The 44,371-nt window shown below is 70.2% G+C and carries 46 protein-coding genes; 24 read left to right on the forward strand and 22 right to left on the reverse strand.

Going from position 1 to position 44,371, the window contains the following annotated elements; genetic code table 11:
- The 11 genes from H537_RS48295 to H537_RS0138700 all read right to left on the reverse strand — a co-directional run.
- Window positions 1-322 (reverse strand): electron transfer flavoprotein subunit beta/FixA family protein (locus tag H537_RS48295; RefSeq protein WP_043462190.1); only part of this gene is annotated, 322 nt, incomplete at its 3' end.
- A gap of 41 nt (window positions 323-363) precedes the next feature.
- A complete protein-coding gene (locus tag H537_RS0138655; RefSeq protein WP_029002108.1) occupies window positions 364-1,143 on the reverse strand; it encodes an SDR family oxidoreductase in 780 nt (259 codons plus the stop codon).
- Window positions 1,144-1,168: 25 nt separating this feature from the next.
- Window positions 1,169-2,515 carry a 3-hydroxyacyl-CoA dehydrogenase gene (locus H537_RS0138660; protein WP_029002109.1) on the reverse strand — a complete coding sequence of 449 codons (1,347 nt, stop codon included), beginning with the start codon at window positions 2,513-2,515 and terminating at the stop codon, window positions 1,169-1,171.
- A gap of 24 nt (window positions 2,516-2,539) precedes the next feature.
- Window positions 2,540-3,334 carry a crotonase/enoyl-CoA hydratase family protein gene (locus H537_RS0138665; RefSeq protein WP_029002110.1) on the reverse strand — a complete coding sequence of 265 codons (795 nt, stop codon included), beginning with the start codon at window positions 3,332-3,334 and terminating at the stop codon, window positions 2,540-2,542.
- Between the two features lie 88 nt (window positions 3,335-3,422).
- Entirely contained in the window at window positions 3,423-4,391 is a 969-nt protein-coding gene (locus H537_RS0138670; protein WP_029002111.1) for a PDR/VanB family oxidoreductase, read from the reverse strand.
- A gap of 12 nt (window positions 4,392-4,403) precedes the next feature.
- Window positions 4,404-5,684, reverse strand: a complete 1,281-nt coding sequence (locus H537_RS0138675) for an aromatic ring-hydroxylating oxygenase subunit alpha (protein WP_029002112.1) — start codon at window positions 5,682-5,684, stop codon at window positions 4,404-4,406.
- Window positions 5,685-5,694: 10 nt separating this feature from the next.
- Window positions 5,695-6,672 carry a tripartite tricarboxylate transporter substrate-binding protein gene (locus tag H537_RS0138680; RefSeq protein ID WP_029002113.1) on the reverse strand — a complete coding sequence of 326 codons (978 nt, stop codon included), beginning with the start codon at window positions 6,670-6,672 and terminating at the stop codon, window positions 5,695-5,697.
- A gap of 29 nt (window positions 6,673-6,701) precedes the next feature.
- Window positions 6,702-7,940 carry an aromatic ring-hydroxylating dioxygenase subunit alpha gene (locus H537_RS0138685; protein ID WP_029002114.1) on the reverse strand — a complete coding sequence of 413 codons (1,239 nt, stop codon included), beginning with the start codon at window positions 7,938-7,940 and terminating at the stop codon, window positions 6,702-6,704.
- A gap of 38 nt (window positions 7,941-7,978) precedes the next feature.
- Window positions 7,979-8,980 (reverse strand): amidohydrolase family protein, encoded by a 1,002-nt coding sequence (locus tag H537_RS0138690; protein WP_029002115.1) that lies wholly within the window; start codon window positions 8,978-8,980, stop codon window positions 7,979-7,981.
- A 10-nt stretch (window positions 8,981-8,990) separates the two neighbouring features.
- A complete protein-coding gene (locus H537_RS0138695) occupies window positions 8,991-9,389 on the reverse strand; it encodes a RidA family protein (RefSeq protein WP_029002116.1) in 399 nt (132 codons plus the stop codon).
- 14 nt (window positions 9,390-9,403) lie between these two features.
- Window positions 9,404-10,144: a GntR family transcriptional regulator gene (locus tag H537_RS0138700; RefSeq protein ID WP_238446960.1), complete on the reverse strand. Its 741-nt coding sequence runs from the start codon at window positions 10,142-10,144 to the stop codon at window positions 9,404-9,406.
- 362 nt (window positions 10,145-10,506) lie between these two features.
- Here H537_RS0138700 and H537_RS0138705 point away from each other — a divergent pair, with 362 nt between their 5' ends.
- From H537_RS0138705 to H537_RS50165, 14 genes are all read left to right on the forward strand, one after another.
- Window positions 10,507-12,633, forward strand: a complete 2,127-nt coding sequence (locus H537_RS0138705; RefSeq protein ID WP_051244643.1) for an acetate--CoA ligase family protein — start codon at window positions 10,507-10,509, stop codon at window positions 12,631-12,633.
- A gap of 12 nt (window positions 12,634-12,645) precedes the next feature.
- Window positions 12,646-13,848: an acyl-CoA dehydrogenase family protein gene (locus H537_RS0138710; RefSeq protein WP_029002119.1), complete on the forward strand. Its 1,203-nt coding sequence runs from the start codon at window positions 12,646-12,648 to the stop codon at window positions 13,846-13,848.
- Between the two features lie 11 nt (window positions 13,849-13,859).
- A complete protein-coding gene (locus tag H537_RS0138715; RefSeq protein WP_029002120.1) occupies window positions 13,860-14,990 on the forward strand; it encodes an acyl-CoA dehydrogenase family protein in 1,131 nt (376 codons plus the stop codon).
- Between the two features lie 36 nt (window positions 14,991-15,026).
- Window positions 15,027-16,007, forward strand: a complete 981-nt coding sequence (locus H537_RS0138720) for a Bug family tripartite tricarboxylate transporter substrate binding protein (RefSeq protein ID WP_029002121.1) — start codon at window positions 15,027-15,029, stop codon at window positions 16,005-16,007.
- Between the two features lie 14 nt (window positions 16,008-16,021).
- Window positions 16,022-17,224, forward strand: a complete 1,203-nt coding sequence (locus H537_RS0138725; protein WP_029002122.1) for a thiolase family protein — start codon at window positions 16,022-16,024, stop codon at window positions 17,222-17,224.
- 1 nt (window position 17,225) lies between these two features.
- On the forward strand, window positions 17,226-17,636 hold the full coding sequence (locus tag H537_RS0138730; RefSeq protein ID WP_029002123.1) for a Zn-ribbon domain-containing OB-fold protein: 411 nt from the start codon (window positions 17,226-17,228) through the stop codon (window positions 17,634-17,636).
- 12 nt (window positions 17,637-17,648) lie between these two features.
- A complete protein-coding gene (locus H537_RS0138735; RefSeq protein WP_029002124.1) occupies window positions 17,649-18,851 on the forward strand; it encodes a CaiB/BaiF CoA transferase family protein in 1,203 nt (400 codons plus the stop codon).
- Between the two features lie 14 nt (window positions 18,852-18,865).
- Window positions 18,866-19,864: a DODA-type extradiol aromatic ring-opening family dioxygenase gene (locus tag H537_RS0138740; RefSeq protein ID WP_029002125.1), complete on the forward strand. Its 999-nt coding sequence runs from the start codon at window positions 18,866-18,868 to the stop codon at window positions 19,862-19,864.
- Between the two features lie 7 nt (window positions 19,865-19,871).
- Window positions 19,872-20,528 (forward strand): RraA family protein, encoded by a 657-nt coding sequence (locus tag H537_RS0138745; RefSeq protein ID WP_029002126.1) that lies wholly within the window; start codon window positions 19,872-19,874, stop codon window positions 20,526-20,528.
- A gap of 5 nt (window positions 20,529-20,533) precedes the next feature.
- A complete protein-coding gene (locus H537_RS0138750; RefSeq protein ID WP_043462156.1) occupies window positions 20,534-21,187 on the forward strand; it encodes an RraA family protein in 654 nt (217 codons plus the stop codon).
- A 5-nt stretch (window positions 21,188-21,192) separates the two neighbouring features.
- Complete coding sequence (locus tag H537_RS0138755; RefSeq protein WP_043462193.1) at window positions 21,193-21,861, forward strand: 4-carboxy-4-hydroxy-2-oxoadipate aldolase/oxaloacetate decarboxylase; 669 nt, start codon at window positions 21,193-21,195, stop codon at window positions 21,859-21,861.
- 10 nt (window positions 21,862-21,871) lie between these two features.
- Window positions 21,872-22,657, forward strand: coding sequence for an enoyl-CoA hydratase/isomerase family protein (locus H537_RS0138760; RefSeq protein WP_043462159.1), 786 nt, complete (start codon window positions 21,872-21,874; stop codon window positions 22,655-22,657).
- The gene (locus tag H537_RS0138765) at window positions 22,647-23,087 is read left to right on the forward strand and encodes a PaaI family thioesterase (RefSeq protein WP_029002130.1); all 441 of its coding nucleotides are present in this window, start codon (window positions 22,647-22,649) and stop codon (window positions 23,085-23,087) included. Before H537_RS0138760 ends, H537_RS0138765 begins: the two co-directional genes overlap by 11 nt.
- A 139-nt stretch (window positions 23,088-23,226) precedes the next feature.
- Window positions 23,227-24,339 (forward strand): porin, encoded by a 1,113-nt coding sequence (locus H537_RS50165; protein WP_051244645.1) that lies wholly within the window; start codon window positions 23,227-23,229, stop codon window positions 24,337-24,339.
- An 89-nt stretch (window positions 24,340-24,428) separates the two neighbouring features.
- Here the strand turns inward: H537_RS50165 and H537_RS0138775 are convergent, their stop codons facing one another.
- On the reverse strand, window positions 24,429-25,424 hold the full coding sequence (locus H537_RS0138775) for a GlxA family transcriptional regulator (RefSeq protein ID WP_029002131.1): 996 nt from the start codon (window positions 25,422-25,424) through the stop codon (window positions 24,429-24,431).
- A gap of 108 nt (window positions 25,425-25,532) precedes the next feature.
- Between H537_RS0138775 and H537_RS0138780 the strand changes: the two genes are divergently transcribed.
- From H537_RS0138780 to H537_RS48305, 4 genes are read left to right on the forward strand one after another with little or no spacing between them, the layout of a single operon-like run.
- Window positions 25,533-26,726 (forward strand): MFS transporter, encoded by a 1,194-nt coding sequence (locus H537_RS0138780; RefSeq protein WP_029002132.1) that lies wholly within the window; start codon window positions 25,533-25,535, stop codon window positions 26,724-26,726.
- A gap of 42 nt (window positions 26,727-26,768) precedes the next feature.
- The gene (locus H537_RS0138785) at window positions 26,769-27,188 is read left to right on the forward strand and encodes a cupin domain-containing protein (protein WP_029002133.1); all 420 of its coding nucleotides are present in this window, start codon (window positions 26,769-26,771) and stop codon (window positions 27,186-27,188) included.
- Window positions 27,189-27,226: 38 nt separating this feature from the next.
- A complete protein-coding gene (locus tag H537_RS0138790) occupies window positions 27,227-27,694 on the forward strand; it encodes a carboxymuconolactone decarboxylase family protein (RefSeq protein WP_029002134.1) in 468 nt (155 codons plus the stop codon).
- Window positions 27,695-27,708: 14 nt separating this feature from the next.
- Window positions 27,709-28,971: a YbfB/YjiJ family MFS transporter gene (locus H537_RS48305; protein WP_084151293.1), complete on the forward strand. Its 1,263-nt coding sequence runs from the start codon at window positions 27,709-27,711 to the stop codon at window positions 28,969-28,971.
- Here the strand turns inward: H537_RS48305 and H537_RS0138800 are convergent.
- From H537_RS0138800 to mhpA, 8 genes are all read right to left on the reverse strand, one after another.
- Entirely contained in the window at window positions 28,943-29,926 is a 984-nt protein-coding gene (locus tag H537_RS0138800) for a Bug family tripartite tricarboxylate transporter substrate binding protein (protein WP_043462163.1), read from the reverse strand. The genes H537_RS48305 and H537_RS0138800 overlap by 29 nt on opposite strands.
- 116 nt (window positions 29,927-30,042) lie before the next feature.
- Window positions 30,043-30,912, reverse strand: a complete 870-nt coding sequence (locus H537_RS0138805; RefSeq protein ID WP_029002136.1) for an alpha/beta fold hydrolase — start codon at window positions 30,910-30,912, stop codon at window positions 30,043-30,045.
- Between the two features lie 39 nt (window positions 30,913-30,951).
- On the reverse strand, window positions 30,952-32,010 hold the full coding sequence (dmpG, locus tag H537_RS0138810) for a 4-hydroxy-2-oxovalerate aldolase (RefSeq protein ID WP_029002137.1): 1,059 nt from the start codon (window positions 32,008-32,010) through the stop codon (window positions 30,952-30,954).
- 14 nt (window positions 32,011-32,024) lie between these two features.
- Window positions 32,025-32,969 carry an acetaldehyde dehydrogenase (acetylating) gene (locus tag H537_RS0138815; protein WP_029002138.1) on the reverse strand — a complete coding sequence of 315 codons (945 nt, stop codon included), beginning with the start codon at window positions 32,967-32,969 and terminating at the stop codon, window positions 32,025-32,027.
- Between the two features lie 10 nt (window positions 32,970-32,979).
- Complete coding sequence (locus H537_RS0138820) at window positions 32,980-33,957, reverse strand: Bug family tripartite tricarboxylate transporter substrate binding protein (protein ID WP_029002139.1); 978 nt, start codon at window positions 33,955-33,957, stop codon at window positions 32,980-32,982.
- Between the two features lie 33 nt (window positions 33,958-33,990).
- Window positions 33,991-34,779: a 2-keto-4-pentenoate hydratase gene (gene mhpD, locus H537_RS0138825; RefSeq protein ID WP_029002140.1), complete on the reverse strand. Its 789-nt coding sequence runs from the start codon at window positions 34,777-34,779 to the stop codon at window positions 33,991-33,993.
- A gap of 17 nt (window positions 34,780-34,796) precedes the next feature.
- The gene (locus H537_RS0138830; RefSeq protein ID WP_084151294.1) at window positions 34,797-35,753 is read right to left on the reverse strand and encodes a 3-carboxyethylcatechol 2,3-dioxygenase; all 957 of its coding nucleotides are present in this window, start codon (window positions 35,751-35,753) and stop codon (window positions 34,797-34,799) included.
- Window positions 35,750-37,591: a bifunctional 3-(3-hydroxy-phenyl)propionate/3-hydroxycinnamic acid hydroxylase MhpA gene (gene mhpA / locus H537_RS0138835; RefSeq protein ID WP_375136362.1), complete on the reverse strand. Its 1,842-nt coding sequence runs from the start codon at window positions 37,589-37,591 to the stop codon at window positions 35,750-35,752. The genes H537_RS0138830 and mhpA overlap by 4 nt, the downstream gene beginning before the upstream one ends.
- 81 nt (window positions 37,592-37,672) lie before the next feature.
- Here mhpA and H537_RS0138840 point away from each other — a divergent pair, with 81 nt between their 5' ends.
- On the forward strand, window positions 37,673-38,488 hold the full coding sequence (locus tag H537_RS0138840; RefSeq protein WP_051244650.1) for a DNA-binding transcriptional regulator: 816 nt from the start codon (window positions 37,673-37,675) through the stop codon (window positions 38,486-38,488).
- Window positions 38,489-38,718: 230 nt separating this feature from the next.
- Here H537_RS0138840 and H537_RS56385 read toward each other — a convergent pair whose 3' ends face one another.
- A complete protein-coding gene (locus tag H537_RS56385; RefSeq protein ID WP_259375260.1) occupies window positions 38,719-38,844 on the reverse strand; it encodes a hypothetical protein in 126 nt (41 codons plus the stop codon).
- 61 nt (window positions 38,845-38,905) lie between these two features.
- Here H537_RS56385 and H537_RS0138850 point away from each other — a divergent pair, with 61 nt between their 5' ends.
- The 4 genes from H537_RS0138850 (at window position 38,906) to H537_RS48310 (ending at window position 42,171) form a co-directional block, all read left to right on the forward strand.
- Window positions 38,906-39,460, forward strand: a complete 555-nt coding sequence (locus H537_RS0138850) for a VOC family protein (protein WP_029002144.1) — start codon at window positions 38,906-38,908, stop codon at window positions 39,458-39,460.
- A 49-nt stretch (window positions 39,461-39,509) separates the two neighbouring features.
- Window positions 39,510-40,130 (forward strand): porin, encoded by a 621-nt coding sequence (locus tag H537_RS56190; protein WP_084151295.1) that lies wholly within the window; start codon window positions 39,510-39,512, stop codon window positions 40,128-40,130.
- Window positions 40,051-41,463, forward strand: a complete 1,413-nt coding sequence (locus H537_RS0138855; RefSeq protein ID WP_238446962.1) for a TrkH family potassium uptake protein — start codon at window positions 40,051-40,053, stop codon at window positions 41,461-41,463. Before H537_RS56190 ends, H537_RS0138855 begins: the two co-directional genes overlap by 80 nt.
- 258 nt (window positions 41,464-41,721) lie before the next feature.
- Window positions 41,722-42,171, forward strand: a complete 450-nt coding sequence (locus tag H537_RS48310) for a hypothetical protein (RefSeq protein ID WP_029002146.1) — start codon at window positions 41,722-41,724, stop codon at window positions 42,169-42,171.
- A 125-nt stretch (window positions 42,172-42,296) separates the two neighbouring features.
- Here H537_RS48310 and H537_RS48315 read toward each other — a convergent pair whose 3' ends face one another.
- Window positions 42,297-43,598: a cation:proton antiporter gene (locus H537_RS48315; RefSeq protein ID WP_084151296.1), complete on the reverse strand. Its 1,302-nt coding sequence runs from the start codon at window positions 43,596-43,598 to the stop codon at window positions 42,297-42,299.
- A 135-nt stretch (window positions 43,599-43,733) separates the two neighbouring features.
- Between H537_RS48315 and H537_RS0138870 the strand changes: the two genes are divergently transcribed.
- Window positions 43,734-44,371 (forward strand): mechanosensitive ion channel family protein (locus H537_RS0138870; protein ID WP_211235157.1); only part of this gene is annotated, 638 nt, incomplete at its 3' end.

Raw genomic sequence — 44,371 nt, forward strand, 5'->3', positions numbered from 1 at the left:
CCTTGTCGACGAGGGCCTTGAGGATCTTGGCCACGGCCAGCGGCTGCAGCTCGGCATCCGTCTCGACCAGGATGGCGCGGTCGGCGCCGATGGCCAGGGCGGTGCGCAGCGTCTCCTGGCACTGCGTGACGCCGCAGGAGACCGCGACCACCTCCGTGGCGACGCCCTTCTCCTTGAGCCGCACCGCCTCTTCGACGGCGATCTCGTCGAAGGGGTTCATGCTCATCTTCACGCCGGCGAGGTCCATGCCCGAGCCGTCGCTCTTCACGCGGACCTTGACGTTGTAGTCCACCACCCGTTTCACGGGCACGAGAATCTTCATGGTTGTTCCTGGGTTTCGATGGTTCGGTCGGATCAGCAGCGTCAGAGCAGGCCGGTGCTCGCGCCGCCGTCCAGGCTCAGGTTCTGGCCGGTGATGAAGCCCGCGTGCACGCTGCAAAGGAACGCGCAGGTGGCCCCGAACTCCTCGGGGCGGCCCAGGCGCCGGGCGGGCAGCGTGTCGGCGATGCGCCGGCGCGCCTCCTCGCGCGTGAGGCCCTGCTCGCGCATCAGTCGCTGCGCCATGCTTTCCTGGCGCGGCGTGTCGAAACGCTCGGGCAGCAGGTTGTTGAGCGTCACGTTGTCGATCACCGCTTCCCGGGACACCGCCTTGGACAGCGCCGTCAGGGCCGAGCGCGCCGCGGTGGACAGGCCCATCTCCGGATGCGGCGACTTCACCATGGCGGAGGTAACGTTCACGATGCGGCCGAAGCGCCGCCGGCGCATGCCGGGCACGACGGCCCGGATCAGCAGCGCCGCGGGCAGGAAGTTGGCTTCCAGGGCCTCCAGCCAGGCCGCGTGGTCCCAATCGGCCAGCCGGCCCGGCGGCGGGCCGGCGTTGTTGTTGACCAGGATGTCGGGCTCGGGGCAGGCGGCCAGCAGCCGCGCCCGGCCCTCCTCGGTGCGCAGGTCGGCGGCCACGGCAGTCACGCGGGCCCCGCCGGCGGCGCGCAGGGCTTGCGCGGCGGCCTGCAGCTTGTCTTCGAGGCGGCCGTTGAGGACCACCGCGCAGCCTTCCGCGGCCAGTGCCTGCGCGCAGGCGTAGCCCAGCCCCTGCGAGGAGGCGCACACGATGGCCTGGCGGCCCTGAAGTCCGAGATCCATGCGTCGCTCCGGGCTCGTCGAAGGCTCAGGCCCGGGCCTGCAGGTCAGCAAAACGCCGCCCCTCGCGCGCCAGCCGCTCCAGCAGCGGTGCGGGCTGCCACCAGTGGCCGTGCTGCGCATGCAGGCGCTGGACGTCGGCGCAGACCTTGTCCAGGCCAATGCGGTCGGCCATGAACATCGGGCCGCCCTGGTGTGCCGGAAAGCCGTAGCCCGTGACGTAGACGATGTCGATGTCGCCGGGCCGCAGTGCGATGCCCTGCTCCAGCAGCCGCGCGCCCTCGTTGACCATGCCGTAGAGGCAGCGCTGCAGGATCTCCTCTTCCGACACGGGCCGGCGCTGGAGGCCCATGCGCGCCGATTCCTCGACGATGAACTGCTCGACCACCGGGTCGCGCTGCGGCTCGCGGCTGCCCGGCTCGTAGCGGTACCAGCCGGCGCCGCTCTTCTGGCCCAGGCGGCCCTGGTCCACCAGCTTCAGGATCAGGTCGTTCCAGCGCCGGTCCGTGGGGCGGGTGGCCATCTGCGCCTTGCGCGTCTGGTAGCCCACGTCGTTGCCCGCCATGTCGTGCACCGCGAAGATGCCCATCGCGTAGCCGAAGCGCTTGAGCGCGGCGTCCACCTCGTGCGGCAGCGCGCCGTCCTCCACCAGGAAGTGAGCTTCGCGCGTGTAGTTGCGGAACAGCGCGTTGCCGATGAAGCCCGGGTAGATGCGCGCGAGCACCGCCACCTTGCCCATGCGCCGGCCCAGCTCCATCAGCGTGGCGATCACGTCGGGCGCGGTGTGCCGGGCCTGCACCACCTCCAGCAGCTTCATCACGTGCGCCGGGCTGAAGAAGTGCGCGCCCACCACGTCCTGTGGCCGCGAGGTCACGGCGGCGATCTCGTCGATGTCCAGCCCGGAGGTGTTGGTGGCCAGGATCGCTCCCGGCCGCGCCGCGGCATCGAGCTCGCGGAACAGGCGCTGCTTGAGCCCCATGTCCTCGAACACGGCCTCGATGACCAGGTCCGTGCCGCGCACGCCCTCGGCCAGCGACACGCTGCCGCTGATCAGCGCCAGGCGCTGCGCCATGGCGCCGGCATCGAGCCGGCCGCGCGCGACGCTGGTGGCGTAGTTGTCCCGCACGCGGGCCAGGCCCCGGTCCAGCGCCTTGGCATCGGCGTCGATCAACGTCACGGGGATGCCCACGTTGGCCAGCGCCATCGCGATGCCGCCGCCCATGGTGCCGGCACCGATCACGGCCACGTGATCGACGGGGCGGGGCCGCGTGCCCACGGGCAGGCCGACGTCGCTGGCCTGCGCGCGCGCAGCCGCGAGGTGCACGGCGGCCTGCTCGCGCTCGGCCGGGCTGGGGTTCATCAGGTCGATGCTCATGAATGGTGTCTCCGCCATCGGGTCTCAGTCGTCCTTGCCCGGGGCCATCAGCGGCGCCGCGCGGCCTTCGACGAACTCGCGCAGCCGCTCGGCCGTCTCCGGCGAGCGCTGCAGGTTGGAGTTGAGGTACTCCATGAACAGGCCGTCGTCGTGGGACAGGTCGTTGATGCGCGGCAGCACGCTGGTGATGCGCCAGTTGGTATCGGGCGTGTTGCGGGCGATCTTGGCCGCCAGCTCCATGGCCTTGGCCAGCGCCTGGCCCGGCGGAACGACATAGCGCACGATGTGCTCGCGCTCGCCTTCGGCGGCCGACAGCAGCCGGCCGGTAAGCATCATGTCGGCCATCACGGTGTAGCCCACCACGCGCTGGATGCGCACCGTGCCGCCGCCGCCCACAAAGATGCCGCGCTGCCCCTCCGGCAGCCCGAAGAAGGCCGTTTCGTCGCACACGCGCACGTGCGCCGCGGTGGCCAGCTCCAGCCCGCCGCCCACCACCGCGCCGTGCAGCGCGGCCACGTAGGGAATGGGGCCCCGCGCGATCTGGTCGAACACCTCGTGCCAGCTGTGGCGCTTGCGCTTGCGCGGCGGCTGGACCTGGCCCGTGGCGCGCGCCAGCGCCTCCGCCAGATCCAGGCCTGCGCAGAAGTTGCTGCCGTGGCCGTGCAGCACGGCCACGTCGGCCTCGTCGGCCGCGCGGGCCACGGCCGCGCGCAACTGGTCGATCACGGCCTCGTTGATCGCATTGCGCTTGGCAGGACGATTCAGCCCGATCAGGGCGATCGGTCCTTCGAGCTGGTAGGTGACGAGGGTTTCGCTCATGGGAGTCTCCTATAGGCGTGTTCAGGCCCGCCGCGCTGCAGGCAGCGCAAGCGGCCGGTTCAGGAAAGCGGGGAAGGCGGGCTGGCGGCTAGAGGTCGAGCACCAGCTTGCTGCTGCAAGCGCCGGAGCAGCAGATCAGCATGCGGTCGTTGGCGGCCTTCTCGGCCGCGCTGAGCACGAGGTCGCGGTGGTCGGGCGTGCCGTCGATGACGCGCACCTCGCAGGTGCCGCAGACGCCTTCGCGGCAGGAGTAGGGCGGCTCCAAGCCGATTTCCAGCAGGCTGTCCAGGATGGTGTGGCCGGGCTGCACCACCAGGCTGCGACCGCTGCGGGCCAGCTCCACCGTGAAGCCGCCCTCGGTGGCGGCCGCCTCGCGCGCGGCGAAATACTCCACGTGCACCTGCCGCGGCGGCAGCCCGGCGGTGGCGCGCTCGAAGGCCTCCAGCATCGGCAACGGACCGCAGCAATAGACGTGGGCGCCGGCCGGCAGAGCCGACACGATGGCGTCGAGGTCCAGCATGCGCCCGCCGTTCTCGCGGTCGAAGCAGAACTGCACCGTGGCGCCGGTGGCGTCGCGCAGCCGCTGCAGCTCGTCCACGAAGGCCGCGCCCTGGCGCGTGCGCGCGGCATAGAACAGCTGCCACGACCGCCCCAGCGACTGCAGGCGGCGGATCATGCCCAGCAGCGGCGTGATGCCGATGCCCCCGGCGATGAACACGCTGTGCGCGGCCGCCTCGTCCAGCGCGAAGTTGTTGCGCGGCGCGCCGATGCTCAGCACGTCGCCGGGCCGCAAGGTTTCGTGCAGGTAGCGCGAGCCGCCGCGGCTGGCCGCGTCGCGGTTGACGCCGATGACGTAGCGGTGCGTCTCGTCCTGGGAATTGAGCAGCGAGTAGCTGCGGATCTGCCCGTTGGGCAGGTGCAGGTCGATGTGCGCGCCGGCGGTGAAGGGCGGCAGCGCCTTGCGCGGGGGCAGGGGCACCAGCTCGAAGCCGAGAACGCCCTCGGCCTCCCAGGTCACGGCGCGCACGCGCACCTCGGTGCTTTGCAGAAAACTCATGCTTCGTTCTCGCTAGATGTCCACCACGTCCATGGCCCGGATCGCCACGCCGGTGGCTTCCTCGCAGGCGCGCTGGACGGCCTCGGGCTGGCCGGCATGGAAGATGAAGTGGTGCAGCAGCTTGCTCCACTTGGGATGGCGTTCGTACTCGGCGCGCGGCAGCCCGTGCAGGAAGAAGTCGCGCGAGTCGCTGGGCAGGAACACGCGCCGGTTGCGCTCGGGATCGCGGATCACTCCCTTGGGGTCGAGCCCCTGCGCCACGGCGTCCATGTCGTCGAAGAGGCGCCGGCGCAGCATGGCGATGCCGCGGTCGCTGGCGCCCAGCGTCTCCTGGCTGCGGTCCATCACCGGTCCCTGGCCGACCCAGGCCACGATGTCCTGGTTGATCACGTGGCTGGTGATCCAGCGCCCGGTCGCCGCGTCCTTGACCGGGCTGGTCCACGACGGGATGGAGCGCTGCACGTAAGGCTCGGCTTCCTGGGGCACGCGGATGAAGCTCCAGGTGACGCTGAGCATGTGGGTGTCGTCCACCGGCACGCGCCACTCGAAATGGTCGCCCAGGAAGAAGCCGTTGGGCCACAGGCACACCCGCCCGATGGTCCACAGCGGGTGCTGCTCGTCGGTGTCCTCGCTGATGCGCCGGTACGTGAAGCCGAACTCGAACTCCTCGAAGCCCAGCCGCAGGTGCCTGGGCGCATGCCCGCTCGCGCCGCGCAGCCGCCGGCCCCAGTTGGCATGCATCCACTCGAAATGCACCGGGTCGATGGAGTTTTCCTGCGCCTGCAGCCAGTTGCAGGGCACCTCGGCGAACACCACCTGCACGAACCCGTTGGCCCAGCTGAAGGCCTCCCAGTCGGGCAGCAGCGGCGCGGGCTCGGGGCCCATGTAGGCCCACAGCATGCCGGCCTTGGGCTGCACCCGGTAGGCCTTGAGCTGCACCTTGCACTTCGCGCGCGCCTGCGGGTCGGCCGCCTCCTCGAAGGGCTGGTGCACGCAGCGGCCGGACACGTCGAACTGCCAGCCGTGGTAGCTGCAGCGCAGGCCGCCAGGCTCGACGAAGCCGTAGGACAGGTCCGCGCGCCGGTGCGCGCAGTGCCGGTCCACCAGGCCGTAGGCGCCTTCGGCGTCCTTGAACAGCACCAGGTCCTCGCCCATCAGGCGCACGGCCTTGACCGGATGGTGGTCGAGCTCGTCGATGCCCGCCACCGGATGCCAGTAGCGGCGCAGCAGCTCGCCCATCGGGGTGCCTGGGCCGACCTCGGTGAGCCGGCGGTTCTTCTCGGTCGTCAGCATCCTGAGGCCCTCACTCGCCTTTGAAGCCCGAGGACTTGATGACGGGTTCCCAGGCCGCGAGCTCGTCGCGCTGGCGCCGTGCCATCTGCTCGGCGTCCAGGAAGGCCGGCACCACCGACAGCCGCGTGGCGAGCAGCTCGCGCACCGCGGGGGTCTCCAGCACCTTGCGCAGCGCCTGCTGCATGCGCGCGATCTCCGCCGGCGGTGTCTTCGCTGGCGCCCACATCGCCGTCCAGCCCTCGCTGGCGAGCATCTTCACGCCCTGCTCGGCCATGGTCGGGATGTCGGGCATCAGCTCCGAGCGCTTGTCGCTGAAGATGCCGATGACGCGCACCCGGCCGCTGCGGTGGTGCTTGAGCATCTCGTCCATCAGCGTCACCGCCGCCGGCACGTGGCCGCCGACCAGGTCCGTGATCAGCGGCGGCGTGCCCTTGTAGGGTGTCGCCGGCAGGTCGATGCCCGTGGCCTTGGCGAACTGCGCGCCCAGGAAATGGTTCTGCCCGCCCAGGCCCGGCACGCCGAAGCTCGCCGCCTGCGGATGCTCGCGCACCCACTGCACGAACTCGCGCACGTTGCTGGCGCCGGTGGCGGTGCTCACGGCCATGCCCAGCGGGTAGCTCACCAGGCCGGCCACCGGCGCGAAGTCGCGGAACAGCTGCCACTTGAGCTGCGGTCCGAACACCAGCGTCTGGAAGGTCGGCGTGGCGTTGGGCGCGATCATCCAGGTCAAGCCATCGGGCTTGGCCGCCATCAGCGCGTCGCAGGCCAGGCGCCCGCCCACGCCCACGCGGTTGTCGATCATCACCGGCTGGCCCAGGTGCTCGGGCAGCCGGTCGGCAATGGCACGCGCGATGGCGTCGGTGCCGCCGCCCGGCGGCAGTCCGACGAGGATGCGCAGCACCGGCTTGTCCGGCTGTGCGCGCAGCAGGGCCGGCGCCAGGCCGGCGGCCGCGGCCAGCAGCAAGCGGCGCCGAGCGGGGGAGGTCATGCGGTACTTCACGCTGCAAGGCCCTCGGTTCAGGCGGCTTCGGTCAGCGCGCGCCAGTCGCTGCCCGCGTGGAGCACGCCACCCACCGAGATGGCCTGGGCGTAATCGAGCTCCGGGCTGTCGGCCAGCCTGGGCGTCTGCCCGGCCATGAACTCGCGCACCGAGCGCAGCAGCTGCGCGCGCACGCGCAGCACCGCGCCGTCGGCGGAGCACAGCTGCTCGTCGGTGCGGTCCACGATGGGGCCCTGGCTGATGAACATCGCGAAGTCCTCGGTGCCCAGGTGCTGCGGGAAGCCCGTGGCGTGGCCGCGCTTCATCAGGTCGCGGTTCTGGCCCCAGTTCTCCGCCGGGCTGCCCGGGGGCAGCGGCGGGAAGTTCCACACGTCGGGTGAGGCCGACATCACCGTCATGCCCAGCGGCCGGTGCGGGTTGAAGTGCACGAACCAGGCGCGGTGCGTGACGTCGTCCACCGGCGTGGAGAAGAACACCGTGCTGGGGCCCTTGGCATCGGGCGGGCAGATGATGCCGTACCAGGGCATCACGAAGTTGTTGACGCGGGCATACACCTTGTCGTCGGGCAGCGCGCGCAGCGCGGCGTAGCGGTAGCCGTAGGGCCGCTCCTCGAACTCCAGCTTGGGCGCCAGCGCCTTGGTCATGTGCAGCCGCTCGTTGCCCGAGCCGGCGGTGATCTGCGTGGTGGACTCGTGCAGCACGCCCACGTGCGAGCTGTCCATCGATGCCTCCACGCCCTGCACCCAGTTGGTGGGCACCTCCTGGCTGGTGACGGCGCGCTGGTCCTCGGGCAGGTCCACGAAGGGCAGGTTGGGGAACTTCGGCGGCTGCTCGCCCTGGCCCAGCCAGACCCAGACGATGCCGCCGCGCTCGACCGCCGTGTAGCGGTTGACGCGCACGTGGCTGCAGAACTGGCGCTGGTCGCCGGCGTGGTTCGGTGCTTCCATCACCTCGCCGCGCACGTTGAACTTCCAGCCGTGGAAGAGGCAGCGCAGGCCGTTGTCCTCGTTGCGTGCCAGCGCCAGCGAGGCCTTGCGGTGCGGGCACTGCTCGTCCACCACGCCCACGCTGCCGTCCGTCACGCGGAAGGCCACGTAGTTGCGGCCCAGCAGCCGCACGCGCAGCGGCGCGCCGTCGGCCACGAGCTTGGACGCCGGCACGGCCGGGATCCAGTAGTGCTGGCGGATCATCTCGCCCATGGGCGCGCCGTTCTCGACGCGCGTCAGCAGTTCGTTGTCTTCCCTGGTCATGGCCATGGCTGTCTCCTCTGATCGTGTGCGGCGGTCGGGTGCGCTTACTCGCCGTCCTTGCGGAAGGCGCGGCTGTACACGCGCCGGCAGTTGCATTCGAAGATGTCGGTGCGCTGCTTCGACGTCAGCCACTCGATGCTCTCGATCACGGGCTTCATGTCGTCGTAGTCGCGGCCGCTCACCGGGTCGCGCGCGCTGCCGGTGCCCGGCTTCTCGGTGCCGAAGAGCACGTTGTCGGTGCCGGCCACCTTGATCAGCAGCTCGATGGCTTCCTTGGAGTAGTTGCAGGTGTCGAAATAGAGCTTGCGCAGCTGCTCGTCGAAGCTCACGGCCTCGCCCTTGCGCGCGTTCCAGGAGCGGAAGCGGCCCATCTGGTAGGGGATCGCGCCGCCGCCGTGGGCCACCACGATCTTGAGCTCGGGGAACTTGTCGAAGACCTTGGCGCCCAGCAGCGAGACGATGGCGATGCTCTCCTCGTTGATGAACTTGAGCGTGTAGCTCTCGCGCGCGCTGCAGCTGCCCGCGGAGTGGATCAGGCCCGGCACGTCGAGCTCGACCATCGCCTGGTACAGCGGATGCCAGAACTCCTCGCCCAGCCCCGGCGGCGTGGGGCCGGCGCCTTCGGTGGGGTCGGGGTTGATCAGGCAACCGACGAAGCCCAGCTGCTCGACGCAGCGGCGCAGCTCCGGAACGGCGCGCTGCTCCAGCGGCTCGTCCATGTACTGCGGCAGGCCCGCCACGCCGCGGAAGCGGTCGGGGAACAGCTCGACGAAGCGCGCGATGAGGTCGTTGCAGTGGCGCGACCACAGCTCCGTGACCTTGCCCGGCTTGACCGAGTGCATCTGCAGGTACGGCCGCGGCGAGATGAACTGCACGTCGGTGCCCACGCTGTCCATGGTGCGCACCAGCTCCTCGGCCACCTTGCGCACCGAGGCTTCGGGAATCTTGGGCAGCGTGTGCGGGTTGGCCCGGCCGCCGATGAGTTCCGCCATGAAGCGGAAGCTCTCGGGCGGCATGACGATGTGGGCGTGCGAGTCGATGATCATGAAATGCTCTTCAGCGGTCAGTGGAGTGAACGAAGGCCAGGAATTCCAGCTGCAGCGCCATGCCGTGCTGCAGCTCGTGTTCGACGATGTGCCGCGCCGGGCGGTCGTGCGGATCCGGGAAGCGCCGCAGCCACTGGGCGTTGACGGCGTCGCGCGCGGCCGGGTCCTTGAGGTAGACCGTGAGCCTGGCCACGTCCTCCAGGCGCGCTCCGCCGGCCTCCAGCAGCCGGTCCATGTGGGCGAAGGCGTTGGACGCCTGCGCCGCGGCGTCCGCCGGCAGCTCGCCGGTGGCCGGGTCCTTGCCGGCGATGGCCGAGGAGCACAGCAGCGGGCCCACGCGGGCGGCTTGCGGAATGGGGGCCTTGTGGGCCAGGCCCAGGAGGTCGATGGAGCGCGGGGAGCGTTTCATGCTGGGTCGGCGCGTCAGGCGCCGTCGTGGTCGAAGAAGCTCATCGGCACGGTGGCCAGGAACTCGGAAAAGCCGGTGGAGCCCATGGGCACGTGCAGCAACATGGCCTGCGCCGCGCCCGCCTCGTCGCCGGCCTGGATGGCGCGCGCGATCTTCAGGTGGTCCTGCAGCGACTTGCTGATCTGCGCCTTGCTCTGGAAGTCCCTGGCGCGATAGCGCTGGATCAGGCGGCGCGCCAGGCGGATCTGCTCGGCGACGTACTCGTTGCGGCTGCCGGCGTAGATCGTCTCGTGGAAGAAGGTGTTGGCCAGCGCGTACTCGGCCGAGCCGCCGTTGATGGCCGCGTCCTGGCAGCGGGCCAGGGCCTCGTCCAGGCGCTGGCGCAGCTCGTCGTCGATGCGGCGCGCCGCGAGCTTGGCGCACACCGCCTCCAGCTCGCCCAGCGCTTCCATCATCCCGCGCACCTTGCCGATGGACAGCCGCGCCACGGTGACGCCCTGCCGCGGCGCGATGCGCACCAGGTCCCGCGCGGCGAGCTGCTGCAGCGCCTCCCGCACCGGGGTGCGCGAGACGTCGAAGCGCGCGGCCAGGGCGCGCTCATCCAGTACCGCTCCGGGCGGCAGCTTGCCGCTCTCGATCTCGTCCTGCAGCGCGGCCCGTATCTCGTTGGCCCGGCCGGCGCGGGGGCGCAGTTCTTCGGTGCTGAGGGCGCTGTCCATGGGGGTGGGGTTGCTGGGTTCGTTGGGCGTGCTCATGGCGTGAATGAAATATACGTTCAATGCTCTGTGGCATGCAAGCAATGGATTTCCCGAATGCCACATCTTCTGTCCACAGAACCGCTGAGGCTGTGGTGTCCGTAGCTTAGCGCCGTGTCGCACGGCGGCTCTCCTGAGCAACCGCGCGTGGCGCTTGCGCTCTCGCTCCATAGGAGGAGTGGCAGCTGGCAACCGGCTTGTGTCCACAAAAGGCGCTCAGATGGACACCTGGATCCTCCGAAGCCTCGGGAAAACACCAATCCGTAAACGCCAGATAAGCGCTTCTGGTGTATTTACATCGATGTTTGGTATGCCACAGAATCCGCTCCATCGACACAACGCCTGTTGCGAGAGGACTTGAGATGACGGATTCCGCCCCGCGTACCGACCTGCAGCCGGTCGGCCGCGTGCTCCAGCCGCGATCGATCGCCATCGTCGGCGCCTCGGCCGACCCCCGGTCCTTCGGCGGCTTCGTGCTGGCCAACCTGGAGCGCTTCGGCTGGCAGGGCCGGTTGCATCTGGTCAGCCGCAGCAGCACCGAGATCAACGGCCGCCCCTGCGTGAAGACGGTGGACGAGCTGCCCGAAGGCATCGACCTGGCGGTGCTGGCGATTCCCGAAGCCGGCGTGATGGACGCCGTGCGCGGCCTGGCCGCGCGCCGCACCCACGCCGCGGTGCTCTTCGCCTCCGGCTATGCCGAGACCGGCGACGAGGGCCGCCAGCGCCAGGAGCAGCTCGCGGCGCTGGCGCGCGAGGCCGGCATGCTGCTGGTGGGCCCGAACTGCATGGGCTTCACCAACTTCGAGGCCGGCGTGCCGCTGACCTTCGAGCCCGTGTCGCCCTATCCGTGCAACGGCCGCCCCGGCATCGGCGTGGTGGCGCAGAGCGGCGCGATGGCGGCGTGCCTGCGCGACGCCTTCATCGGCCGCGGCCTGCCCCTCACGGCGGTGTTCTCCACCGGCAACGAGGCCGGCGTGGGTGTGGAGGACCTGCTGGCCCACTACGTCGCCGACGCGCAGACCCGCGTCATCGCCGCCTACGTCGAGCAGGTGCGTCGCCCGCAGCAGTTCCTGGCGCTGGCGCGCCGGGCGCGCGAGGCCGGCAAGCCGCTGGTGCTGCTGATGCCCGGCAAGAGCGAGCGCGCCCGCGAGGCCGCGGCCTCGCACACCGGCGCGCTGGCCGGCGACCACGCCACGGCCTCGGCGTTGCTGGCGCGCGAGGCGGTGGTGCAGGTGGACTCGCTGGACGAGCTGTTCGACACCACGGCCATCCTGCTGCGCCACCCCGCGCCGCAGGTGGGCGGCGTGGCCTTCATGACCGGCTCGGGCGCGATGAAGAACATCGCGCTGGACTTCGCCGACGACATCGGGTTGCCCATGCCTGCCCTGGCGCCGGCCACCGTCGAGGCGCTGCAGGCCAAGCTGCCCAGCTACGCCGTGGCCGAGAACCCGCTGGACTACACCACCATCGGCGTGCGCCAGCCGGGACTCGTCGGCGAGATCGCGGACACGCTGCTGGCCGACCCGCACATCGCCAGCCTGGTGCTGGCCATTCCCGTGGGCCCGGCGGTGGCGCAGCGCGACAAGGCCGAGCACCTGGTGCCCGCGCTGGCGCGCTCGAAGAAGCCCGCGGTGCTGGTGCTCAGCGGCGACAGCGGCCCGATCGAGCCCTTCTTCGTCGAGGCGATCCAGGCCAGCGGCGTGCCGATGTTCCGCTCCGGCGACCGCGCGCTGCGCGCGCTGCGCCGCGTGGCGATCTACGGCGAGAACCTGGCCCGCGCCGGTCGCGCCGCCGCCGCGGCCCGCATGGTCCAGCTGCCCGGCCCCGTGCCGGCCAACGGCATCTTCGCGGAGTACCAGGGCAAGGCCTGGCTGGCCGAGGCCGGCATCGAGGCGCCCCGCGGCGCGCTGGCCCGCAGCGTGGACGAGGCGCTGCGCATCGCCGGCGAGATCGGCTGGCCGGTGGTGATCAAGGCCCAGGCCAGCGCGCTGCCGCACAAGAGCGACGTCGGCGGCGTGATCGTCGGCCTGGCCGACGCGGCAGCCCTGCGCCAGGGCTGGGAGCAGCTGCACCAGAGCGTGAAGCGCCACCGCCCCGAGCTGCAGCTCGACGGCGTGCTGGTGGAGGCCCTGGGCGCGCGCGGGCTGGAACTCGTCGTGGGCGCCCGGCGCGACGCCGACTGGGGCCCGGTGGTGCTGGTCGGCCTGGGCGGCGTGTGGATCGAGGCGCTCAAGGACGTGCGCCTGATCCCGGCCGACCTGGCCGAGGACGACATCGCCGAGGAGCTCTCGCGCCTGAAGGCGGCCTCGCTGCTGCGCGGCGTGCGCGGCGCACCCGCGGTGGACGTGCGCGCGGTGGCCCGCGTGGTCGCCCGCGTGGGGGCGCAGATGCGCGCCAACCCGCAGATCACCGAGATCGACATCAACCCGCTGGTGGCCTACCCCGAGCGCGCGCTCGCGCTGGACGCGCTGCTGGTGTGCAAGCCCTGAAGGACGAGACGCATGAAGCTGGAGTTTTCCCCCGCCGACGAGGCCTTCCGCCAGGAGGTGCGCCGCTTCGTGCAGGAGCGGCTGCCCGCGCGCATCCAGCGCAAGGTGGAGCTGGGCCTGCGCCTGGAGCACGAGGACTACGTGACCTGGTTCCGCATCCTGGAGGAGCGCGGCTGGATCACGCCGGGCTGGCCGGTGGAGCACGGCGGCCCGGGCTGGACGGCGCTGCAGCGCTACATCTTCGACGAGGAGACGCTGCTCGGCGGCGCGCCGCGCATCATCGCCAGCGGCATCCAGATGCTGGGCCCGGTGCTCATCGCCTTCGGCACGGCCGAGCAGAAGGCCAGGTACCTGCCCGACATCCGCCACAGCAACACCTGGTGGGCCCAGGGCTTCTCCGAGCCCGGCGCGGGCTCGGACCTGGCCGCCCTGCGCACCACCGCCGTGCTGGAGCCCGACGGCCGCCACTTCGTCGTCAACGGCCACAAGGTCTGGACCTCCTACGCGCAGTGGTGCTCGATGATGTTCGCGCTGGTGCGCACGGACCCCGACGCGGCCAAGCCGCAGGAAGGCATCAGCTTCCTGCTCATCGACATGGCCTCGCCCGGCGTGCAGGTGCGCCCGATCCGCATGCTCGAAGGCGGCGAGGACCTCAACGAGGTGTTCCTCGACAACGTGCGCGTGCCGGCCGAGAACCTGGTGGGCGAGCTGCACAAGGGCTGGACCTGCGGCAAGTACCTGCTGGGGCACGAGCGCACCGGCATCGCCGGCATCGGCTCTTGCAAGCAGCAGCTCGCCCGCGCCCGGCGCCTGGCGCAGCTGCAAGGTCTGGACGGCGACCCGCTGCTGCAGGCGCGGCTGGCGCAGTTCGAGATCGAGCTGCTGGCGCTGGAGTTCACGGCGCTGCGCCTGCTCAGCCCGAACCAGGGCAGCCGCGTGCCGGCGGTGGAGGCCTCGATGCTCAAGGTGCGCGGCACCGAGCTGCGCCAGGCCCTCTACGAGCTGCTGGTGGACATCGCCGGGCCGCACGCCGTGCCCTTCGACGCCGAGCTGCAGCGCCTCGAAGCGCTGGAAGCCCTGGACGGCGAACCGCCGGCGCCGGACGGGCTGGGCTCGCTGGCGGCCAACTGCCTGGACGCGCGCAAGTTGTCCATCTACGGCGGCGCCAACGAGGTGCAACGCAACCTGATCGCCAAGGCCGTGCTGGCGGCCTGAGGAGAACCACCATGGATTTCGCGCTCAACGACGACCACCTGGCGCTGCGCGAGGCGGTGCAGCGCTTCTGCGACGGCGAGTACCCCGCGCACGAGCGCGGCAACGTGCCGGTGCCCGAGACGGCCGCGCGGCGCCACGCGGCGATGGCGGACATGGGCCTGCTGGGCCTGCCCTTCGATCCCGAGCTGGGCGGCAGTGGCCAGGGCCCGGTGGAGACGATGCTGGTGGCGCAGGCGCTGGGCCGTGCGCTCGGCGGCGGCGCCTGGTTCTCCAGCATCGTGCTGGCCGGGCAGCTGCTGGCGCGGGCGGGCTCGCCCGCGCAGTGCACGCAATGGCTGCCGCGCGTGGCCGCCGGCGAGCTGCGGCTGGCACTGGCCTGCAGCGAGCCCCAGGCGCGCTACCACTTCGACGACGTGCAGACCCGCGCCCGCCGTGACGGCGCCGGCTGGGTCCTGGACGGCCGCAAGAGCCTGGTGCTCGACGGCGACAGTGCCGAGCTGCTGCTGGTGGTGGCACGCACCGCGGGCGAGCGCCACGGCCCCGAGGGCCTGAGCCTGTTCGCCGTGGATGCGGACGCACCGGGGCTGAGCCTGCACGGCTTCAACACGCTGGACGGCCGCCGTGCCGCCCACGTGGAACTGCGCGGCGTGAAGGTGGACGCCGGGCGGCTGGTGGGCGCCGAAGGCGCGGCGCACGTGCTGCTGGACGAGACGCTGGACCGCGCCAACGCGGCGCTGTGTGCCGAGGCGGCCGGTGCCATCGAGGCGCTGGTCGATCTCACGACGGAGCAGCTGCGCACGCGCAGGCAGTTCGGCGCGCCGCTGGCGAAATTCCAGGTGCTGCAGCACCGCCTGGCCGACATGGTGATCGCGCTGGAGCAGGCCAAGTCGATGGCCTGCGCCGCGGCCATGGCGCTGGAGGTGGACTCGGTCTCGCAGCGCCGGCGCCTGGTGTCTGCCGCCAAGGTGATGGTGGCGCAGCTGGGCCGCCAGGTCAGCCTGGCCGCGATCCAGATGCACGGCGCCATGGGCATGACCGAGGAGTGCCGTGTCGGGCACTACGCCAAGCGGCTGATGGCCATCGGCCAGACCCTGGGCGACGCGCACCACCACCTGCGCCGCTTCAGCGAGCAGGCGCACTGACCCGCCCCGAAGAACGACATCCACAGGAGACACCAGATGAACCGTTGCCGTTTCATGAAGACGCTGCTGGCCGCAGCGGTCCTCGGCCTGGGCGCCGGCGCCCAGGCGCAGGACAAGCCGCCCATGCGCATCCTCGTGGGCTTCGCGCCCGGCGGGTCCACCGACATGGTCGCGCGGCTGCTGGCGGAGAAGCTGCGCCAGCCGCTGGGCCAGACCGTCATCGTCGAGAACAAGCCCGGCGCCGGCGGGCGGCTGGCGGCGGAGGCGCTCAAGAGTGCCCCGCCCGACGGCCAGACCTGGATGCTCGCGCCCAACGCCACCGGCGTGTTCCAGCACGTGCTCTATCCGGCCTCGGTGCTGAAGTACGACCTGCTGACCGACCTGGCGCCGGTGGCGATGGTGGTGTCGTACCCGCTGGCGCTGGCGGTCAACAGCCGCACCGGCGTGTCCAGCGTCAAGGACTACATCGGCTGGGTCAAGGCGCATCCCAAGGAAGGCACCTTCGGCTCGGCGGGGCTGGGCGGCCACACGCACTTCAGCGGGCTGCAACTGGCCAAGGCCGCGGGCGTGGCGCTCAGCGTCGTGCCCTACCGCGGCAACGGCCCGCTGGTGACGGATCTGGTGGGCGGGCAGGTGGCCGCCGGGATCATGACCGCGGGCGACATCGCGGCGCACCAGCGCGGCGGGCAGGTGAAGGTGATCGGCGTGTTCGGCGCCAAGCGCTCGGCGCTGCTGCCCGACGTGCCCACGCTCGTGGAGCAGGGCTTCAACGTGGACACGGGCGACGCCTGGACCGCGCTGTGGGCGCCGGCCAAGACCCCCAAGGCCGAGATGGAACGCATGCAGGCCGCCGTCAAGCAGGTGCTCGCCATGCCCGACGTGCGCGACATCCTCATCAACAAGCAGACCATGACGCCGGACTTCCGTCCCGCCGGCGAGGTCGATGCGCTGCTGCGCAAGGAAATCGAGTACTGGGGCGCGGTCGTCAAGGCCACCGGCTTCCGGCCCGAGCAGTGAGCGCGAGGAACACCATGAGCCTCAACGGAAAAGCCTACATCGTCGGGGCCTGGGAGCACCCGACCCGCCAGGCCGACGACCTCTCCGTCGTGCGGCTGCATGCCGACGTGGCGCGCGGCGCGCTGGAAGACGCCGGACTGAGCAAGTCCGACATCGACGGCTACTTCTGCGCCGGCGACGCCCCGGGCCTGGGCACCACCACGGTGGCCGAGTACCTGGGCCTGAAGCTGCGCCACGTGGACAGCACCGAGTGCGGCGGCTCCGCGCCGATCCTGCACGTGGCGCACGCGGCCGAGGCCATCGCCGCGGGCCGCTGCAACGTGGCGCTGATCACGCTGGCCGGGCGCCCGCGCGCGGCCTCGGCGGCGCTGGCCAAGGCCGGCAAGCCGCCGCAGCTCGCGCTCAAGGCGCCCGACCCCGATGCGCCCGAGCTCGCCTTCGAGCTGCCCTACGGCCCGGCCACGCAGAACCTCTACGCCATGGTGGCGCGGCGCCACATGCACGAGTTCGGCACCACGTCCGAGCAGCTGGCGTGGATCAAGGTCGCGGCCTCCCACCACGCCCAGCACAACCCGCATGCGCTGCTGCGCAAGGTGGTGACGGTGGAGGAGGTGCTGGCCTCGCCGCTGGTGGCGGACCCGCTGCACCGGCTCGACTGCTGCGTGATGACGGACGGCGGCGGCGCGCTGATCGTGGCGCGGCCGGAGATCGCGCGCGACATCGCCGCTCAGCAGAAGCGGCCGCTGGTGAAGGTGCGCGGCACCGGCGAGGCGCCCAAGCATTCGATGGCCGGCCGGGTGGACCTGAGCTACTCGGCCGCCGCCTGGTCCGGGCCGATGGCCTTCGCCGAGGCGGGCGTGACCCCGGCCGACATCAAGTACGCCTCGCTCTATGACAGCTTCACCATCACCGTGCTGATGCAGCTGGAGGACCTGGGCTTCTGCCGCAAGGGCGAGGGCGGGCGCTTCGTGCAGGACGGCGGCCTGATCTCCGGCGTGGGGCGGCTGCCCTTCAACACCGACGGCGGCGGGCTTTGCAGCAACCACCCCGCCAACCGCGGCGGCGTCACCAAGGTCATCGAGGCCGTGCGCCAGCTGCGCGGCGAGGCGCATCCGGCCGTGCAGGTGCCCAACTGCGACCTCGCGCTGGCCAGCGGCATCGGCGGCGCGCTGGCGTCGCGCCACACCGCGGCCACGCTGATTCTGGAAAGGGTTTGAGATGAGCTCCCCACACGACAAGGGCGCCCAGCCGCGCCGCATCCCCGCGCCGCGCGTGCTGCCGGAGTCGCACGCCTACTGGAGCGCCGCCGGCGAGGGCCGGCTGCTGCTCAAGCAGTGCGACGACTGCGGCGAGGTCCATCACTATCCGCGCGACATCTGCCCGCACTGCCTCGGCGCCCGCACGAGCTGGGTGCAGGCCAGCGGTTTCGGGCGCATCTACAGCCACAGCACCATGGGCCGCGGCGAGGCCGCCTACACGCTGGCCCTGGTCACGCTCGACGAGGGCGTCACGCTGATGACGAACCTGGTCGATTGCGATCCCGCCGCGCTGGCGATCGAGCAGCGGGTGCGCGTGGTGTTCAAGCCCAGCGACGGCGGCCACGCCGTGCCGATGTTCACGCCCGCCTAGAAGGAACGACCCATGACCAACACCCCCCGCAAGGGCGCGCTCTCGCGCTTCACGATCCTCGACGCCACGCGGGTGCGCGCCGGCCCCACCGCCGTGAGGCTGTTCGCCGACATGGGCGCGCGTGTCATCAAGCTGGAGATTCCGCCTGGGGCGCCCGGCGGCGACGACATGATCGGCGGACGCGACCACAACCGCGCCGACTACGAGAACCTGCACCGCAACAAGGAAAGCCTCACGCTCAACATGAAGACGCCCGAGGGCGTGGCGATCCTGCACGAGCTGGTGCGCAAGGCGGACGTGTTCATCGAGAACTACCGCCCCGACGTCAAGGACCGCCTGGGCATCGGCCCCGAGCAGCTGCGCGCCATCAACCCGCGCCTGGTGTACGCGAGCATCTCGGGCTTCGGCCAGGACGGGCCCTATGCCAAGTGGCCCGGCTTCGACTCGATCGCGCAGGGCATGGGCGGGCTCATGAGCGTCACCGGCAAGCCTGGCGAGGGGCCGATGCGCGTGGGCATCCCCATCGCCGACCTGTGCGCGGGTCACTTCTGCGCGCAGGGCGTGCTCGCCGCGCTGCTGGAGCGCGAGGCCACCGGCGAAGGGCAGTGGGTACAGACCTCGCTGCTGGAGTCGCAGATCGCGATGCTGGACTTCCAGGCCGTGCAGTGGCTCATCGACCGCAAGGTGCCGGGCCAGAACGGCAACGAGCACCCGCTGACCGTGCCCACCGGCGTGTTCCGCACGGCCGACGGTTACCTCAACATCGCGGCCATCGGCCAGACCATGTGGACGCGGCTGTGCGAGGCGTTGGAGGTGCCGCACCTGGTGCAGGCGCCCGGCTTCGGCTCCGACCCCGAGCGCTGCGCCAACCGCGAGCGCGTCAACGCCGCCGTGGGCGAGGCCTTCATGCGGCGCAGCACCGCCGAATGGACCGAGCGGCTGCTCAAGGCCGGCGTGCCCTGCGGCCCCATCCACCGCATCGACCAGGTGTTCGAGGACCCGCAGGTGCGCCACCTGGGCATCACCTGGCCCATGGCGCATCCCGAGCTGGGCGAGGTCTCGCTCATCGGGCAGCCCGTGCGGCTGTCGGCCCACCCGCGCACCGAACCGCCGCGCCCGGCGCCGCTGCAGGGCCAGGACACCGACGCGATCCTCCAGGAGCTCGGCTACGGCGAGCAGCGCATCGCCGAGCTGCGTGCCGCCTTCATCGTCTGACACAGGAACCCGCCATGGCCCGAATCGTTGCCGCCTTCGGCTCCTCGCACAGCATCATGCTGGCCTCGCAGCGCGAGGACTGGCAGCACGGCTTCCGTGCGATCGACCCGAAGAACCCCCACTACTACGACCGTGCGGGCAACCGCACCAGCTACGACGCGCTGCTGGCCCAGGCGCCGGCAGAGGCCGAATCGATGGTCACGCCGGAGCGCATGGCCGAGCGCTTCGATGCCGCCGAGGTTGCGATGGCGGCGCTGCGCCGCCAGATCCACGCGGCCCGGCTCGACGTGCTGCTGGTGGTCGGCGACGACCAGAACGAGCTGTTCCGCACCACCAACAACCCGGCCTTCGCCATCTACTACGGTGCCACCATCCGCAACGCCAAGGCCGAGCTGGCGCCCGGCGACGGCTGGTACAAGCGCGCCCGCATGGCGCGCCAGGAGCCCGAGGCCGACCGCGACTACCCGGTCAAGGCCGACATGGCCGAGTGGCTCATCCGCCAGCTCTGCGACCGCGACTTCGACATCGCCGCCATGGACGGTCTGGAGCGCGGCCAGTTCGAGGGCCATGCCTTCAGCTTCATCCATCGCTGGTACCTGCAGGGCACGGAGCTGCCGGTGATCCCGGTCATCGTCAACACCTTCGACCCGCCCAACCAGCCTACGCCGCGGCGCTGCATCCAGCTCGGCGCGGCGCTGCGCGAGCTGGTCCAGGCCTACCCCGAGGACCTGCGCGTGGGCGTGCTGGCCTCCGGCGGCCTGAGCCATTTCGTGGTGGACGAGGAGCTGGACCACGGGATCATCCAGGCGCTGCGCGAGAAGGACATGGCCTGGCTCGCCGGCCTGGACCCGAAGCAGCTGCAGGCCGGCAGCTCCGAGATCCGCAACTGGCTCATCGCTGCCGAGGCCGTGAAGGAGCTGGACCTGGAATGGGTGTCCTACGTGCCGGGCTACCGCAGCCCCGCGCTCACCGGCACCGGACTGTGCTTCGCCGCCTGGCGCACCCTGGACTGAGAAAACCATGAGCAATCCCTACGTGCAACGCCTGCGCCGGCTCGATGCCTGTGCGGTGTCCGACGCCCTGGACAAGCTGCGCCTGCCCGGCGTCGTCACCGGGCTGCCGCAGCGCTCGGGCCGCGGGCGCATCGCCGGCCGGGCCGTGACCATGAAGGTCGGCCCCGGCACGCCGCCGCCCGGGCCGCCGCGCCACCTGGGCTGCAGCGCCATCGAGGCCGCGGGGCCCGACGACGTGATCGTCGTCGAGCAGCGAAGCGGCATCGAGGCCGGCTGCTGGGGCGGGCTGCTGACGCTGGGCGCCAAGGTGCGCGGCGTTGCCGGCGTGGTCGCCGACGGCCCGCTGCGCGACGTGGACGAGGCCGTCGCCTACGAGTTCCCCGTCTTCAGCCGCAGCCTCACCTCGCTGACCGCGCGCGCTCGCGTCGTCGAGCTCGGCACGCAGGTGCCGGTGCAGGTCGGCAGCGTCGAGGTCACGCCCGGCGACTACGTGCTTGCGGACCAGAGCGCCGTCATCTTCATCGCCGAGCGCGACATCGAGCGCGTGCTCGAAACGGCGGAAACCATCGTGGCCCGGGAGGCCGCCATGGCCAAGGCCATCGCCGCCGGCACGCCCATCGGCCAGGTCATGGGCGGCAACTACGAACACATGCTCAAGGACTGAACACCATGGAACAGGACAAGAACGTCGCGCGCGCCGCGCGCCTGGACACCGCGACGCTCAGCGACGCGCTCGACAAGCTCGGCCTCAACGGCCAGTGCTACCGCATCAAGCCGCGCGACAACGGCTTTCGCATGGCCGGGCGCGCCTGGACGCTGCTCTACGGCCCGGCCGGCAACCCGGCCGGCACGGTGGGCGACTACATCGACGACGTGCCGCCGGGCAGCGTGGTGGTGCTGGACAACGGCGGGCGCGACAACGCCACCGTCTGGGGCGACATCCTCACCGAGATCGCGCACCGCCGCGGCATCGCCGGCACCGTCATCGACGGCGTGTGCCGCGACGTGGCGATGTGCCTGAAGCTCGGTTACCCCGTGTTCGCCAGGGACCACTGGATGCGCACCGGCAAGGACCGGGTGCAGGTGGAGGCCACCGGCGTGCCCGTGAACATCGGCGACGTGCGCGTGGCTCCGGGCGACCTGCTGCGCGGCGATGCCGACGGCGTGGTCGTGATCCCCAGGGACTTCGAGGACCGCGTGCTGGACACGGCCGAGGGCATCGAGCAGGCCGAGGAGGCCATCCGCGAGGCCGTGCGCGGCGGCATGCGGCTCGACGAGGCCCGGCGCCAGTTCAAGTACCACCAGCTCCAGACCAAGGTGTGAACGCCATGGCCCTGCATGAACACGACGCCGCGACCACGACGCGGCTGGACTTCGGGCGTGTCGCGCCGGATGTGGTGGCCGCCGCCCGCGAGCTGCCCACGGCCACGCTGCACGAGGCCGGCGGCAAGATCGGCGCGCTGCCCTCGGCCCTCAAGCCCGTGGGGCGCGCGATGCGCGCCTGCGGTCCGGCGCTGACGGTGCATTCGCCGCCGGGCGACAACCTGTGGCTGCACCGTGCGCTGGCCGTGGCCCGGCCGGGCGACGTGCTGGTGGTGCACGCCAGCGGCGCCTTCGAGCACGGCTACTGGGGCGAGATCATGAGCACCATGGCCCAGGCGCGCGGCCTGGCCGGCCTGGTGATCGACGGCTGCGTGCGCGACGGCGTGCTGCTGGAGGACATCGGCTTCCCGGTGTTATCGCGCGGGCTGTGCATCCGCGGCACGGGCAAGGACTACGGCGCCATCGGCTGGATCGGCGCGCCAGTGCTCATGGGCGACGTGGTGGTCCACGCCGGTGACCTCGTGGCGGCCGACGGCGACGGCGTGTGCGTGCTGCCGCGCGGGCGCGCGGCCGACATCGTGGAGCGCTCGCGACGGCGCGAGGCCGAGGAGGCCGCGATCCTGCAGCGGCTGCGCGCGGGCGAGAGCACCATGCAGGTGTACGGGTTCCGGTGAGGGCGGCGCCATGAGCACTTCATCCACACCCACCGGACTGCCGCCCGAGCTGGCGATCGACGGCCGCATCGCCACCATCACGCTGCGCCGGCCCGAGGTCGGCAACCGGCTGGAGCTGGAAGACCTGGAGCTGCTGCGCGCGCAACTGCGCGAGGTCAGTGCCATGCCCGGCGTGCTGGTGCTGCGGCTGCGCGGGCAGGGGCGTCATTTCTGCAGCGGCTTCAACCTGGCGCAGGCGGCCGAGCGCGGCGCCGTGGCTGCGGCCGGCGAGTCCTTCGAGGCGCTGGCCGGGGAGATCGAGCAGGCGCGGCCGGTCACGATCGCCGCCATCAACGGCGGCTTCCACGGCGGCGCCACCGACCTGGCGCTGGCCTGCGACTTCCGCATCGGCGTGGCCGAGGCGCGCATGTTCGTGCCGGCGGCGCAGATCGGCATCCTGTTCTATCGCGGCGGCATGGAGCGCTATGTGCAACGGCTGGGCCTGCGCATGGCCAAGCGCGTGCTGCTGGCGGCCGAGACGCTGGACGCGGCGCAGATGCTGGCGTGCGGCTTCCTGGACCGGGTGGTCGAGGCCGACGCGCTGGTCGCCACGGTGGACGAGTTCAGCGAGCACCTGGCCGGCATGGCGCCGCTGGCGCTGCTGGGCATGAAGAAACACCTCAACCGCATCGCCGCCGGCACGCTGGACGCCGCCGAGCTGCGGCGCGACATCGCGCAGGCCGACGCCTCGCAGGACCAGCGCGAGGGCATTGCCGCGCGCATGCAGAAACGAAAGCCCGAGTTCCATGGCCGCTGACATCACTTCCGCCGCCGACGGCTACTTCGCTCGCGTGCACCGTGGCGAGATCCCGCCGCCGCCGGTGAGCACCACGCTGGGCGGGCACATCACGGCCGTGGACCTGGAGGCGGGCACGCTCGAATCCGACTACCACGCCGGCGCGGGCTTCCTCAACCCGGCCGGCCAGGTGCAGGGCGGCGTGCTGGGCGCGATGCTGGACGACGTGACGGCCTTCCTCGTCACCGCCACGCTGGCACCCGGCGAGCACTGCGCCACGCTCAACCTGAACCTTTCCTTCCTGAGGCCCGCACGCGCCGGCGCGCTGCAAGGCCGCTCGCGGCTGGTGCGCCGTGGCCGAGGGGTCTGCCACGTGGCGGGCGAGCTGCTGCAGGACGGCCAGCTCGTCGCCACCGCCACGGCCGTCTGCACGGTGGTGCCCGGCCGCTGATCGGGCGCGCCGCGCGTGGCGCGGCGGCCCGCTTTCCAAGGCTTTCCCGACTGCCGGGCTTGGCACCCGGCCGGGCGGAGCCTTGCCTTCAAGGGCCTGCATCCGAACGGGCCCGCCTTCAACGACCAGGAGACATCCAGTGAACAAGACCTGCATCGCCGCCGCCGCGCTCGCGGCCTGTACCGGCGGCGCCATCGCGCAAAGCAACGTCACGCTCTACGGCGTTGCCGATGCCTACGTCGAATCCACCCGCATTTCCGGCCGAGGCTCCATGGTCCGGGTGTCCAACGGCGGCATGCAGCCGTCGCGCTGGGGCATCCGGGGCACGGAAGACCTGGGCGACGGCCTCAAGGCCGGCTTCGTGCTGGAGAGCGGCATCTCCATCGACACCGGCACCTCGCTGCAGGGCGGGAGGCTGTTCGGGCGCCAGGCCTACGTGTCGCTGCAGTCGGCGCGCGCGGGCGAGATCCGGCTGGGGCGCCAGTACGCGCCCATCCACTACTCGATGGTGTTCAGCGACGTCGATCCCTTCTCGGCCTTCTCGCCGGTGCTGTCGATGTACGTCTCCAACGGCGACCAGAGCCGCCAGGACAACCAGGTGAGCTACTGGACGCCGTCCTTCGGCGGCTTCAGCGCCATGGTGGCCGTGGCCGCAGGCGAGAACGCCGCCACCGCGCCCAGCGTGGCCACGCCGTGGGTGGCCGCCGGCACGATGAAACGCAACGTCGGCGGGCTGCTGCGCTACCAGGGCGGCGCCCTGGACGCGAGCGTGGCCTACCACCAGGGCGGCCAGGCCACGGCCGCGGGCGACGTGGAGCAGAAGGCCTTCAACGTCGGTGCCACGTACAACCTCAACGGCTACGTGCTGGGCGGCAACTTCTGGGAGCACCGCAACGAGCTGGTCAGCGGTGCCACGCCCAAGACGCGCGGCCTGGTGCTGGGCGTGAAGGTGCCGATCTCGACCGCCTGGAGTGCGGTGGCGCAGGTGGCGCGGGTGGAGGACAACGGCCTGGCCTACGCCACCGGCGCGGCCAAGGCCGAGGGCCGCAATACCTACCTCAACGTCGGCGTGAACTACCGGCTGTCCAAGCGCACCGACGTGTACCTGCGCTACGCCCGCATCGAGGACGACAACGGCGGCTACAACGGCCGCGCCACCACGGCGCTGTACGGCATCTTCGGCCCCGGAAACACGCTGCCCGCGGGCGGCTCGGCCAGCTCGCTGGGCTTGGGCGTGCGGCACGTGTTCTGACGCTGCTTCTGCCCTTCGGGGAGGCCGCTGCCGCTTTCGGGCGGAGCGGCTTGCGGCGCCGGGGCCTGCCGCGAGGCGCCAAGCGCTGTTCAGGCGGCCGACGGCTGGACCCACGCGGGCGGCATGTCGGCATCGCCGGCCTGAGCCGCGCGCCCGGCGCGTGAGGCCTGGCGCAGCGTGCGCGGCGGCTGTCCCAGCGTACGCACGAAGGCACGCCGCATGCGCTCGCGGTCCACAAGACCCACCTCGCGCGCAATGAGGTCCATCTGCAGACGGCCCTGCTCCAGCAGCACGCGCGCCGCCTCCACCCGCAGTTGCTCGACCGCCCGCGCAGGGGAGCGGCCGGTCTCGGCGCTGAAGGCGCGACTGAACTGGCGCGGGCTGAGCCCCGCGACCTCGGCCAGCTCCTCCACGGACAGCGCATTGGCCAGGTGGGCCCGCGCGTGGTCAAGCACCTTGCGGATGCGGTCGGACTTCGGCTCAAGCTCCAGCAGCGCGGAAATCTGCGGCTGTCCGCCCGCGCGCCGGTGATAGACCACGAGCCTGCGTGCCACCTCGCGCGAGACGGTGCGGCCATGGTCCTGCTCGATCAGGGCCAGCGCGAGGTCCAGCGTCGCGGCCATGCCAGCAGACGTCCACACCGGGCCGTCAACGACGAAGATCTGGTCGTCGTCAACCCGCACCTTGGGAAAGCGCTGCTGCAAGTCGCGCGCGAAGCGCCAGTGGGTGGTGGCGTGGCGGCCGTCGAGCACGCCCGCCTCCGCCAGCAAGAAGGCTCCTGTGCACGGCGCCACCACGCGGCGGGCACTGCCCAGCGCGCGGCGCACGAACGCGTACAGCCCTGGCGAGCCGGCATCGGTCTCGATGCCCGTGGCCAGCAGAACGGTGTCGAACACGGCGTCACCGAAGGGCCGCGTCTCGACGCGGAAACCGGCCGAGGCCATGACCGGCCCACCGTGCTCGGACAGCAGCGTCACCTCGTAGAAGTCACCGCTGAGGACGCGGTTGGCCGTTTGCAATGCGGTGACGGCCGAGAAGGCGAGCAGGTCGAAGCGTGGGAAGACCACGAAACCGATGGCGTGCATGGAACCTCTGCGGACAGCGTGTCCGAAACCGCGGCATTTTCGACATTTGCCGCGAAAGCGGTCGCGCCTACGCTGGCGACCCGTTCCACACCACAGTCATTCATCGCCATGGATCGCCGCCTTCTCATGCTCGCGCTCGGCATGTTTGCGATGGGAACCGACAACTTCGTCGTTGCCGGCATCCTTCCCAGTGTTGCCCGATCGCTCGATACGTCCGTCAGCCTCGCCGGGCAGATGGTCACCGTCTATGCCCTGAGCTACGCCGTGCTGGCGCCGGTGATGGCTGCTGTTACCGGCGGCTGGCCGCGCAAGCGGCTGCTGGTGTCGGCGCTGGGCATCTTCGTGCTCGGCAACGTGCTTACCGCGCTGGCCACCGACCTGAACATGGTGCTGTTGAGCCGCGCGGTCGCCGGCCTGGGTGCAGCGATCTTCTCGCCTACCGCGCTCGGCGTCGCGGCCGCGCTGGCGACGCCAGAGCGCCGCGGCCGCGCTCTGGCCACGGTCACCGCAGGGCTGGCCGGCGCCACCGCGCTGGGAGCGCCGCTGGGCACCTTCATCGGCGGCCTCGGCAGTTGGCGCACCACGCTGTGGTTCGTCGCGCTGCTGGGGCTGGCGGCAATGGCGGGCCTGGCGCTGCTGCTGCGCGAGGTGCCCATGCCGCCGCGCATCAGTCTTCGCGAACGCATCGCACCGGTGCGCGACATGCGCGTGGCGCTCACGCTGCTGACCTCGCTGTTCGCCTTCGGCGGCTTCCTGATGGTCTACACCTATGCGGGCCTGGTGCTGCGCCCGGTGACCGGCGGCGACGAGCGCACGCTCGCCGGCCTGCTGCTGGTGTGGGGCGTCGCGTCCACCGTGGGCAACGTGCTGTCGGGCCGGCTCGTCGACCGCTTCGACAGCCGGCGCGTGCTCAATATCGGCCTGGGTGTCGGCATCGCCAACTTCTGCCTGCTGCCGTGGACCGTGGGCCATCCGATGGGGGCGGCCGCCGCGCTCGTGGTGTGGGGCCTGTGCGGCTGGGGCCTCCTGGTGCCGCAACAGCACCGGCTGGTGAAGACCGCGCCGCAAGTCGCGCCGCTGCTGCTCGCGCTCAACAACACGGCCACCTACGGCGGGCTCGCCTGCTCGGGCGTGCTTGGCGGGCTGGTGCTGCTGACGGTCGAGGGCCGCTACCTGCCCCTCGTCGGCGCGGCGCTGATCGCGCTGGCGTGGGCCTGCGCCGAGAGAGCCCATGCCTTCATCCGGCGCAGCAGCATGCCGGGCTCCGCCGTTGCGGAGGTCGCCATGCAGCGCCCGGCATGACACCTTCACATCACATCACCTCACCTCCAACCGCCCCGATCCATGATGCATCGAACCCTTCTTGGCGCCGCCTGCGCCGTCCTCGCCTTCGCCCCCGCCCTGCCGGCCGGCGCGGGCAGCCTCACCGAACAGGTGACGCCGCAGTTCGCACACGCGCTGCCCAACGTGCCGGGCAAGTCGCTGGTTTCGGTGGTGGTCGAGTACGGGCCCGGCGCCGCCTCCCGGCCGCACACCCATGCAAAGTCGGCCTTCATCTACGCCTACGTCCTGTCGGGCGTCGTCGAGACACAGGTGGACGGCGAGGCTCCGCGCATCGTGCGAGCCGGCGAAAGCTTCCATGAGGTGCCGGGCGCACACCACACGGTCAGCCGCAATGCCAGCGCCACCGAGCCAGCCCGGCTGCTCGCGGTCTTCGTCGTCGATTCGTCCGAATCGCGCACCTTGACTTCCCCCGACCGTTGACCGGTCACCTTTCCATCCTTCACTCCTGGAGTATCCAAATGAGCCAACGCCTCGACTACAACCAGATCGCACCTGCCGGAGCCAAGGCGCTGGGTGGCGTCTACGGCTACGTGATGGGCAGCGGCCTGTCCGCCGTGCTGGTGGACCTCGTCTACCTGCGTGTCTCACAGATCAACGGCTGCGCCTTCTGCCTCGACATGCATACCCGCGACCTGCTGGCCAAGGGCCAGCCGGTCGAGAAGCTGGCGCTGTTGCAGGCTTGGCGCGAAGCGGGCGGGCTGTTCGACGCGCGCGAGCGCGCCGCGCTGGCCTGGGCAGAGTCGGTGACCCGCGTGGCCGAAACCGGCGTGCCCGACGAGGCGTATGCCAACGCACGCGAGGCGTTCAGCGAGCGCGAGCTGGTCGATCTCACGATCGCCATCGGCCTGATGAACGCCTACAACCGCATGGCCATCAGCTTCCGCAACACGCCCAAGGCGGTGCTGGACCTGGCCCGTCAAGCTTGACCACAGAGTCGGACATGCCATTGCAATCCTCTACTACGCCCCTGGGCGAGCGGGACGGAAGTGGCGTTGCAGCACTGATTGCAGCGGGGCTGTGTGCCAGCCTCGTGGGCATCGGCCTTGCGCGGTTCGCCTACACGCCGCTCATTCCGCCCTTGATCGGCGCACGCTGGTTCAGTCCGGATGATGTCGTGTTCCTGGCGGCGGCCAACCTGCTGGGTTACCTGCTGGGGGCCATGGGGGGGCGGCGCCTTGCGTCCGCTGTCGGCTCGGTTGCCGCCGTGCGGAGCGCGATGTCCCTGACCGCGTTGGCATTTCTCGCGTGTGCGGTTCCGCTGTCAACGGCCTGGTTCTTCTTCTGGCGCCTGCTTTCGGGCATCACCGGCGGCGTCATCATGGTGCTGGTGGGCAGTGTCTTGCTGCCGCATGTCCCGCCAAGGCGCAAAGGCATGGCAGCGGGCGCCATTTTCCTGGGGCTCGGGGTGGGGATTGCCGCGTCGGGCACCCTGGTGCCCCTGCTGCTGCGAACCGGCCTGGCTGGCACCTGGATGAGCCTGGCCGCGATTTCCCTGCTGTTGACCATCGCAACCTGGCGCGCCTGGCCGCCAAACGAGCGGCCCCGCGTGAGCGACCCGGTCGCATTGCCGCAGCCGGCGCGCCGCTCCCTGCTGCACCTGTACGGCCAGTACGGTCTCATGGCGGTTGGCGTCGTACCCGCCATGGTGTTCCTGGTCGATTACGCGGCGCGCGGCCTGCACTGGAGTGTGATGTCCAGCTCGCTGCTCTGGGTTGTCTTTGGGGTGGGTGCCCTGGCAGGGCCGCTGTCCTATGGCGCCCTGGCGGACCGCATCGGGTTCCGCACGACGAGTCGCCTCACGCTGGCACTGCAGGTGCTGGCTGCGGCAACGCTCGCCCTCACGAGCTCCACGACACTCGTCTTGCTGTCCGCTTTCCTGCTGGGTACCTATCCTCCCGGGGCCGTGCCCATCATGCTCGGCCGAGTCAACGAAGCGGTGATGGGCCAACCCGGTCTGCAGCAGGCTGCATGGGGGCGGGCGACCATGGCGTTTGCCCTCGTCCAAGCAGCCGCAGGCTACGCCGACAGCTTTCTGTTGACTGCTTCTGCAGGCAATCATCGCCTGCTGTTCAGCGTTGCGGCCGGCGCGTTCCTGTCTGCACTGTTGTGGGATCTCCTGTCTGAAAGAGGCAGAACCCGAACGGCCCAGGATTGCAAACGAGTACGGGACTCGTCTACTCCGGCTCGATGCCCGCGGCCTTGACCAGACGGCCCCGCGTAGCAAGCTCTTCCCGCACCAGCGCGTCCAGCGCCTGCGGCGTGCCACCGGAGGGCACCAGGCCGGCCTGCTCCAGAGCCGAGCGCACGGCCTCATCCGCCAGGGCCTTGTTGATCTCGGCTTGAAGCCGGGTCTGGATCGCTCCAGGCAGACCGGCCGGCGCGAACAGGCCCAGCCAGCCCGCGAGCGCGTAGCCGGGCAGCGTCTCGCCGATGGTCGGCACCTGAGGCAGGCCGCCATGGCGCTGGGCCTGCGTCACGGCGAGCACGCGGACCTGCCCGTTCTGGACGTAGGGCAGCGCGGTGGCGAGGCTGGCGAACAGCACGTTGATGTTGCCGCCGAGCAGGTCGGTCATGGCCGGCGCGCCGCCCTTGTAGGGCACGTGGACCATCGCGATGCCGGCCCGCTCGTTGAGCAGCTCGCCGGCCAGGTGGTGCGGGGTGCCGATGCCCGAGCTGCCGTAGCTCAGCGCGCGCGGATGCGCCTTGGCGTACCGGACCAGCTCCGCCACGTTGCGCGCCGGCAGCGAAGGATGGACCACCAGCACGATCGGGTTGACGGCCGCCAGGACCAGGGGCGTGAACTGGCGCAGCGGGTCATAGGGGAACTTGCGGGCGAGATGCAGGTTGGTGGCCTGGGTGGCATCCGTGCCCAGCAGCAGCGTGTAGCCGTCTGCGCTCGCCTTGGCCACCATGTCGGCGCCCAGCGTGCCGCCGGCGCCGGCGCGGTTGTCAATCACCACCGGCTGCCCCAGCGCCTGCGCCAGCGGCCGGGCCAGTACGCGGGCGAGCTGGTCCGCCGCGGCGCCCGGTGCGTAAGGCACCACGAGGCGAATCGGTCGGTCCGGGTAGCCCTGGGCCAGCGCACCGCGAGCGGCCATCAGCGGCAAGCTCGCCAAAAGCGCCAGGACGCTTCGACGGTGCAGTCTTGTCGAATTCATGTGCGCCTTTCGTGCAAAACGGAAACAGCGCCGTCGCCACCACGGAGTCCCCGGGCGCGACGGCGCATGCGGCTTGAAGGGTGAGGAGGGCGCAGTGTGACCCGCCGCCCGTGCCTTCAGTGCGCCAGGAAGTCCAGCACCATGCGGTTGAACTTGTCGGCGTGCTCCCACTGCGCCCAGTGGCCGCAGCGGCTGAAGACGTGCAGCTCCGCGTTCTGCAGGCCCGCCACGAGGCGCAGGCCCGTGTCCAGCGGCACGAAGCGGTCGTCGCGGCCCCAGATCACCAGCGCCGGCGCCTTGATCTCGCCCAGGCGGTGGCCCACGTCGGGGAACTGCTTGGGGTTGGCCTCGGCGCTCTTGACGAAGTTCTCCAGGTGGTCGCGGCGCGTGAGCATGTTGTCCAGCCGGGCCTGGAACAGCGCTTCCGTGAGGCTGCTCGTGTCGTACACAAACACGCTCATCATCCGCTTGAGGTTCTCGATGGTGGGCTGGCGGTACAGCGCGCCGATGAGCTTGATGCCCTCCGTGGGCATGGGCACGAAGGAGCTCGCGCCGCCGGTGCCGCCGCCCATGAGGACGAGCTTTCCCGTGCGCGCGGGGTTCGCCAGGGCGAAGGCCACGGCGCTGTGCCCACCCATGGAGTTGCCGATCAGGTGGGCCTTGTCCAGCCCGATGGCGTCCATCAGCCCCTTGAGGGCGCGGGCGTTGAGCTCGGAGCGCGAGCCGGTGCACACGATGGGGTCGCTCTTGCTCCAGCCCGGGCAGTCCATGAGGATGACCCGGTAGCCGGCCGCCACCAGCGGCTCGATGTTGCGGTTGAAGTTGGCCCAGCCGCTGGCGCCGGGGCCCGAGCCGTGCAGCATGACGACGGTCTCGTCGCCGCTGCCGCAGTCGTTGTAGTGGAGCTGGAGATCGAGGTCGCCTTCCTTGATGCGCACGAAGCGGCTGGTGGAGGCCTCGGTGATGACGTTGCTTGTTTCAGACATGGCGCAATCCGTGATGTGTTGGGCTCGCAAGCGGCTCTGTCAGCCCGCCTCGCTCATGGTGGACTCGGCGTGGGCACGCTCGTGCTCGCGCTGCTTGAGCAGGTCCAGCGCCACGTCCACGATCATGTCCTCCTGGCCGCCGACCATGCGCCGGCGGCCCAGCTCCACCAGGATGTCCACGGTGCTGAGCCCGTACTTCCTGGCCGCCGCTTCCGAGTGGCGCAGGAAGCTGGAGTACACGCCCGCGTAGCCCAGCGCCAGCGTCTCGCGGTCCACGCGCACGGGGCGGTCCTGCAGCGGGCGCACGATGTCGTCGGCCGCGTCCATCAGCCGCATCAGGTCCGTGCCGTGGTTCCAGCCCAGGCGCTCGGCCGCGGCGACGAACACCTCCAGCGGCGCATTGCCCGCGCCCGCGCCCATGCCGGCCAGGCTGGCGTCGATGCGGTCACACCCTTCCTCCACCGCGACGATGGAGTTGGCCACGCCCAGGCTCAGGTTGTGGTGCGCGTGCATGCCCGTCTGCGTCTCGGGCTTCAGCGTGTCCTTGAAGGCCCGGAAGCGCTCGCGCACGTCCTGCATGCCCAAGGCGCCGCCGGAGTCCACGACGTAGCAGCAGGTGGCGCCGTAGCTCTCCATGAGCTTGGCCTGCTCGGCGAGCTTCTGCGGTGTGGTCATGTGGCTCATCATCAGGAAGCCTACGGCCTCCATGCCGAGATGCCGCGCGTACTCGATGTGCTGCTTCGAGATGTCGGCCTCGGTGCAGTGCGTGGCCACGCGCACGATGCGGGCACCCGCCTCATACGCGGCCTTGAGGTCGTGCACGGTGCCAATGCCCGGCAGCAGCAGCGTGGCGATCTTGGCGTGCTTCACCACGCTGGCCACGGCCTCGATCCATTCCAGGTCGGTGTGCGCGCCGAAGCCGTAGTTGAAGCTGCCCCCTTGCAGCCCGTCGCCGTGGGCGACCTCGATGGAGTCCACCCTGGCGTCGTCCAGCGCCTTGGCGATTTGCGCGGCCTGCGCCACGCTGTACTGGTGGCGGATGGCGTGGCTGCCGTCGCGCAGCGTCACGTCGGAGATGTAGAGCTTCTTGCCGTTCATGGTGATCGTCTCCTTCAGGCCGTGAGCGGCTGCAGTAGCTTGGCCGCCATGCTCTCGGCGGTGCGCAGCGCGGCGCTGGTCATGATGTCGAGGTTGCCGGCGTAGGCGGGCAGGTAGTGCGCGGCGCCCTCGACCTCCAGGAAGATGCTGGTCTTCAGGCCCGCGATGCGGCCCACGCCCGGGATGAGAAGGGGCTGCTCGATGCGGTCGAACTGAACGCGCTGCTTGAGCCGGTAGCCCGGCACGTAGGCCTGCACGTCGGCGGCCATGCGCTCCACCGAGGCGGCGATGGCCTCCTCGTCTGCGAAGTCCGAGAGCGTGTAGACCGTGTCGCGCATCATCAGCGGCGGCTCGGCCGGGTTGAGCACGATGATGGCCTTGCCCTTGGCGGCACCGCCCACGGCCTCGATGGCCTTGGAGGTGGTCTCCGTGAACTCGTCGATGTTGGCGCGCGTGCCCGGCCCGGCGCTCTTGCTGGAGATGGAGGCCACGATCTCGCCGTAGTGCACCTTCGCCACGCGGCTCACGGCCGCCACCATCGGGATGGTGGCCTGCCCGCCGCAGGTGACCATGTTCAGGTTCTTCGCGTCCAGGTGCTGCTCGCCGTTGACCACCGGGATGCAATAGGGGCCGATGGCCGCAGGCGTGAGGTCCACCATGCGGATGCCGGGTTTCAGCGCGCGCAGGAAGGCGTCGTTCCTGACGTGCGCGCCGGCCGAGGTGGCATCGAACACGATGTCGATGTCCTCGAACATCGGCAGCCGCGCCAGGCCTTCGACGCCCTCGTGCGTGGTCGCCACGCCCAGCCGCGCCGCGCGCGCCAGGCCGTCGGACGCCGGGTCGATGCCGACCATCGCAGAGACCTCGATGTGCTTGCCGTGGCGCAGGATCTTGATCATCAGATCCGTGCCGATGTTGCCGCTGCCGATGATGGCGGCCTTGAGTTTGGTGCTGCTCATGGGTGGTTCCTCATTCGACGGATGCGCCGCTCGTCTTGACCAGCGCGCTCCAGCGCGTGATCTCTTCCTTCATGAAGCTGCCGAAGGCTTCGGGGCTCATCGGCATGGGCTGCAGGCCCTGGTCGCTGAAGCGCTTGACCACGTCCGGGCTGCGCAGTGCCTTGGCCAGCGACTCGTTGAGCCGGGCAACCGCTGGCGCCGGCGTGCCGGCCTTGACCACGGCGCCGAACCACACGCTGGCGTCCACCCCCGAAGTGCCCAGCTCCTGCAGCGTGCGCACGTCGGGCAGTTGTGCCGCGCGTTTCGTGGCGGCGATGGCCAGGGGTTTCAGCTTGCCGCTCTGGATCAGCGGCGCGGTGGTGATGACGGGGTCGAACATCAGGTCCACCTGGCCGCCCATGAGGTCCTGCAGCGCCGGCGCCGAGCCCTTGTAGGCGACGTGATGGAAGCCGCCGCCGGTCTTGCTGCGGTAGAGCTCGCCCAGCAGGTGGCCGATGGAGCCCACGCCCTGCGAGGCGAAGTTCAGGCCGCCATCCTTCCTGCTGGCCGCCACCAGGTCGGCCACCGAGTTGGCCGGGCTGTTCTTGGGCACGACCAGCACCAGCGGCGACGAGATCAGTGCCGTGACGGGCTGGAAGTCCTTGAGCGGGTCGTAGCTGAACTTGCGGAACAGCGTCGGGTTGATGGCGAACATCTCCGTGGCGGCCACGAAGAGCGTGTGGCCGTCGGCCGGAGCGCTCTTGACCGCCTGCGCGGCGATCTGGCCGCCGGCGCCGGGTTTGTTGTCCACGATGACGGTCTGGCGCAGGTCTTCCTGCATCTTGCCGGCCAGCACGCGGGCAATCTGGTCCGTGACGCCGCCAGGCGGGAAGGGCACGACCAGGGTGACGGGCTTGCTCGGAAAGTCCTGGGCGACGGCCGGGCCGGCCAGTGCCAGCGCAGCCGCGGCGGCCAACGCACCCAGGGTGAAGCGACGGGTGGGGTTCATGGCGACTCCTTGAGGGTCTTTACGGAAGGGAGCTCAAGCGGCGGAAAAGCGCGCACGCACGCTGCCCACGCCTTCGATGCGGGCCTCGAAGCGGTCGCCGGGCTGCACGGCGACCATGGGCCCCAGTGCGCCGGTGAGCACGAGGTCGCCGGCACGCAGCGGCTGTCCCAGCGCGGCGAGCTTGCGCGCCAGCCACACCGCGGCGTTGAGCGGGTGGCCCAGGCAGGCCGCGCCGCTGCCGCTGGAGACGGTCTCCTCGCCGCGCGCCATCGACATCGCGCACAGCTTGAGGTCCAGGCCGTCGAGCTTCGTGGGTACGCCGCCGAGCACCACCAGGCCGCTGGAGGCGTTGTCGGCCACGGTGTCGGTGAAGCGGATGTTCCAGCGCGCGATGCGGCTGCCCACGATCTCGATGGCCGGCAGCACGTAGGCCGTGGCATTGATCAGCTCGACGAGCGTGGTGTCGGCCGCGGGCAGGTCGCGCGAGAGCACCAGCGCCACCTCGGCCTCGACCTTGGGCTGCAGCGTGCGCGACAGCGGCACCTCCTCGTCGTCGCCGTAGAGCATGTCGGCGAAGAGGGTGCCGAAGTCGGGCTGGTCCACGCCGAGCTGCTTCTGCACGGCGGGGGAGGTCAGGCCGATCTTGCGGCCCACGATGCGCCGCCCCTGGGCCAGCGCATGCGCCACGTTGGCCTGCTGGATGGCGTAGGCGATGGCGCCATCGGGGTCGGCGCCGATCTCGTCGCGCAGCGGCTCCACGGGCTCGCGTTGGGACTCGGCCTGGCGCAGGCGCTGCGCCCATTGTTCGATACGGGGGTCCATGCGGTGTCCTGTCGATGTCAGTTGGGCTGCTGGAGCAGCATCACGCCGAAGCCGGCGATGTATTCGGGAATGGCCTGGTAATGGCGCAGGGGGCAGGGCAGGGCCTGGCCGGTGGGCAGCGCGCTGCGGGCCACGAGCCAGCTCTTGGACTCGTGGGCCGAGAGCCCGGCGTCGCGCTCGATGCTGTCCTCGCTCATGGCGCACAGGGCATCGAGTTCGGCGCCGCCGGCTGCAAGTGCATCCATCCAGCGGCGGTCCCACTGCGGGTTGAGGGGCTTGATCGAGTCGTGCCCCGCGGCCAGCGCCTGGCCGGCAGCCATCACGCGCTGCGTCTTGGCGTCGCGGTCGGCCGGCGACGGTTCGTTCCTGAAGGTGATGCGCTCGCGCACGGCCGGGTCCGGATGCGCCAGCGTGGGCACCGGCGGCTCGTGCGACAGGCCGCCGGAGCCGATGAGCAGCGTGCGCTTCGGGACGGTATCGAGAAAGCGGCCGATGGCCTCGCCAAGCTGGCGGCAGCGGCGCAGGCGCGGAATGCCGGGTTGCGCCACCGCGTTGAGGAAGATGGGCAGCACCGGCGGCGTGTCCAGGCTGCCCCAGATGAGCTGCAGGGCCTGGGCGAAACCATGGTCCACGACCATGCGGCGCGAGACGGCGAGGTCGAAGCCCTCGTCCATCAGCCGCTCGGCCAGCGCCAGCGCCGCGTCGGATTCCACGTGCAGCTCGCCGGGCGGCGTGAGGTAGTCGCCCACCGAGCGCGCCTGCGTGCCGATGCAGAACGGCGGCATCAGCTCGTTGAAGAAGCCGTTGTAGTGGTCGGGTGCCACCAGCACCACCAGCTCCGGCGCGAAGGCCTGCACCTGCTCGCGGGCCGCGGCGATGGCGGCCTGGAGCTCCTGCTCCACCGAGGTCACCACGGGGTTGAGCCCCATCAGCGGCGAATGGGACAGGCCCAGGAATGCGCGTTCCATGCTCATGCAGCCTCCGCGAGCGCGAACACCGGCGCGGCGGCGGTGGCGGCTTGCGCCGCCAGCGGCATGGCCATCACCTCGGCCAGCGCGCGGGTGGTGGCCTCCACTTCCTGCGGCGAGCACAGCGCGGCCACGAAGCGGTCCGGGCGGATGAAGACCACCGAGCTGGGCTGCTGCGCGAACCAGGCCTTGAGCCGGTTGCCCAGGTCGCCGATGCAGGTCACGCCGGGACGTTGGTCGTCGCGGTGCGCCATCTGTACTGCGGGCTTGACGGTGATGAAGCGCGCGCCCAGCCGCTCCCAGAAGGCACGCGACTGCGTGCTCATGCCGTGGGTCGGATCGGTGCCCCAGGCCACGATGGCGAAGTTCAGCCCGACCACCTCGTCCAGCAGCCGCGTCTGCCCGTCCTCGCACAGCACGCGGGGCTGGAGGAACATGCGGCCCACGGCGGTGCCTTCGTCGGCTTGCCGGCCATGCACGAGGCGGTGCACCGGCGAGCCTTCCTTTTCCGCCATCAGGCCCAGCAGGCGGCCCAGGGCCGAGCCGCCCGAGCGCTCCAGCACCCGCGCCAGCAGGCCGTGACTCGCCGACGCGCCGCTGGTCAGCACGGCACCCTGCCGGTAGCGCGGCATGGGCTTGAAGCGCATCTCGACGATGTAGCGCTTGGCCGAGGGCAGCCGGTTGAGCGCCAGCGTCAGGCCGTCGCGCAGCTTCGCACCCCAGCGGCTCGCGGGCGCGAAGATGTCACCCGCAACTTCCGAGAGATGGATCATCGAGCGCGCGTGGCTGCGCCGCTCCTGGGTGTAGCTGTCGAGCAGCCGGTCGCCGGCCAGGCCCTTGACCACGTGCGCCAGCTTCCACGCCAGGTTGCTGGCGTCGCGCAGGCCGCTGTTGTAGCCCTGGCCCTGCCACACCGGCATGATGTGCGCCGCGTCGCCGGCCAGCAGGACGCGCCGCTCGCGGAACGTCTGGGCCAGCCGTGCGTTGTGCGTGTAGACGCGCTTGCGGATGTAGTCCACCTTGTCGGGATCGGCCACCACCTTGCGCATGAGGCGCGCCATGTTCTCGGGCCGGGACAGCTCCTCTTCCGTCTCGCCCGGCATCACCATGAACTCGAAGCGCCGGATGCCGTGCGGCAGCGCAGCCGAGACGTAGGGGCGCTCGGGGTCGCAGTGCATGTAGACGTGGGGCGTGCCCAGCGGGTCGTTGCGCACGTCCACCACGATCCACTGGTTGGGCTTGGTGCGGCCCTCGAAAGGCACGTTCAGGCTGCGGCGGATGAAGCTGTTGCCGCCGTCGCAGGCCACGAGGTAGCGGCCGCGAGCCTGCCTCACGCCCTCGACACCCTTGAGCTGCAGCGTCACGCCGGCGTCGTCCTGCGTGAGGGACTCGACCTCGTGGCCGAAGAGCACCTGCACGTGCGCGAAGCGCGACAGGCCCTGGTAGAGGATGTCGTCGATCTGCGGCTGGATGAAGGCGTTGCGCCGGGACCAGCCGAACTCGTCGGTGCGCGGGTCGATGTCGGCGAAGCAGCGCCCGCTGCCAGTGACGAAACGCATGGCGTGATCGGGCGTGATGTGGGCCTGCACCTGCGCGGCCAGGCCGGTGGCTTGCAGCGTGCGCAGCGACTCGTCGTCGATGCCGATGGCGCGGGGGTAGTCGATGATGGAATCGAGCTTCTCCACCACCAGCACCCGCACGCCGTAGAGGCCCAGGGTGTTGGCGATGGTCAGCCCGACCGGGCCGGCACCGACGATCAGCACGTCAGCGTCGAAGCGGGGTGGGTAGGTGGACACGGCTGTCTCCTTCGAGATCCGAGCGGCGTCGCGCCGCGGTGGCCGCAATGTCCTTGCGCTGGATCAATGCGTAAACTGCGTGCACCTGGTGCACGCTTGCGCCTGGGTTAACCCGGATCAAGACCTGCCATGCCCCCAACAGCCGGCGACAGCGACGAAGGCGTCTACAAGGAGGTGCGCGGCCTCTCGCGCGGGCTGGCCGTGCTCAAGGCCCTGAACCGGCTGCCCGGGGGCATCGGCAGTACCACCGAGCTGGCGCGCCTGTGCGGGTTGGACCGCACCACCACCAAGCGGCTGCTGGAGACGCTGCGCGCGCAGGGCTTCGTGCGCCAGGGCGAGAAGGAAGGGCAGTACTACCTGACCTTCGAGGTGCGGCGGCTGAGCGAGGGCTTCGAGGACGAGGCCTGGGTGGCGCGCATCGCCTCGCCGGCCATGCAGGCGGCCGTGCGCGAGCTGGTGTGGCCTTGCGACCTGGGCACGGCCGAGGCGGGCTTCATGGTGGTGCGCGAGTCCACGCACCGCTGGAGCGCGCTGTCGCAGCACCGGGCGATGATCGGCGAGAAAATGCCGCTGCTGGAGACCGCCATCGGCCGCGCCTACCTGGCCGCCGCCGACGAGGCCGAGCGCGAGGCGATGCTGGAGCTGCTGCGCCGCCGCAGCGACCGCCTGGGCGCGCTGGCGCGCGACGCCGCCTGCGTGCAGCGCCTGATCGCGCAGACGCTGGAGCGCGGTTACGCCGTCAACGAAGGCGAATGGCTCCAGGAAGCGGACTTCGCCGCCGTGGCCGTGCCGGTGCATGCCGGGCCGCGGCTGCTGGCCGCACTGAACCTGGTGTTTCCGAAAGCCGCGGTGTCCGAGCATGACCTGCAGCAGCGCTTCGTGCCGGCGCTGCGGCGCCTGGCCGACGCCATTGGCCGCGGCAGCCGAGCCTGGATCGAGAGCTGATCAGGGCGCTGGGCCTGTCCGGCTTCGCCAACGCGTCCATCCTGCGCCGGCAACCAGTGCCTGCCGAGCAGCGCCCAAGCCCTGCCCGCGCCATCTCCCGTCATCAATCAGCCACCAAACCTTGATGCGACCACCGGATGTGAGGGGCATCGAATTTTGCTGTAGAGGCGGGGTATTTTTGAATACACGCGTCTGCTGAGACCGTCGGCAGCAGTCCGTCTTCAATGACTTCACGGCATGGTGACGGAGAAAAGATGGTTTTCGATCAGGACGCCGGACCCATAAAGTTTGCGCTCTGTCAAGGCGCCGATGCGCGTCGCGACACCGGCGATGCGCTGCCGCAGGCGCCTGTCCATCGACGGCTTGCAACCCCATCCCGGCGCCTCTTCTTGAAGCCTTGCACCAGGGGAACCAATGATGGCTTCACTTCCGAAGATGAACTTCCGCCACACGGGCATCTCCACGTTCGATCCGGATTTTCTGGCTCGGTTCTACTCGCGCTGGTTCGGCATGGTGGCGTCCGACGTGGGCGACGCCAAGGCCGGACACCGGGTCATCTTCATGACCGGCGACCCCGAGGAGCACCACCAGATCGCCTTTGCCAGTGGCCGCCAGCCGGAATGGCTGGGTGCCGACCAGCTGTCCTTCACGATCGGGAGCCTGTCGGAGCTGAAGCAACGGGCCATCGCCTTCCACGAGGCTGGCGTGCCGATCCTGCAGCAGAAGGACCACGGCAACACGTGGAGCGTCGATGTTGCCGACCCCGAAGGCAACCGCATCGAGATCTACACGCCGACAGGCTGGCACGTGAGCCAGCCGACCGGGTGGCCCCTGGACCTGATCACCGAGTCCGAGGAAACGATCCGCGCGCACACGCAAGCCTCGGCCCGGTCCAGCCTGGACTTCATGACGCGCAAGGAATGGATGGCCCAGATCCAGGCCTGCATCGACGCCCAGCGCGCCGCCGGCTGAGAAGCGCACTCGACGCCCCTCCCACAAGCGCAGAACCGACAGGAGACATATGAAGAAACATCTCGCCGCGCTGTGGGCGACCGCTGCCGCCGCGATGCCGGCAGCAGCGCAGCAAGCCACCTCCAGCGTCACGCTCTACGGCATCACGGACGTGGCGGTGACGCACATCAGCAACCGCGGCGGCGCCAGCCTGAACCTGCTCGACAGCGGGCGGCTGCAGTCCTCGCGTTTCGGCTTCCGTGGCTGCGAGGACCTGGGCAACGGCCTCACGGGGCTGTTCACGCTGGAGAACGGTTTCACCCTGGACACCGGCGCGCAGAGACTTGTTCCACCGAGGTCTGTGCGTCAGTATCTCTTGCAGCGGCAGATGCCAACGCATCGCGTCGTACGTCGCCTCGAAGACGGCCAGCGTCGTTTCCGCGGCCTTGATATAGCGTCCCAGGGGCCTACTGCGGTTGAACATGCCGCAGGATGGCGGCAACACCACAAAGCCACTGCGGTGTCGCATCCTCGCTGCACGAGTTTGGCTACCAAGTCGATTGAGCATGCAAAGCTTGTTTCCTGTCCTGGGCGTGCTTGGCGGCGTGCTGATGCTGTTTGCCGGCACCATGCTGGTACCGCTGGCCTTCGCCTTCTTCGGAAACGACGCGGCCTTGTCTTCCTACGATGAAGCAATCCTCGTCACCTTCTTCACCGGTCTGGCGCTGTTCCTGCTCGGCCGCCGCTCGCACCGCGAGTTGCTGCCACGCGACGGCTTCCTGCTGGTGAGCCTGGTGTGGACGGTGCTGCCAGCCTTCGGCGCGCTGCCGCTGCTGCTCCATATCAAGAACCTGTCCTTCACCGACGCTTACTTCGAAGCCGCCTCGGGCCTGACCACCACCGGCGCCACCGTGCTCACCGGGCTGGAGAAGCTGCCGCTGTCGATCAACGTCTGGCGCTGCCTGATGGTGCTCATCGGCGGCATGGGCATCCTGGTGCTGGCGGTGGCGATCCTGCCGCTGCTGGGCGTGGGCGGATCACAGCTGTTCAAGGCCGAGACGCCCGGACCGATGAAGGACCAGAAGCTCACGCCGCGCATTGCGCAAACAGCACGCGGGTTGTGGACCATCTACTTCGCGATCGCTCTGACCTGCTTCCTGGCCTACCGGCTGGCTGGCATGGGCTGGGCCGACGCGTTCATGCACATGTGCTCGACCATGGGCCTGGGCGGTTTTGCCGCCTACGACGCCAGCTACGGTGCTTTCGACTCGCCAGCGATCGAGATGGTCGCCATCGTGTTCATGACGATCGCCGGCATCAACTTTGCGTTGTATTTCATGGCTTGGCGGCAACGCAGCCTGCGCGTGGTGTGGCGCGACGTGGAGGCACGCCTTTATTTGGGGCTGCTGGCGACGGCAGTGGCGAGCGTGACACTGTTTCTGCTGGTGCGCGGGGTGTATCCCAGCTTTGGGGAAGCACTGCGCCACGCGGCCTTCCACGTTGTCTCCATCGCCACCACCACCGGGTTCGCGACGCGGGACTATGCGCAATGGCCGATTTTCGTGCCCTTGATGCTGCTGTTCCTGTGTTGTTTCACCACTTGCGCGGGCTCCACCGGCGGCGGCATCAAGCTGATCCGTTCCCTGTTGCTGATGAAGAGCGCGCAGCGCGAGTTCAAGCGCATCGTGCATCCCCGTGCCGTGGTGCCCATCACGCTGGGCGGCATGGCCGTGGACGCCAACGTGCTGCAGTCGGTGCTGGCCTTCATGCTGGTCTATGGCGCGGTGATGGTCGCTGCCACGATGCTGCTGCTGTTTTCCGGCCTGGACGTGGTCACGGCCTTCACCGCCGTCGTGGCCTGCCTCAACAACACGGGCCCTGGCCTTGGCCAAGTTGGCCCGGCCGGCAACTACCAAGGGCTCAGCGACTTCGAAATCTGGGTCTGCACCGCCACGATGCTGCTGGGCCGGCTGGAGCTGTTCTCCATCCTGGTGCTGTTCACGCGATCCTTCTGGCGCAAGTGACAGGCGGTATGCCCGCGCTTACCAACCGTCCCGTGAAGCGCTGTTCTCCGGCAAGCCACTGCCTACCCGTGCATGCGAGCCCTTGCTTACGGCGTGTCGTCGCGGCGTTGGACCGACGTGGCGTCAACGATCGCCTGTCGGCACCTTCAGCATCGCATGACGTGCCTTCAAGCATCAGCATGCCGAGGAACCGTTGGCGCCCGGGCGACTCCAAAACAGGGAGGTCCGTGTCCATGCGGTTGAAACCACTCTTGGGCCATGAACTGCAGCCCCAAGGCATCACCGAGCGCCGTCGGCCGCGAGGGCCGGGATGGTGTCGGTGGCGTGCAATCCATGGTCGCCGCAGTCACTGTGTTGTTGATGCTGCTGACGGGGTGCGACGGCCCGGCCGAGCGCCAAGTGCAGCTGTCCGGCGATGTCCGGTCCGCCTCCGCGCCTGCAGCACGCGTGGTGGAAGCAATGCTGCGGCGCTTTGAGTGCAGCGACGAGAAGTGCTGGCTGGAAGTTGAACTGCCCGACAGGCGTGTCGTCAGTGGGGTGTGCGAAGCGCCGATCTGCGTGCAGTGGCTCGACAACGGTGCCCGGCTGCCGTCGGACCTGGTAGGCTGCCGCGCGCGCATCGAGCTGCGCCAGACACCGATCTTCATCGGAACCGAGGAAGACCGTATGGTCGCGGAGGAGTTTCGGCGCATCACGCTGCTGGAGTGATGCCTGCGTGTCGTCACTTTGCCGCGTCAGTCCGGGATGGCGTTGAAGTTCAGTGATCCAAACAGGCGGGTCCACTGCTTCTGCGAGCAGTCACGACGCGAAAGCGGAGCCGAAGAATTGTTGGGTCAACCTCCGGACAGCGGCTGGCTGTCATGCGCCTCTTGCGGGCGCGTCCCTGGGCCAGGCGCACGGTCACCGCATACCGACGCCCTGACCACGTGTCCAATCGTCAGGCCCTGCACCAGCACCGAGAAGACCACCATCGCATAGGTCAATGGCACCAGCAGATCGCGCCCTGCGCTCTCTGGCAGCGACAACGCCAGCGCGACGGAGATGCCCCCGCGCAACCCGCCCCAGGTCAGCACCCGGCCGGCGCCGCGCGGCAACCTGAACCAGGCTGGGAAAAGCGCGACCGGCAACCCGACCGTGAGGCCCCGTGCGAGCAAGGTCAAGACAACCGCCAGTGCGACGGCGGGCCATGTGCCGCCGCCAAAGGGGATGAGGATGACCTCCATGCCGATCAACACGAACAGCACGGCGTTGAGGATTTCGTCGATGAGTTCCCAAAACAGGTCGACGTGATGCCGCGTGGTCTGCGACATGCCCAATGTCCGTCCATGGTTGCCGACCACGAGCCCGGCCGCCACCATGGCCAGCGGCGCCGACACGTGAAGATGCGTGGCCAGGGCCGAGCCGCCTGCCACGGCCGCCAGCGTCAGGAGCACTTCCACCTGGTAATGGTCGATGCTGCGCAGCAAGAGAAAGGTGGCCCAACCGACGGCCACGCCGAACGCCAAGCCGCCAAGCGCCTCCTGCAGCAGCAGCAGGCCAGCTTCGCCCACGGTGGGAATCGTGCCGCTGGTAGCCACTCCCAGCAGCAAGGTGAAGATGACCACGCCCACACCGTCGTTGAACAGCGATTCGCCCGTGATCACCAGTTCCACGTCGCGCGGTGCGCCGGCCGACTTCAGGATGCCCAGCACCGCGATCGGATCGGTGGGCGAGATCAGCGCACCGAAAAGCAGGCAGCTCAGCAGCGGCAGTTCCCACCCCACCAGCGGCAGCAGCGCCCACAATGCGAAGCCCACCACCAGCGTGGACAGCAGCGTGCCGCCCACGGCCAGCGCCGCGACCTGCCAGCGGTAACTGCGCAGCTCGCTGAGGTCGATGTGCAGCGCGCCTGCAAACAGCAGCAGTGAGAGCATGCCCTGCAGCAGCACGTCGGAAAAGTCGATGGAGGCGATGAGCGAGGCCTCGAAGTCGCGCAGCCCGGGCAGCCAGCCCAGCAGGTCCAGACCAATCAGGGCCACCGACAGCAGCAGCGCGGCGGCCATGACGCCGATGGTGGTGGGCAGGCCGACGAAGCGCTGGTTCACATAGGCCAGCAGCGCCGTGACCACGAGGCAGATGGCGGCGATGTCAAGCATGAATGATGCGGGCGGAACGCCGATGTGCACGGCGCGTTCCCGCCCTGCTGAGTTGACAGTGCGCTTCGGATGGCAGGGGCCGTGCCTGTGACAGCTCTCAGACTTCCTTGGTCACGCCGCTGCCGGTGGGGGCGCATGACCGCCTTGGACCTGGCGCCATGGGAGGAGCCGGACTCCGGGGAACGATGCTTGCTTTCCAATGCGTCCACCGCGGGGTTCACGATGCAACTGTTCGGCATTCGTCTGGTCGGCATCAACGAGGTCACCGGCCACAAGCTGCTGCTCACGCTGATGCTGATTGCCGTGTTGGCACTGCTGGGCCTGGCGCTGGGGGCGCTCATCCGCGCGCTCACCGCCCACGCCGGTGCACGCCGCGAGCGCGTGCGCTTCTGGGCCCGGCAGGGCCGCAGCCTGCTCATCGCCATCGTCGGGCTGGTGGGCGTGCTGTCGATCTGGTTCGACAATCCCGGCACGCTGACCACCGCGGTGGGGCTGGTCACCGCCGGCCTGGCCTTCGCGCTGCAGAAGGTGGTCACCTCGCTGGCGGGCTACTTCGTGATCCTGCGCGGGAAGAACTTCACGGTGGGCGACCGCATCACCATGGGCGGCGTGCGCGGCGACGTCGTGGCGCTGGGGTTCATCCAGACCACCATCATGGAAATGGGCCAGCCGCCGGCGGTGCAGGGCGCCGACCCGGCGATGTGGGTACGCAGCCGCCAGTTCACCGGCCGCATCGTCACGGTGGCGAACTCGAAGATCTTCGACGAGCCCAT

This window comes from Azohydromonas australica DSM 1124 (assembly GCF_000430725.1).
Classification (GTDB): domain Bacteria; phylum Pseudomonadota; class Gammaproteobacteria; order Burkholderiales; family Burkholderiaceae_C; genus Azohydromonas; species Azohydromonas australica.

Coding starts and splice junctions, on each gene's coding strand:
- H537_RS0138655 (WP_029002108.1), bottom strand. CDS start 1,143: ATGGATCTCGGACTTCAGGGCCGCCAGGCCATCGTGTGCGCCTCCTCG.
- H537_RS0138660 (WP_029002109.1), bottom strand. CDS start 2,515: ATGAGCATCGACCTGATGAACCCCAGCCCGGCCGAGCGCGAGCAGGCC.
- H537_RS0138665 (WP_029002110.1), bottom strand. CDS start 3,334: ATGAGCGAAACCCTCGTCACCTACCAGCTCGAAGGACCGATCGCCCTG.
- H537_RS0138670 (WP_029002111.1), bottom strand. CDS start 4,391: ATGAGTTTTCTGCAAAGCACCGAGGTGCGCGTGCGCGCCGTGACCTGG.
- H537_RS0138675 (WP_029002112.1), bottom strand. CDS start 5,684: ATGCTGACGACCGAGAAGAACCGCCGGCTCACCGAGGTCGGCCCAGGC.
- H537_RS0138680 (WP_029002113.1), bottom strand. CDS start 6,672: ATGACCTCCCCCGCTCGGCGCCGCTTGCTGCTGGCCGCGGCCGCCGGC.
- H537_RS0138685 (WP_029002114.1), bottom strand. CDS start 7,940: ATGGCCATGACCAGGGAAGACAACGAACTGCTGACGCGCGTCGAGAAC.
- H537_RS0138690 (WP_029002115.1), bottom strand. CDS start 8,980: ATGATCATCGACTCGCACGCCCACATCGTCATGCCGCCCGAGAGCTTC.
- H537_RS0138695 (WP_029002116.1), bottom strand. CDS start 9,389: ATGAAACGCTCCCCGCGCTCCATCGACCTCCTGGGCCTGGCCCACAAG.
- H537_RS0138700 (WP_238446960.1), bottom strand. CDS start 10,144: ATGAGCACGCCCAACGAACCCAGCAACCCCACCCCCATGGACAGCGCC.
- H537_RS0138705 (WP_051244643.1), top strand. CDS start 10,507: ATGACGGATTCCGCCCCGCGTACCGACCTGCAGCCGGTCGGCCGCGTG.
- H537_RS0138710 (WP_029002119.1), top strand. CDS start 12,646: ATGAAGCTGGAGTTTTCCCCCGCCGACGAGGCCTTCCGCCAGGAGGTG.
- H537_RS0138715 (WP_029002120.1), top strand. CDS start 13,860: ATGGATTTCGCGCTCAACGACGACCACCTGGCGCTGCGCGAGGCGGTG.
- H537_RS0138720 (WP_029002121.1), top strand. CDS start 15,027: ATGAACCGTTGCCGTTTCATGAAGACGCTGCTGGCCGCAGCGGTCCTC.
- H537_RS0138725 (WP_029002122.1), top strand. CDS start 16,022: ATGAGCCTCAACGGAAAAGCCTACATCGTCGGGGCCTGGGAGCACCCG.
- H537_RS0138730 (WP_029002123.1), top strand. CDS start 17,226: ATGAGCTCCCCACACGACAAGGGCGCCCAGCCGCGCCGCATCCCCGCG.
- H537_RS0138735 (WP_029002124.1), top strand. CDS start 17,649: ATGACCAACACCCCCCGCAAGGGCGCGCTCTCGCGCTTCACGATCCTC.
- H537_RS0138740 (WP_029002125.1), top strand. CDS start 18,866: ATGGCCCGAATCGTTGCCGCCTTCGGCTCCTCGCACAGCATCATGCTG.
- H537_RS0138745 (WP_029002126.1), top strand. CDS start 19,872: ATGAGCAATCCCTACGTGCAACGCCTGCGCCGGCTCGATGCCTGTGCG.
- H537_RS0138750 (WP_043462156.1), top strand. CDS start 20,534: ATGGAACAGGACAAGAACGTCGCGCGCGCCGCGCGCCTGGACACCGCG.
- H537_RS0138755 (WP_043462193.1), top strand. CDS start 21,193: ATGGCCCTGCATGAACACGACGCCGCGACCACGACGCGGCTGGACTTC.
- H537_RS0138760 (WP_043462159.1), top strand. CDS start 21,872: ATGAGCACTTCATCCACACCCACCGGACTGCCGCCCGAGCTGGCGATC.
- H537_RS0138765 (WP_029002130.1), top strand. CDS start 22,647: ATGGCCGCTGACATCACTTCCGCCGCCGACGGCTACTTCGCTCGCGTG.
- H537_RS0138775 (WP_029002131.1), bottom strand. CDS start 25,424: ATGCACGCCATCGGTTTCGTGGTCTTCCCACGCTTCGACCTGCTCGCC.
- H537_RS0138780 (WP_029002132.1), top strand. CDS start 25,533: ATGGATCGCCGCCTTCTCATGCTCGCGCTCGGCATGTTTGCGATGGGA.
- H537_RS0138785 (WP_029002133.1), top strand. CDS start 26,769: ATGATGCATCGAACCCTTCTTGGCGCCGCCTGCGCCGTCCTCGCCTTC.
- H537_RS0138790 (WP_029002134.1), top strand. CDS start 27,227: ATGAGCCAACGCCTCGACTACAACCAGATCGCACCTGCCGGAGCCAAG.
- H537_RS48305 (WP_084151293.1), top strand. CDS start 27,709: ATGCCATTGCAATCCTCTACTACGCCCCTGGGCGAGCGGGACGGAAGT.
- H537_RS0138800 (WP_043462163.1), bottom strand. CDS start 29,926: ATGAATTCGACAAGACTGCACCGTCGAAGCGTCCTGGCGCTTTTGGCG.
- H537_RS0138805 (WP_029002136.1), bottom strand. CDS start 30,912: ATGTCTGAAACAAGCAACGTCATCACCGAGGCCTCCACCAGCCGCTTC.
- dmpG (WP_029002137.1), bottom strand. CDS start 32,010: ATGAACGGCAAGAAGCTCTACATCTCCGACGTGACGCTGCGCGACGGC.
- H537_RS0138815 (WP_029002138.1), bottom strand. CDS start 32,969: ATGAGCAGCACCAAACTCAAGGCCGCCATCATCGGCAGCGGCAACATC.
- H537_RS0138820 (WP_029002139.1), bottom strand. CDS start 33,957: ATGAACCCCACCCGTCGCTTCACCCTGGGTGCGTTGGCCGCCGCGGCT.
- mhpD (WP_029002140.1), bottom strand. CDS start 34,779: ATGGACCCCCGTATCGAACAATGGGCGCAGCGCCTGCGCCAGGCCGAG.
- H537_RS0138830 (WP_084151294.1), bottom strand. CDS start 35,753: ATGAGCATGGAACGCGCATTCCTGGGCCTGTCCCATTCGCCGCTGATG.
- H537_RS0138840 (WP_051244650.1), top strand. CDS start 37,673: ATGCCCCCAACAGCCGGCGACAGCGACGAAGGCGTCTACAAGGAGGTG.
- H537_RS56385 (WP_259375260.1), bottom strand. CDS start 38,844: ATGGACAGGCGCCTGCGGCAGCGCATCGCCGGTGTCGCGACGCGCATC.
- H537_RS0138850 (WP_029002144.1), top strand. CDS start 38,906: ATGGCTTCACTTCCGAAGATGAACTTCCGCCACACGGGCATCTCCACG.
- H537_RS56190 (WP_084151295.1), top strand. CDS start 39,510: ATGAAGAAACATCTCGCCGCGCTGTGGGCGACCGCTGCCGCCGCGATG.
- H537_RS0138855 (WP_238446962.1), top strand. CDS start 40,051: ATGCTGTTTGCCGGCACCATGCTGGTACCGCTGGCCTTCGCCTTCTTC.
- H537_RS48310 (WP_029002146.1), top strand. CDS start 41,722: ATGAACTGCAGCCCCAAGGCATCACCGAGCGCCGTCGGCCGCGAGGGC.
- H537_RS48315 (WP_084151296.1), bottom strand. CDS start 43,598: ATGCTTGACATCGCCGCCATCTGCCTCGTGGTCACGGCGCTGCTGGCC.